Raw genomic sequence first — 51,899 nt, 5'->3', positions numbered from 1 at the left:
ATCCAGAGACTTCAGAGTCCTGTCGCGATAAAGCCCTGGATGCCCGCCTTCGCGGGCATGGCGGTGGGTAGGTGTCGCGGCAGTTGCGGTCTCGGTGTCGCTTGCGAGCCGCCATCGCCACGAAAGCGTTCGCAGCTGCGCCCGCACTCACTCGCGCAAGGCATCCAGCAACGCCGCCTCGAAACGCTGCGGCGCTTCGACTTGCGGCGAATGGCCCAAGTCGTCGAACTCCACCAGTTTCGCGCCGGGAATCGCGCGCGCGGCGGCGCGGCCGAGTTCGGGATACAGGCCGAGCCTGGCCTTGAGCGCGTCGTCGGCGAGGTCGCGGTTGATCGCGGTGCGGTCGCGCTGGCCGATGAACAAGGTGGTCGGCACGCGCAGGCGGGCGAACTCGTGTACGACCGGTTGGACGAACACCATCTCCGAGGTCAGCGCCTGGTTCCAGGCCACGCGCTCGCGGCCGGGGCCGGCGTAGAGCCCGGCGAGCATGTCGACCCAGCGCTGGTACTCGGGCTTCCACTGCCCGCCGTAGTAGACCTCTTGCTGATACTTGCGGATCGTCGCGGCGGTGGTCTTGAGTTCGCGCGCGTAGTTCTCGTCCACGCTGCGCCACGGCACGCCGAGCGCTTTCCAGTCCTCCAGGCCGATCGGGTTGACCAGCAGCAGGCGCTGCGCGGCGTCCGGGTACATCAGCGCGTAGCGCGCGGCGAGCATGCCGCCCATCGAGTGGCCGACGATGCTGGCGCGCTCGATGCCCAGCGAGGCGAGCAGGGCATGGGTGTTGGCGGCCAGTTCGTGCAGGCTGTACTGGTGATGGGCGGGCTTGCTGGATTTGCAAAAGCCCAGTTGGTCGGGCGCGATCACCCGATAGCCGGCCTCGCGCAGCGCGGCGATGGCCGATTCCCAGGTCGCCGCGCAGAAGTTCTTGCCGTGCAGCAGCACCACGGTGCGGCCGTTGGGGCGCTCGGGGCGCACGTCGAGGTAGGCCATCTGCACGGCTTCGCCCTGCGAGCGGAAGCGATAGCGCTGCACCGGATAGGGATAGTCGAAGCCTTCCAGCTCGGCGCCGTAGCGCGGCGTCGACGGCTGCGCGCCGGCGGCGAAGGCCGCGGCGGAGAGCAGGCAGGACAGGAGCGCGGCGGTCGGGCGCATGGCGTGGCCTCGGCGTGGGTGACGGCAGGCCATCGTAGGACAGCGTCGCCGCGGCCGCCGTAATGCATTGGGCTATAGTCCGCACGCGCCTGCGGTCGCGACGCGGCGCCGGACGCGCGCACGCGGGCGCGCAGCAGGGGGCTGGAATGCACGAACGCATCGCAATGCGCGGCCTGGCGGCCGTGTGGATCGGATGGGCGGCGCTGACCGCGTCGGCTACTGCGGCCGAGCGTCCGCCGGTGCTGACCGACACGCCGGCCTGCGAACACCGCAAGCTCGGCGTAGTGAGCATCGAAGCGGGCATTCGCGCCACCGAGGCCTCGCTGGACAAGAAACCCCCGGCGGTGCACTACGGCCGCGCGTTCGAGCGGCTGGCCGACGCGGCCGCCGCGCAGGGCGCCAACGCAGTGGTGCTGCGCGGCCACCGCGCGACGTTCTACACGCCGCCGGGAATGGAACGGCCGCAGGTGGTGCACCTGCGGCTCAACGGCGCGGCGATCCGGATCGAAGGCGACCCGGCCGCGTGCGCGTTGGCGCTGGCCGATCCGCGCCAGTACAAGCGCAACAGCGATGCGCCGGGCATCGTCCAGACCACTTCGGTGCAGGCCTACTCGGAAGAGTGAGCGCGATCGGTGCGTTCGATTGAGCGGGATCGATCAAGCGCACCCAACTGAGTGAGCTCGGTTGAAGAGGTTCGATTGAGCGAATCTGATTGGACGAACCCGCTGGAGCCAACCCGCACGCCGGCCCCGCCGGCGCGCGAGTTTCAGTGCTTCGCGCCCGCCGCCTCGCGCAAGCGGCGCACCTGCGCCGGATCGACCGCCGCGCTCTGCCCGCCGTAACGCCCGCGCAGCCACTGCGCCAGCGCGGCGACTTCGCGGTCGTCCAATTGATCGGCGAAACCGGGCATCTCCTGCATCCGCTCCAGCCCCGGCAGATCGTGTTCGGGCAGGCCGTCGAGGATCGCGACGATCAGGTTGTGCGCATCGGCATCGCGCACGCCGGTGTTGCCGGCCAGCGCCGGAGCGACGTGCGGCACGCCCTGGCCGTCGCGGCCGTGGCAGCCGGCGCACAGGGCGAAGTAGTGCGATTGCGCGGGCGCGTCGCCGCCGGTCGCGGCGGCGGCCGTCCATGCGGCGGCTGCGGGCGGCGCATCGCCGAGCAGATAGGTGGCGATGGCGTCGATGTCCTGCGCGCTGAGCCAGCGCGTCGACAGGTTCACCACCTTGAGCATTTCGTCGGAGGCCACCGCGTGCGCGGCGATGCCGCCGGCGAGATAGGCCTGCAGGCCGGCGCGGTCCCAGCCGCGTTCGGCCAGCGCTTGCGGGGTCAGCGCGGGCGCAGCGAAACGGCCGAGTGCAGCGTTGCCGGCCAGCGGCTGTGCGCGGTCGACCTGACCGAGCCAGCCGCGCGGGCTGTGGCATTCGCCGCAATGGCCGAGGGTTTCGACCAAGTACTCGCCGCGTTTCCACGCCGGCGATTGCCCCTGCGAGGCCGGCCGTGCCTGCGCGCCGGCGAACAGCAGGTTCCAGGCGTGGATGCCGGTGCGGATGTTGAACGGAAAGCCGACGCCGTTGGCGAGGTTGTCCTGCTTCACCGCCGGGCGCGTCATCAGATAGGCGTAGATCGCGTCGCTGTCGGCGCGCTGGATGGTCTTGTAAGACACATAGGGCATGGCCGGATACAGCTGGTGGCCGTCGCGCGCTTCGCCGCGGGTGATGGTGTGGAAGAAATCGTCGGCGCTGTAGCGGCCGATGCCGGTGTCGGCGTCGGGGGTGATGTTGGTGCCGTGGATGACGCCGAACGGAGAGGCCAGCGGCACCCCGCCGGCGAACGGCGCGCCGCCGTCGGCGGTGTGGCAGGCGGCGCAGTCGGCGGCGGCGACCAAATACTTGCCGCGTTCGATCTGGGCCGGCGTGGCCGTCACCTGCACCGCTGGCCCGCGGCGATACCACCCGCCGATCAACGCGTCCACGGCCAACCACACCAGCGCGATCAGCAGCGCCCACAGGATCAGGCGTTTCCAGCGGCGCTTGCTCATCGCGGCGTCTCCGCTTGCGCGCGCACCCGCACGTTGGGCAGCTTGAGCGCCAAGTCCTCGACCGCCTGGTAATAGCGCACATAGCCGGTGCAGCGGCACAGATGCGGATTGAGCGCTTCCAGGATCAGCGCGCGCAGCTCGTCGCGCGCGTACTCGCGCGTCGGCTGCTGGCCCAGGCGCTCGAGCAACACCGTCGCCGCATTGACGAACCCCGGCGTGCAATAGCCGCACTGGAAACTGAAGTGATCGAGAAACGCCTGCTGCACGGCCGACAGTTCCACCAGCGCGCCGTCGGCGTCGCGCTTTGCGTGGCCTTCGACGGTACGGATCGACTTGCCTTGGAAGTAATGCGCGCCGGTGATGCAGCTGCGCACTTCGCGCGGGCCGTGCTCATCGTCGACGATGACCGTGCAGGCGCGGCACACGCCCTGGCCGCAGCCGAAGCGGGTGCCGGTGAGGCCGAGGTATTCGTGCAGCACGTCGACCAGCATCATGTCGTCGGGCACGTCGATGGGGCCGTGGCTGCGGCCGTTGATGCGCAGGCTCAAGGGTTTCAGGCGCAGGCTGCTCTGGCTCATGCGTGGGCCTCGCGCGCGCGCTGCGCGGCTTCGGCGGCCACGAGCGCGGCCAGCACTTTGTCGGGGGTGATCGGCAATTCGCGCAGACGCAGCCCGGTGGCGTGCGTCACTGCGTTGGCGATGGCCGGAACGATCGCGATCATCACCACCTCGGCGATGCCCTTGGGCGCGTCGCTCGGCGACAGCGGCGGCAGCAGCTCGCCGCTCTGCGCCCACACCGCGACGTCGCGCGCGCGCGGCAGGGTGTAGCGGTTGAAGTTCCAGGTGCCGTCGCCGGGGCCGCCTTCGTACAGCGGCAGCAACTCGTGCAGGGCGTGGCCGATGCCCATCGCCAGCCCGCCTTGCAACTGGCTCGACACCAGCTCGGGAACGATCGGCGTGCCGCATTCGAGAATCGAATGATGATCGAGCAGTTCGACCTGACCGGTCGCGGTATCGACCGCGACTTCGGCGATCGTGCCGATGGCCGCGTAATAGGTCACGCCGGCATTGTTGCGTTGGGTCGGTGGGTAATGCGCGCGGCTGCGTTCGATCATGCGATAGCCGTCGGCGGTCGGCGTGCCCGCGCCGGCGCCGCGGCCGTCGCCCCAGCGCAGGGCGACGCCGTCCAGCGGCAGGCGCGCGTCGTCGCCGGACAGCGGATAGTCGGCCTCGGCCCATTGCCAGCGGTTGAAGCCGTGCACGGTCGCGCCGGTGGCCAGGCCGAGTTCGAAGGCCTTGGCCGCGAGTTGCTGCAGCGTCAGCGGCGCCAGGCCGGCCGCGCTGAGCCTGCCTTCGACCCAGCGCGCGTCCTCGCGCCGCACCGCCAGCGGCGCGAGCTGGCCGCCGCCGAAGCCCTGGCCCCACAGCGCCAGCGCCGCCGGCCACAAGCCCTGGGTGAACACCAGCCGCGCCGCTTCGCGGGTGGCGTGGCTGAAGAAGAACGCCGAGTTGCTGGCGCTGGACGGGCTGGTGTAGTTCGGCGTCCAGCGCGGATCGCCGACGTGCGCGTCCTGGGTCGCCTGCGACATGGTCCAGGTGTCGTCGGTGGCGTGCATCGGCAGCGCCGACCAGTCGGTTTCGCCGGTCAGCACCTCGTCGGCCGGGCGGCCCAGCCAGGTCGCGCATACCACCGCCTGGCTGGTCGCCATGCCGGTGCCCATCTCGATGCCGATGTGGCGCAGGCGGATGCGGCCCTGCGGGGTCAGCGCGACTTCGGCGAACGCGGCCTCGCCGCCGGTGCCGTAATCCTTCTGCACGCAGCCGTAGCCGACGCCGTAGCGCTTGCCGGGATGGGCGGCTTCGTACTCGCGCTTGCGCTGGTCGCGCCGCGTCCACAGCGGATGCTCGCGCGATTTGCGCAGCACCTCGTCGGCGCGCTGGGCGCCGGCCGGGATCGCGCCCTGGGTGTTCTTCATGCCGGTGGCGAACACGTTGCGCAGGCGCAGTTCGATCGGATCGAGCTTGAGCTCGGCGGCGATTTCGTCGATCAGCATCTCGGTCGCGCCCATGCTCTGCAAGGTGCCGTAGCCGCGCGCCGAGCCGGCGTCGAGCGCGCGCGAGGCGATCACGGTGCTGCTCAGATCGCTGCGCGGAAAGTAATAGATCGACTGCGCCGCGGTCGCCGCGACCAGGCACACCGAGGGCGAGAAGTTCATCCGTCCGCCGCCGTCGCCGGTCATGCGGCCGTGGAATATCTCGAACTTGCCGCTGGCGCGGTCGGCCTGCAGCCGGTAATGCATGCGGAAGCTGTGGCGCTTGAGGCTGGACTGGAACTGCTCGTAGCGATCGTTGGCCAGCCGCACCGGCCGGCCGCCGCCGTACAGCGCGGCCATCAACGCCACGAACGGGAACGGGTTGTGGTCCTTGGAGCCGTAACCGACGGTGTAGCAGGGATGCAGCACCAGCCGCTTCACCCCGAAGCGCGTCGCGGCCAGCATGCGCGCGCCGTCTTCGGCGATTTCGTTCGGCGATTGGGTCGCGCTGACCAGGTGCACGGTGCCTGTTTCGGCATCGAACCAGCCGTTGGCGTTGTCCAGCTCCATCGCCGCGGTGTCGATGGATTGCGAGAAGTACTCGCGCTCGATCACCAGCTTGCCGGCGGCCGGCGCGGCCAGTTCGGCGTCCATCGCATCGGCGTGGGCCACGCCTTGCGCGTCGAGCTTGCCGCCGGCGTCGCCCTTGACCCACTCGGGGTTTTGTTTGCGATAGCCGGAGGGGAACAGCACGGTGTCCTTGTAGCTGGAATACACGTCGTCGGCGTAGGCATCGCCGCCGCCGACGCGCACGTAGCGGAACGTGGCCCACGGCGCGCGTTCGAGCGGGCCGGTCTGCTTGCCCCAGCGGATCAGCTCGGGGCGGAACCTGAGCCGGTTCTTGGCCGCGCGGAAGCGGGCGAAGTCGTTCCAGATCAGCAGCGCCACGGCCTGGCCGAGATAGGCCGGGGTCTTGCCCGGCGGCAGCAGCGGGTCGTCGCCATAGAACGCGGGGAAAGCGACGCCGTCGCGGGCGAGATCCTCGGCGGTCACGATGCGGTCGGGCTGCAGGTCGGCCGGCAGCGAGGACAGGTCGAAGCCTTGGTAGACGCGGTCGGCCAGGGTCGCGCGCAGCAGCATCGCGTGCGCCTGTTCGCGCGGCCAGCCGGGCAGGTCGCGCGAACGCATGTCGAAGCTGAAGACCTTCTCGCCGCTGGCCTTGGCGGTGGCGTCGGTGCGGTAGCGGATGCGGCCGGTGGCCGGATCCCAGGGCATCGGCCGCAGGCGTTCGCGTTCGAACAAGGCGGCGAGCGCGGCGCTGCCGGGCGCGGCGACGTAGACGCCGATGCCGGCGATCACGCTGCATTTGAGGAAATCGCGGCGGCTGAGGCGGGCTGGCATACGCGGCTGGCTCCGGCGGGCTCCGGGCCATAGTACGCGCATGTTGCGGGGCAAAATCCGGTGAAATCCGTGCGGCTGCACGCGGTGTGCGCCGGGTGTGGCGCAGGGGATGAAACAGCGTGAGCGAGGGGTGTGGGGTGTGTTGCGTCGGAGCGGACAGCGTCGGGGCTGAAGCCCCTCCCACAAGTAGCATCGGTTGCCTCGCTGTGGTGGGAGGGGCTTCAGGCCCGATGCTTTCGGCTCAGGTCGCCATGAAGCATCCAAGCGCAGCGCATCGAGGCTGAAGCCCTCCCACAAGCCGCATCGGTTGCCTCGCTGTTGTGGGAGGGCCTTCAGGCCCGACGCTTTCGGCTCCGGTCGCCACAAAGCATCCAAGCGCAGCGCACCGAGGCTGGAGCCCTGTTACGAGCCGCATCGGTCGCCTCGCTGTTGTGGGAGGGCCTTCAAGCCCACCGCCTTTCGCTCAGCCCACGCCGCGCGCTTCAACAGCGATCGAGCCAGCGCGCGATCTGCGCCGCGGCTTCACCGGCGCGCGCCTGCAGCAGGAAATGCGGTGCATCCAGGGCGATGCATTCGGTGTGCGGCCGTGCGCGGCGGATCTCGTCCCAGCTGTCGTGCGACACCAGCCGGTCGGCAGTGGCGCGCAAGTACAGCGTGGGCGCGGCGACTTCGGCCAGCGCCGCGCGCGCGTCGACGCGTGCGATCTCGCCCAACCGTTTGCGCAGCACCGCCGGATGCAAAGCGTCCAGCGCGGCGCGCAGCCGTTGCCGACGCTGCGGTGTCGACCAGCGGCCCAAGGTCGCACGCGCGACCGCGGCCAGCGGCACCTGCCGCAACGGCAGGGCGTGCGTCCACGCGGGCAGCGCCGCCATTCCCAGCGGCGACCACGGCGGACGCGGCGCGCGCGCGAACGATGCGCACAGCACCAACGCCTGCAATTGCCGCGGCCGGCGCGCGGCGAGGCGGATCGCGACCGGCCCGGAGAAGGATTCGCCGATCAGCGCGAACGGTTCGTGCGCGGGCAATTGCGGCCACACCCATTCGACCAGTTCGTCGTAGCCCAGCGCCGGATCGTTGGGATAAACCAGCGTGCGCGCATCGAAGCGCGGGCGCATCGCGTCGAGGAAGTCCGCCAGCAAGGCGCCGCCGCCGTCGAGCCCGGGCAGGACCAGGCAGCGCATGCTCAGCCGCGCCGGCGGCGCGCGGCGCGGTTGAAGTTGCGCGCCTGCTCGGGTTGCGCGGCGAACGCCGGCGCTTCGTCGTCCTCACCCAGCCGCGCTTGCAACCGTTGCAGCGCCTTGAGCACCGCGGCGCGATGCCGCGCCAGCTTCATCCACGCCGGCAGGCGCGAGATCATCGATGCGTTGCCGGCGCTGCGCAGGCGTTCGCGCTGGGTCGCGGCGACATAGCGGTGCAGTTCGTCCAGATGCTCGGCGTTGTAGGCCCACAGCAGGCCGTGGCGGGTCGGTTCGAGCAGGCGCAGCGGCAGGCCCAGGTGCGGGTCGCGCGGCTCGGGGCCGCGATGCGGCTGCATGTCGACATCGACCTCGCTGTCGCGCGCGCACACCGGGCAGCGCACGGCGATGCGCTGCGGGGTCTGCGCGGGCTTGCCGTCGTAGATCCGGTTCACGCCGAGCCATTGGTGGCCGCAATGGCCGCAGGGCCGGCGGCCGTACAACCGCACCGGCCCGTACCAATCGTGTTGCGCGGCGTGCAGGCCGCAGCACGACACCGTCGCTGCGCTCAGCCCGCAGCCGGTGCAGGCGAAGCGCACCTCGCGGCTATCGCGCGGCGCGCGCACCTGGCCGGCGCGGGCGCAGCGCGGGCAGCGCACTTCGATGCGCTCGGCGTAGCGCCACAGCCCGCGGCCTTCGTCGATGTGCCGCAGCGGCGCGTCCATGCCCCGGTCGTCCTCAGCACTCGATGACGTTGACCGCCAGGCCGCCGCGCGAGGTTTCCTTGTACTTGTCCTGCATGTCGCGGCCGGTGTCGCGCATGGTCTTGATGACCTTGTCCAGGCTGACCTTGTGCTTGCCGTCGCCGCGCATGGCCATGCGGTAGGCGTTGATCGCCTTGACCGCGCCCATCGCATTGCGCTCGATGCACGGGATCTGCACCAGCCCGCCGATCGGGTCGCAGGTCAGGCCGAGGTTGTGTTCCATGCCGATCTCGGCCGCGTTTTCGATCTGGCTGGCGCTGCCGCCGAGCGCGCCGACCAGGCCGGCGGCGGCCATCGAGCAGGCCACGCCGACCTCGCCCTGGCAGCCGACTTCGGCGCCGCTGATCGAAGCGTTTTCCTTGTACAAGATGCCGACCGCGGCCGCGGTCAGCAGGAAGTCGCGCACGCCCTGCAGGTTGGCGCCGGGGCAGAAGCGGTCGTAGTAGTGCAGCACCGACGGGATGATGCCGGCCGCGCCGTTGGTCGGCGCGGTCACCACGCGGCCGCCGGCGGCGTTTTCTTCGTTGACCGCGAGCGCGTAGAGGTTGACCCAGTCGAGCACGGTCAGCGGATCGCGCATGCCGGCTTCGGGTTTCGCCGACAGTTCGGCGTGCAACGCCGGCGCGCGGCGCGAGACGTGCAGGCCGCCGGGCAGGGTGCCGGTCTCGCGGATGCCGCGGTTCACGCACGACTGCATCGCCGTCCAGATTTCGTCGAGGCCGGCGTTGATCTCCTCGTCGCTGCGCCACACGCGTTCGTTGGCCATCATCAACTGGGCGATCGACAGGCCGCTGCGCGCGCACTGCGCCAGCAACTCGTCGCCGGAATGGAACGGGTAGGGCAGGTCGGTGGTGTCGGCGACGATGCGGTCTTCGGCCGCTTCGTCCTGGTTGACCACGAAGCCGCCGCCGACGGAGTAGTAATCGCGCGTGGCGATGACGTTGCCGTCGGCATCGAAGGCGGTGAAGCGCATGCCGTTGGTGTGGAACGGCAGCTTCTGGCGCTTGTTCATGATCAGGTCGTGCTTCTCGTCGAAGCCGATCTCGTGACGCCCGAACAGGTTGATGCGCTTGGTCTTGCGGATGCGTTCCAGCGCCGCCGGGATGATGTCCGGGTCGATCTGGTTCGGCCAATGGCCTTCCAGGCCCATCAGCACCGCCTTGTCGGTGCCGTGGCCGCGGCCGGTCAGCGCCAGCGAGCCGAACACCTCGGCGCGCACGCGCGCGGTGCGGGCGAGGTCCGCGCCGCTCTCGCCGGTGCCGCAGCCTTCCACCAGCCAGCGCTCGATGAAGCGCGCGGCGGCGCGCATCGGGCCGACGGTGTGCGAGGAACTCGGGCCGATGCCGATCTTGAACAGGTCGAAACTGCTGACTGCCACGTTTGGCTGCTCCAACTGGGGTCGGACGTTGCTGGCGACCCGCGCGAGGCGGCGCGGCGCGCCGGCGCCGCGAGGGCGTGTATACGCTTATTCTACGCGCGGCCCGCGTCGCTCCGCGCCCGGATTTGCGCGGCGCCGCACGCGATCGCGCCATACCCGGGCGCATTGAACAGCTGCCGGCCGAGCGCCGGCGACGAGACCAGGAAGCGACTGTGCTGACTTTGTTCCAACGCGACGATTGCCACCTGTGCGACCTGGCCCTGGCGGTGCTGGCGCAGGCGCGCGCGCCGGAGTTCGAGAGCGTCTTCATCGACGAGGACGCGGCGCTGGAAGAACGCTACGGCACGCGGGTGCCGGTGCTGCGCGACGCGGCGCGCGGGGTGGAACTGGATTGGCCGTTCGATGCGCGAACGCTGGCCGCCTGGCTGGCGCAGGCCTGAGGCGGTGTTCGCCGGCCTGCACGATGCGCTGCTGGTGGGCTACGAGGTCGACGGCGAGCGCGGCCGGTTGATTCTGTCGTTGCGCCCGCACCACGGCAGCGCGCCGGGGCCGTTCCGGATCGAGTTCGAGGGCGTATTCGCGCACCGCTTCGACGCGCCGCTGTTGCCGGCCATCGTGCTGGACCTGGAGCAAGCGCCGGCGCAGGCGCTGATCGAGGAGGAATGGGATGACATCCAACTGCGCGCACGCCGCAACGGCTGGCCCGGCGGGCCTTGGAAAATCGGCGACCTCCAAGCGGCGCGGGCGTGGGTCGAGCGCGAAGGCCTGAAGGCCTACTGGCTGAGTTCCAGCTACGGCCTGGACGGCTGGATCCTGGCGCGTTCTGTCCACATGGCGGCAGAGCAGCCGTAAGCCCCTGTAGGAGCGGCGCGAGCCGCGACCGCGACAACGCCGCTACGACGCAAGTTTCGACGCAGGTGCGTTGTCGCGGTCGCGGCTCGCGCCGCTCCTACAGGGGGATCGCAAAGAAAAACGGGGCCGCGTGGGCCCCGTTTGTGCTTGCAGCGCGGGCTTACTTGGCCGGCGCGAAGGTGACCTTGGTGCTCACCGCCACTTCGTTGGGAATGATCGAGGTGTCCTTCCAGTCGCCGTCGCCGACCTTGAAGTCCAGGCGCTTGACCGTGGCCTTGCCGGCCAGCACCGGCTTGTCGCCCGGGGTCCAGGTGAAGGTCAGCACGACCGGCTGGCTGACGCCGCGCAGGGTCAGGCTGCCGTCGGCGGCGTACTTGTTGCCGCCCAGGCTGCGGAACTTGGTCGCGCTGTAGCGCGCCTGCGGGAACTTGGCGATGTCGAAGAAATCCGCGCCCTTGAGGGTGTCGTCGCGTTCGGCGTTCTTGGAGTTGGCGCCGGCCAGCGGGATCACCACGTCGAGCTTGGAGCCGTCGAGCTTGGCCGGGTCGAAGCTCAGCCGCGCGGTGAAGCCGGGGAAGCTGCCGGCGAAGACTTCGCCCTGGTACTTGGTGGCGAAGGTCAGGCTCGAGCCGGCCTGCTGCACGTAATCGGCGGCGAAGGCCGGCGCGGCGGCGAGGGTCAGGGCGGCGGCCAGGGCCAGGGACTTAAGGCGCATTGCGGTTCTCCGGGGAAGCGGGGGAAGAGGGGGCGGGTTGCGGCTCGGCGGCGGCGCTGGCGAGGCGGCGCCGGCCCGGCAGCATCCGGGTCAAGGTGTCGTCGTTCTGGAACAGATGGTGGTAGAACGCGGCCGCGGCGTGCGCCAGCACCAGCGCCAGCAGCAGCCAGAAGCCGTATTCGTGCAGGTTGCGGCTCAGCTGGGCGAGCTCTTCGTTGCGCGCGGCCAGTTTGGGCAGGTTGAACAGGCCGAAGTACTGCAGCGGGTAGCCGGCGGTGGAGTTGAACAGCCAGCCCGACAGCGGCAGCGCGAACATCAGCGCGTACAGCGCCCAATGGGTCAGCGAGGCGACGCGTTCCTGCCAGTGCGGCGTGCCCGCCACCGGCTTGGGCGCGCCGGCGTAGGCGCGCCAGGCCAGGCGCAGCGCCACCAGCACCAGCAGGGTCAGGCCCAGCGACTTGTGCAGGGCGTAGATCTTGATCTTCGACGGCCCGTTGCTCATGTCGGTCATGGTCAGGCCGATGATGGCCAGGGCCGTGATCAGCAGCACGATCAACCAGTGCAGCGATTGGCTGACGGGGCCCCATCGGTCGGCGGTGTTCTTCAAGGTCATCGGCTGGGCTCCGGTCGGGGCTGGGCGGGGGCGGGCGGTGCGGGGTCGGGTCGCACGGAATCTGAAGGGGCCGGCGGATCGGCCTGGGCGGCGTCGCTGTCGTCCCCGGCAGCGGCGGAGGCCGCGCTCTTGGGCGAGTCGCCGACGTATTTGTCGCGCACCGCTTCGGCTTCGATGCGCAGCTCCACCTCGTCGCCGATCACCGACTTCCAGGCGTCGATGCCGAACGCGGCGCGGCTGAGCGTGGCGGTGGCGGAAAACCCGGCGGTGCGGTGGAACGGCGGCAGCGGGTGGCGCTTGAGCGCGTTGAACTTGACGTCCAGGCACAGCGGGCCGTCGACGCCGTGCAGGCTCAGGGTGCCGCAGACCTTGAAGCGCTGCGGGTCGCCGGCGGCGGGTTCGACCTGCGCGGACACGAAGCGCGCGGTCGGCCAGCGCTTGCCGTCGAGCAGGTTGCGCGCCAGCGCGGCCTTGTTCCATTTGTCGTCGCCCAGTTCCAGCCGGGTCAGCGGCACCTGCACGTCGAGGCGGGCGCTGCGCCAGTCGGCCGGGTCGAAGCGCAGGCTGCCGGCCGCGCCGGAGACGGTGCCGATGGCCTGGGAGAAGCCGGCGTGGGACAAGGCGAACATCACCCGGGTGTGGACCGGGTCGAAGCCGTAGCTCGCCAGGCCCGCCGCCGCGTCCGCCGGTGCCGGCGCCTGTTCGGCGAGGGCGACGCCGGGCAGCGCGGCGAGCGCGGCCAGGACGATGGCGCAAGGGCGGTTGAGAGACATGGCAGCTCCGGCAAGGTTCGGCAGGGATTCTAGGCACAGCGGCGCAAGGCCGCGTTCAGACGCGCGCAACGATCCGTTTCGGCGCGCCGGCGAACCGGTCGGGCCGGCTCATCGCAGCGCGCGGCCGGCGGCGGATCGCCGATGAGCGGACCGCTCACAAAACGAGGCCCGCGGCGGGGCGGAAGTTCCGCGACTTGCCTCGCGGGCCGGTTATCGCCGAGCCTTATGCCCGGGGAAAGTGCCGGATGCGGTCACGGAAACCGTAATCCGGCGGCCATGATGCGGTCAGCCGTTCGTCAGCGAGGCGTCAGTTTCGCTGTCCTGCGCGCCGCCGATGCGCCGCCAGGACGGCTTGTTTCGAAGCGGGAGGGAACCGGATGCGGGCAATGCGGTTAGGCGCGCGATCGCGCGCGGCGCGAGCCTGGGCACGGGCGCTGTGGTTGTGCGCCGGCCTGGCCGCGGCGGCGCCGTGGGCGGCCGCGGGCGTGCCCGAGGCGCCGCGCGCGCGCATCATCGGCGTGGCCGACGGGCTGCCGTCGAGCAAGGTCAACGGCATGGCCTTCGACCACGCCGGCTACCTGTGGCTGGCCACCACCGACGGCCTGGCCCGCTACGACGGCGTCGGCATGAAGGTGTGGCGGCACGTGCCCGGCGATCCGGCCTCGCTGCCCGGCAACGACCTGACCCTGGTCAACGTCGACGACCGCGACCGCATCTGGGTCGCCGCCGAAGGCCGCGGCCTGAGCATGATGGACGTGCGCCGCGAGGGCTTCGTCCACTACCGCCGCGCCGAGCACCCGCAGATCGGCAGCGACGACACCTTCACCGTGGCCAGCCGCAACGGCGAGGTCTGGTTCGGCACTTACGGCGGCGGCCTGCACCGGATCGACCGCAACGGCCGGATCGAGCGCTTCATGCCCAAGGACGGCGACCCGCGCAGCCTGCCGTCGCCGACCGTGCTGACCCTGAGCTACGACGCCCGCGGCGATCTGTGGGCCGGCACCTTCAAGGGCCTGGCGCGCTGGACCGGGCACGACTTCGAACGCATCGGCCTGCCCGGCGAGGATCCCACGCCCTGGGTGTTCGCCATCGCCCCGGTCGGCGAGCAACTGTGGGTCGGCAGCAAGACCGGCCTGCACCGGCGCGAGCGCGACGGGCGCTGGACCGACCCGGACTACTCGGCGATGTTCGCCCAGCTCAACGCGGTGCTGAGCGTGGCGCCGGACCGCGACGGCAGCCTGTGGCTGGGCACCCAGCGCAGCATCTGGCGGGCCACGCCGCAGTCGGTGCCGGCGCCGATGGCGCTGGGCCCGGCGCGGCCGGCGCGGCCGGTGCAGCAGATCGTCGGCCAGGACGACGGCTCGTTCTGGTTCCCGCTGGCCGGTGTCGGCGTGGGCTATCTGCGCCCGGACTGGCGCCGCATCGCCCAGTACTCGCGCGAGCGCGGCAGCCTCAGCAGCGAGCTGTACACCGCGCTGGCGCCGTCGGCGCGGCGCGGGTTCTGGCTGATCGGCGCGCGCGGCGAGATCGAGCGGCTGGGCCAGGACGGCGTGGTCGAACCGATCAGCGACGGCCCGCACGACGCGCTCAGCAAGGGCGGCATTCCCAACACCGCGGTCGAGGACCGCCAGGGCCGGCTGTGGGTCGCCACCAGCCGCAACAACCTGGTGCGGATCGATCCGTCCGGCGCCTGGCGCGACTGGGGCGAAACCGGGCCCGACCCGGTCCTGCCCGGCGAGCCCGACCGCATGGCGGTCGCGCCCGACGGCACCCTGTGGATTTCCTACCTGACCCAGGGCCTGCAACAGCGCGACCCCGACAGCGGCCGCGTGCTCGCCACCATCGCCGTCGGCCCGGAGCAGGGCATCGGCAACGGCGACTTCGACAACATCGGCTTCGCCCCCGACGGCACGCTGTGGATCGCCTCGGGCGAGGGCCTGCTCAGCCGCGACGCCAAGCGCAACGTCATGGCCGCGGTGCCGGGCCTGCCGCGCGACCGGGTGTTCGGCTTCGCCTTCGAAAGCGCCGACAGCCTGTGGCTGCAGCGGCTCAATGGCCTGGAGCATTACCAGCGCGAAGGCGGACGCTGGGAACTGCGCGACCGCGCCGGCGTGGAGCGCGGCATTCCCGCGGTCGAAGGCACCGGCCTGTTCCGCGACCGCGCCGGACGGCTGTGGCTGCCGACCGCGCGCGGCCTGTTCCGCTGGGATCCCAAGCAACTGCGTCTGCGCCGCTTCGGCGTGCAGGACGGCATGAGCAGCCAGGAATTCCTGCGCCGCGCCAGCGTGCTGACCGGCGACGGCACCTTGGCCGCGTCGCTGTCGGACGGCAGCGTGGTGCTGATCGACACCGCCTGGCCGGACCCGGCGCCGCGCCAGCCGCGGCTGGTCTGGCATCAGCTCGACGTGCGCCGCCACGGCCGCTGGGTGCCGCTGGCCTTGAACAAGCCGGTGCGGCCGTCGGGCTCCGAGCGCGCCTCGCGCTACGAAGCGCTGCCGACCCTGGCGCCGGACGACCGCGAGATGCGCGTGCAGATGCGCCTGCTGTCGTTCGACGACCCGCAGGCCAACCGCTACTACACCCGCCTGGAAGGCTACGACAGCGATTGGGTCGCGGTCGGCGAGAGCGGCGAGCGGGTGTTCGCCGGCCTGCCGCCGGGCAGCTACGTGCTGCACGCGCGCGCGATCGACGCCAACGGCAACACCGCGCTGGAGCGCGTGCTGGAATTCAACGTGCGCCCGCCGTGGTGGCGCACGCCGCCGGCGCTGGCGGCGCTGCTGGGCCTGCTCGCGCTGGCGGCGTGGTGGGGCACGATGCTGTACCGGCGCCGGCTGGCGCGGCGGCTCAACTGGCAGCGCGCCGAGCACGAGCGCGAAGTGGCCAAGCAGGCTTCGCTGGCGAAGACGCGTTTTCTGGCGACGCTAGGGCATGAAGTGCGCACGCCGATGACCGGCGTGCTGGGCATGAGCGAGCTGTTGCTGGATACGCCGCTGGATCAGAAGCAGCGGGGCTACACCGAATCCATCAGACGCGCTGGCGAACACCTCTTGCGTTTGGTCAACGACGCGCTCGACTTGGCCCGGATCGAATCGGGCAAGCTCGAACTCGCGCACGAACCGTTCGATGTGCGTGCGCTGGTCGCGCAAGCGGCCGACCTGATGCGGCCGCTGGCGCAGCAGCGCGGCCTGCGCTTCGAAGTGGACGTGGCCGCCGACGCGCCGCGCGGCCTGCGCGGCGACACCAGCCGGGTCTGCCAGGTGCTGCTGAACCTGCTCGGCAACGCGATCAAGTTCACCGACGTCGGCGCGGTGAGCCTGCGCGTGGAGCGGTTGACGCCGCAGGGTGTGCGCTTCGAAGTCAGCGACACCGGCCCGGGCCTCAACGAAGAACAGAAGCAGCGCCTGTTCCGCCGCTTCGAACAGGCCGAAGGCGCGCGCACCGCCGCGCGTTACGGCGGCAGCGGCTTGGGACTGGCGATCAGCCAGGAACTGGCCGCGGCGATGGAAGGGCAGATCGCGGTGTACAGCGAACCGGGCCAGGGCGCGCGTTTCGTGTTCGACCTGCCGCTGGCCGAGGCGCCGCCGCCGGTGCAGGCCGCGGCGTCGGTCGAACCGTCGCTGGCGCGGCCGCGGGTCGGTTCGCGCGTGGTGCTGTTGGTCGAAGACGACCCGACCGTGGCCGAGGTGATCGCCGGCCTGTTGCGCGGACAGGGCCATCGCGTCGCCCACGTCGCCAACGGCCTGGCGGCGCTGGCGGAAACCGCGACGGCGCGGTTCGACCTGGCGCTGCTCGATCTCGACCTGCCCGGCATCAACGGCCTCGACCTCGCCCGGCAACTGCGAGCGCAAGGCTTCGTCCAGCCGCTGGTCGCGGTGACCGCGCGCGCCGACGCCGACGCCGAACCGCAGGCGCGCCGCGCCGGCTTCGACCGGTTCCTGCGCAAGCCGGTGACCGGCGCGATGCTGGCCGATGCGCTGGGGGAGATCTTCGAGCGCGAGGCGTGAGCGCGCCGCGCCGCGGCGGCGCGCGCGTCCGGCGCCCGCCGCCGCGCCTGCCGCACTTGTGACCGCCAGCGCATTGCGCGCGTTCGCCGTGCGCTTGCGCACAGTCGGGCCCGTTGCGACGATAGGCTTACCGGCCTTACCGGGACTCAATCGCTCGCGGTCCAGGAGGAGCCCCGTGCTGGTACGTTGTTGGTGTCTGCTCGCGTTGCTGCTGTGCGCCGCGTCGTGCATCGAACAGGCGCAGGCGCGGCTGCCGGAAACGCCGCGCTTCCGCCGCTTCGGCCAGGAACAGGGCGTGCCCAAGTCGGTGGTCGCGGCCGAGCTCGACCACCAGGGCTATCTGTGGATGGCCACCGAGGACGGGCTGGCGCGCTACGACGGCGTCGAATTCAGCCTGTGGCGCCACACCATGGGCCTGTCCGGTTCGCTGCCGGACAACATGCTCGAAGACCTCTACATCGACGCCGGCGACCGCATCTGGGTCGCCAGCCGCAACGGCCTGAGCGTGCTCGGCGCCGACCGCAAGGAATTCGAACGACTGTCCTTCGGCGGCGGCAACGCCAGCTGCAGCGACAACGTCACCTTCGTCACCGGCACGCCGGACGCGGCGATCTGGACCTCCACCTACGACGGCCACCTGTGCCGCATCGCCCCCGACGGCCGCGGCGTGGAGCGCTTCGAGCCCGGCGTCGGCGCCGCCGCGCGCCTGCCGCGCGGGCCGATCACCGCGATGATGACCGACCCGCGCGGGCGCCTGTTGGTCGGCACGGTCGGCGGGCTGGCGCGCTTCGACGGCAGCCGCTTCGAGCGCGTCGGCCGCGACGAAACCGCCGGCTTCAGCGTCGGCGAACTGTCGCAGGACACCGACGGCGCGATCTGGGTCGGCACCGACAACGGCCTGTTCCGCCTCGACGGCGACGACCGCATGACCCCGGCGCCGTGGAAGCTCGGCGAAGACGCCAACAACGGCATCGTCGTCAGCGACCTGTCCGGCGGGCGCTGGATCGGCACCACCGCCGGCCTGTACCGGGTCGATGCCGACGACAATGTGCGCCTGCTTCAGGACGACGCCGGCGACGGCCTGTGGGACCGTCGCAGCGGCGTGCTGCAGATGCTGCGCGATGAAGAGGGCGGCATCTGGCTGGTGACGTATTCGCAAGGCCTGGTGTACCTGCCGCCGGACTGGAACCGCTTCGCCTCGGTGACCTCGGTCGGCGGCCGCCAGATCGACCGGCTCGACGCGCGCGACATCGCCTCCGACGGCGACGGCGGCTTCTGGTTGCTCAGCGCCACCGACCTGTACCGGCTGCGCGCCGGCAGCGGCACGCTGGAGCCGGTGGCCGACTCGCGCGGGGCCGGCCTGAAGTGGATGCACACCGTGTTCGCGCGTCCCGACGGGCGGCTGTGGATCGGCCATTCCACCGGCCTGAGCCTGTTCGACCCGGCCAGCGGCGAGGCCCGCAGCTGGCCGCTGGATCCGCATCGCCCGCGCGTGCAGGGCACGGTGTGGTTCCTGCACGAACTGCCCGACGGCGGGCTGTGGCTGTGGTTCTCCGACGGCAGCGTGCACCGCTACACCCGCGACGGCGATCCGTTGCCGCCGGGCGAGATCGAAAAGACCCTGGGCACCGCCGCGTTCCTGACCAGCCCGGCGACGTTCCGCGCCGGCCCCGACGGCCAGCCCTGGTTCGCCGGCAGCACCGGCCTGCAGCGTTGGGACGGCGACGGCTTCGTCGCGGTGCCCGGCGGCGGCTTCAGCGACATTCAGGCGATGAGCTTCGCCGGCCCGCAGCGGCTGTGGCTGGCGCGCACCGGCGCGCTGGAGGCGTATCGCTGGAAGGACGGCCGGCTGATCCTCGAGCGCCGCATCGACAACACCAACGATTACCCCGACGCCAACGTCTCCGGCCTGCTGGTGAGCCGCAACGGCACGGTCTGGGCGACCACGACACGCGGCTTGCTGATGGTCTCGCCGGACGCGCGCCGGCTGCGCCTGTTCGGCCTCGGCGACGGCATCCCCAACGTCGAGCTGACCCGCACCAGCCCGCACCGCAACGCCGACGGCATCGCCGCGGCACTGTCGCTGGACGGCATGGTGCTGTTCGACCTGGACACGCCGTTCCCGAGCGCGCGCCCGCCGCGGCTGTCGCTGGAAAGCCTCAGCGTGCGCCGCGAGGAAGACGACTGGGCGCTGTCGCCGGCCGGCGGCCGGGTGCAGCTGGAATCGGACGACCGCGACTTCCGCGTGGTCGCGCGGCTGATGTCGTTCCTGGATCCGCGCTCGCACGTCTACCGCTTCAAGCTCGACGGTTACGACCCGGACTGGATCGAGCAGCGCGCCAACGGCGAGCGGGTGTTCTCGCGCCTGGACCCGGGCGAATACCGGCTGTGGGTGAAGGCGGCCGGCGCCGACGGCATCTGGTCCGAACCGGTCGGCTTCGAACTGCACGTCAAGCCGCCGTGGTGGCGCTCGACCTGGGCGCAACTGGTGTTCACCGTGCTCGGCATCGCCTTGCTCGGCATCGCCGCGATCGCGTATCGCCGCCGCCTGGGCCGGCGCAGCGCGTGGCAGCTGGCGGTGCACAAACGCGAAGTGGCCGAGCAAGCCTCGCTGGCCAAGACCCGGTTCCTGGCGACGCTGGGGCATGAGGTGCGCACGCCGATGACCGGCGTGCTGGGCATGAGCGAGTTGTTGCTGGATACCTCGCTGGACGAAAAGCAGCGGGGCTATACGGAGTCGATCAAGCGCGCGGGCGAACACCTCTTGCGGTTGGTCAACGACGCGCTCGACCTGGCCAGGATCGAGTCGGGCAAGCTGGAACTGCAGGACCGCCCGTTCGACCTGCGCGCGCTGGTCGAGGAGGCCGCCGGGCTGATGCAGCCGCTGGCGCGCCAGCGTGGGTTGAAGTTCGAGGTCAAGATCACCGCCGACGCGCCGACCGGGCTGCGCGGCGATCCGCACCGGGTCAGCCAGATCCTGATGAACCTGCTCGGCAACGCGATCAAGTTCACCGAGGAAGGCCGGGTCGGGCTGCGGGTCAGCGCGCTGGAGCCGCAAGGCGTGCGCTTCGAAGTCAGCGACACCGGCCCGGGCCTCAACGACGAACAAAAGGCGCGGCTGTTCCGCCGCTTCGAACAGGCCGAAGGCGCGCGCACCGCGGCGCGCTACGGCGGCAGCGGCTTGGGGCTGGCGATCTGCCAGGAACTGGCCGCGGCGATGGACGGGCAGGTCAGCGTGGTCAGCCAGGCCGGGCAGGGCGCGCGCTTCGTGCTCGACCTGCCGCTGCCGTCGGCGCCGCCGCCGCCGCCGTCGGCGCCGCGCGACCGTTACTCGCCGCGGGTGCCGGTGGCGCCGGAGCGCAGCGTGCCGCGCGCGATCCTGCTGGTCGAAGACGACGCCACCGTGGCCGAGGTCATCGCCGGCCTGTTGCGCGCGCAGGGCCACCGCGTCGCCCACGTCGCCAACGGCCTGGCGGCGCTGGCGGAAACCGCGACGGCGCGATTCGACCTCGCGCTGCTCGATCTCGACCTGCCCGGCATCAACGGCCTGGACCTGGCCCGGCAACTGCGCATGCAAGGCTTCTCGCGGCCCTTGGTGGCGGTGACCGCGCGCGCCGACGCCGACGCCGAACCGCAGGCGCGCCGCGCCGGGTTCGACCTGTTCCTGCGCAAGCCGGTCACCGGCGCGATGCTGGCCGAAGCCATCGAGACGGTGCTGGCGCAGGCGGAGGAGCCGTGACCGAGCCGGCCGCCGCCGGCCGTCGCGGCGTGTGGCGCGCGCTCGCCGCCGCCGCCGCGCTGCTGCTCGCGCTGTGCGCGCTGCCGGCCGCCGCGGGCCTGCCGGAAACGCCGCGGCCGCGCCAGCTCACCGTCGCCGACGGGCTGCCGTCGAACACCGTCAACCGCATCGCCGAAGACCGCCACGGTTATCTGTGGATCGCCACCAGCGAAGGCCTGGCGCGCTACGACGGCACCGGCTACCGGGTCTGGCAGCGCGAGCAGGGCCTGCGCGACAACTTCCTGTGGGCGGTGCACGTGGACGCGCGCAACCGGGTCTGGGTCGGCACCGCCCAGGCCGGGCTGGCGATGCTCGACCCGCAGCGCAAGCGCTGGACCTATTTCGACCGCGCCAACACCCCGGCGCTGGTCGACGACTGCGTGTGGTCGATCGCCTCCACCCCCGACGGCGCGCTGTGGTTCGGCACCGAGCGCGGCGGCCTCTACCGCATGGACGCCGACGGCGAGCTGCAACGCTTCATGCCGCGCGCCGGCGACCCGCGCAGCCTGCCCAGCGAAGGCGTGGTCAACCTCGCCGTCGCCCCCGACGGCGCGCTGTGGATCGCCACCCTGGCCGGCGCCGCGCGCTGGACCGGCCACGATTTCGAACGCGTGCCGGCCGGCGCGCTGAAGTCCGACATCGTCAATTCCATCGCCTTCGAACGCGACGGCACCGCCTGGTTCGGCACGCCCGCCGGCGCCGGCATGCGCCAGCCCGACGGGCGCTACCAGGCCGAGCCCTGGGCCGGCTTCGCGCCCAAGCTCAAGGTGATCGACGTGCTGCGCCGCGACCGCACCGGCCAGTACTGGTTCGACCTGCCGCAGGGCCTGGGCGTGGGCGGGCCGGACGGGATCGAGGTGGTGCCCTTGTTCAGCGCCACCAGCCAGGGCCTGGTGCGGCCGAGTTGGTCGGGCGCCTACGAGGACCGCGAAGGCGGCCTGTGGTTCGCCAGCAACGGCCACGGCCTGTGGTACCTGCCGCCGAACTGGCGCCAGTTCTCGGTGCTGACCCGGCGCGTCGACGATCCGCGCTCGATCGCCAACGGCCACGTGCGCGGGATCGCGGCCGCCGCCGACGGCGACATGTGGCTGGTCGGCAGCGGCGGCGTGCTCGACAAGCTCGATCCGGAGACCGGCCAGGTCGTGCATTTCGCCAAGGATTTCAGCGGCGGCATCGCCCTGGACCGGGTCCTGGCCGACCGCCGCGGCGTGGTTTGGGTGAGTTTCTACGGCGGCCTGGCGCGGATCGACGCGACCACGCGCGCGGTGCGCAGCTGGCACCGCGGCGACGGGCGCGACGCCAGCATCACCGGCACGGTCGAGCTGGTCGAAGGCGACGGCTGGGTCTGGCTGATCGGCAGCGACGGCGACGTGCAGGCGCGCGACGACGAAGGCGCGGTGCGCGAAGCGCTGCGCTTCGGCGAACGCGGCCTGCCGCGCGACCTGTCCGCGCCGGTGACCGGAACCGGCCCCGACGGCGCGCTGTGGCTGGCCGGCGACGGCCTGTGGCGTTGGGACCGCGCGCAGCGGCGTTTCGTCGACGTGCCCGGGATCGGCCACGGCCAGACCGTGCAGAGCTTCGCGTTCGAACCGCGCCCCGCCGTGGGCGCTGCGGGCGCGCGCCGCGCGCGCCTGTGGATCGGCGGCTTCGGCACGCTGGAGGCCTACGACTGGGACGGCCGGCGGCTGCAGCGCGCGTTCGGCCTGGGCGCGCCGGACGGATTGCCGGCGACCGAGATGCGCGGCATCAGCGTCGATGCCGCCGGGCTGGTGTGGATCACCAGCAAGCGCGGCCTGGTGCGGGTCGATCCGATCGCGCGCTCGGCGCGGGTGTACGGAGTCAAGGACGGCCTGCCGAGCCAGGAATTCAACCACGCGCCGGTGCCGCGCCCCGGCGACGGGCGATTGCTGATCGGCAGCCCCGAAGGCCTGGTGCTGTTCGATCCGGCGGTGGTGCGGCCCAGCCGCGAGGCGCCGACGCTGATCGTGGAAAGCATCGAGGTGCGCCGCGGCAGCCGGAAGGTCGCGTTCCCGACCGACGAAGCCGACCCGGGCCGGACGCTGCCGGGCAAGGTGCCGGCGGTGACCATGGCCGACGGCGACCGCGACCTGCGCGTGGTCGCGCGGCTGCTGTCGTTCAACAACTCGCAGAGCAACCGCTACCGCTTCCGCTTGAGCCGCTTCGATCCGGGCTGGGTCGACGTCGGCGCCAGCGGCGAGCGCGTGTTCTCGCAGCTCTCGCCGGGCGACTACCGCCTGCAGGTGATGGCCAAGACCGCCGACAACGTGTGGACGCCGCCGCTGACGATCATGCTGCACGTGGATTCGCCGTGGTGGTGGAGCTGGTGGGCGGTGCTGGGCGCGCTGGCGGTGCTGGCGCTGGTGCTGGCGTGGATCCTGATGGCGCACCGCAACCGCCTGCAACGGCGGCTGGCGTGGCAGCGCGCGGAGCACGAGCGCGAAGTGGCCAAGCAGGCCTCGTTGGCGAAGACCCGGTTCCTGGCGACGCTGGGACACGAGGTGCGCACGCCGATGACCGGCGTGCTGGGCATGAGCGAGTTGTTGCTGGATACGCCGCTGGATCAAAAGCAGCGGGGTTACACCGAATCGATCCGGCGCGCCGGCGAACATCTACTGCGGCTCGTCAACGATGCGCTGGATCTGGCGCGGATCGAATCAGGCAAGCTCGAACTCGCGCACGAGCCCTTCGATGTGCGCGCGCTGGTCGCGCAAGCCGCCGACCTGATGCGGCCGCTGGCGCAGCAGCGCGGGTTGGTGTTCGAAGTGCACGTAGCCGCGAGCGTGCCGCGCGGTTTGCGCGGCGACGCCAGCCGGGTCTGCCAGATCCTGCTCAATCTGCTCGGCAACGCGATCAAGTTCACCGAGGTCGGTTCGGTCAAGCTCAGCGTGGAGCGGCTGACCCCGCAAGGCGTGCGCTTCGAAGTCAGCGACACCGGCCCGGGCCTCAACGAAGAACAGAAGCAGCGCCTGTTCCGCCGTTTCGAACAAGCCGAGGGCGCGCGCACTGCCGCGCGCTACGGCGGCAGCGGGCTGGGGCTGGCGATCAGCCAGGAACTGGCCGCGGCGATGGACGGACAGATCGCGGTCTACAGCGAACCCGGGCAGGGCGCGCGTTTCGTGTTCGACCTGCCGCTGGCCAACGCCGAACCGCCGGCCGGCGCCGGCGGCGCGGCCACCCACCTGCCGCGGCCGCACGCGGGGCCGTTGGCGATCCTGCTGGTCGAAGACGACGCCACCGTGGCCGAAGTGATCGCCGGCCTGCTGCGCGCGCAGGGCCACCGCGTCACCCACGTCGGCAATGGCCTAGCGGCGCTGGCGGAAACCGCCACCGCGCGCTACGACATCGCCTTGCTCGACCTCGACCTGCCCGGCATCAACGGCCTCGACCTCGCCCGGCAACTGCGCGCGCAAGACTTCGCCCAACCGCTGGTCGCGGTGACCGCGCGCGCCGACGCCGACGCCGAACCGCAGGCTGCCGCCGCCGGTTTCGACCGCTTCCTGCGCAAGCCGGTGACCGGTGCGATGCTGGCCGAGGCGCTGGACGCATTGACCGCGCCGCGTAGCTAGTGCGGAGCTCGTACGTCCGCACCCGCAAGGTTTCGCAGCAGCCGAATTTTCGCGGTCGCGGCTCGCGCCGCTCCTACAGGTAGCGCAGGCAACATCACAGTCCCCCTGTAGGAGCGGCGCAAGCCGCGACCGCGCCACTGCGCCAACGACGCAATCCGCCTATCGCCATCGCGCCCTACCGGCTCGCATTCGCGTGACTGTCGTTCGCACCCGCACGCCCGCAGTGTAGTTGAATATCCGCGCTCGCGGCACGCGCCGCTGCTACAGGGAGTCACCGCACATCATGCAGATCGGAAACCTGTTCGCCGATGCGCAAGCGCCGGGCGAGGGCGAGCGCTTCGAAGCGCTGCTGACCCACCGCAACCTCGTGGTCGAGCGCATCGTCAGCTCCGCGCGCATCCAGCCGACGCTCTACACCCAGCCGCAGGACGAGTGGGTGGCGTTGCTGCAAGGCGAGGCCGAACTCGATGTCGCCGGCGAAACCGTGGTCCTGCGCGCCGGCGACTATCTGTTCCTGCCCGCCGGCACGCCGCATACGGTGCGGCGGGTCGCTGAAGGGAGCGTGTGGCTGGCGGTGCACCTGCACTGAGCGCACCGTCGCCGGGGCTCAGGGCAGGGCGACGGCGGTGATGTCGTCGTGATAGGCCACGCGGATGCGCGCGTCGCCGTTGGCGCTGCGCGAATCGGCCCGATACAGGCCCCACTTGAGATAACCGAATTCGCCGGCGAAACGCGGGTCGAAGGTGGCCAGACCGCGCAGGTCCGCCTTGCGTGTGTAGTCGGTTTCGCCGTCCAGGCGCACGTCGGCGGTGAAATAGCCGTCGTTCGCGCGCGACCACAGCACGTCCATGCGCAGGTCGATCCAGCGGTTGTCGTAGGGGCGGATGTCGTCGACCAGGACGATCTGGCCGCTGGCGCCGTAGCGCAGGACCAGCGCGTTGCGCTTCACGCCGATGGAGACATCCGGCCCGCCGCCGACGTGCTTGAACTGCCAGACGATGTCCAGCGGCGCGCTGACTCGGTTCCAGTCCTCCCAATCCTTGAGCAGCACGCTCACGGTGTAGCGGCGATGGTCGCCGGGCCGGTAGGTGCCGTTGGCGGCGCGGTTGCTCGCCGTTTCGCTGCGCGGCGCGTCGTTGGAGACGTAGGCGGGGGCGTCGAGCGCGACCTTGTGGCCGATGGCGAAGCGGCCCGAGCGCGGCAGATCGGTGGCGACGAATTCGGCATCGGCAGCGCTCGCGCCGCTGAGAGTCAATGCGGGCACGCCCGAGTCGCGCGTGCCGGTTTCGTAGTCCACGCGCAACGACGGCGCCTGTGCCTGCGCGCCGCAGGCACACAGGAGCAAGGCGAGCGCCGTGGATGGACGCTGCAGGGAAGGGAACATCGGTCGCATGGGCAGGATCCTGGAGTGGGAAAGCCGCGCGCAGATCGCGGCGGGGCCTACTCTAGGCAAGGCGCGGACGCGAAAAAACGACGCAGTGGCCGGGATCGACATGACGTTTCGTCATGTGTTTTCTCCTGCGGCCGCGACTGCGTGTACTCGTTGTGCATTAGAAATGCGTTTCGAATGCAGAAGGCGCACGTCGTTGCTGTCCGCGTGTGCGACGCTCAAAAAAAAACCGGCGCCAGGCGCCGGTTTATTCGTCGCAACTGCGAGCGCCTCAGCGCGCGCTCAACTCGTGCACCGCCGCGACCAGCGCGCCGACGTGCTCGGGCGACATATCCGGCGACAAGCCGTGGCCGAGGTTGAACACGTGGCCTTCGCGCGAGCCGCCGTTGCCGGCGCGGTAATCCTCGAGCGCGCGGCCGACTTCGCGGCGGATCGCCTCGGGCGAGGCGTACAGCGTCACCGGGTCGAGATTGCCCTGCAGCGCGGTGCGCCTGGCGATGCGGCGCGCCGCGTCGCCCAGGCCGATGGTCCAGTCCACGCCGACCGCTTCGGCGCCGCTGGCGGCCAGTTCGTCCAGGTACGGATCGTTGCCCTTGCCGAACAGGATCAGCGGCGCGCGCGTCTCGCCGTCGCCGCGCGGCAGTTCGGCGGCGATGCGCTGCAGATAGCGCAGCGAGAACTCGCGGTACATCGACGGCGACAGCACCCCGCCCCAGGTGTCGAACACCTGCAGCGCCTGCGCGCCGGCGGCGTACTGGGCCTTCAGGTACGCGATCACCGCGTCGGTGACCACGCCCAGCAGCTTGTGCATCGCCGCCGGGTCGTTGAGCGCGAGCGACTTGACCTTGGAATAGTTGTCGCTGCCGCCGCCTTCGACCATGTAGCAGGCGATGGTCCACGGGCTGCCGGAGAAACCGATCAGCGGCACCGAGCCGTTCAACTCGCGGCGGATGGTGCGCACCGCGTCCATCACGTAGCGCAGGTCGGTTTCCATGTCCGGCACGCCGAGCTTGTCGATGTCGGCGGCCGAGCGGATCGGGCGCTCGAACTTCGGGCCCTCGCCGTCGGCGAAGTACAGGCCCAGGCCCATCGCGTCGGGCACGGTGAGGATGTCGGAGAACAGGATCGCCGCGTCGAGCGGGAAGCGGCGCAGCGGCTGCAGGGTGACTTCGCAGGCCAGTTCCGGGTTCTTGGCCAGGTTGAGGAAGCTGCCGGCCTGAGCGCGGGTGGCGCGGTACTCGGGCAGGTAGCGGCCGGCCTGGCGCATCAGCCACACCGGGGTGCGGTCGACGGGTTGACGGCGCAGGGCGCGCAGGAAGCGATCGTTGGCGAGGGGCTGGCTGGACATGGGGTCGGGCGAGGGCCGTGGTTTCAGTTCGGGAAGTCGGGGCGGGAACCGCGTTGGAGCGGGGCGGGGCGTCGGTGCGCGGCGCGTCGCCGCGGCGGGCAGTGTGGATGTTGCCGCGAAGGGGCAGCAGTGGCGGTTTGTCCCACCCGTGCCGGCGGCGCCGCGGATTGCCTCATCGCGGCGCTTCGGCGCCCTGGCTGAACATCAGCTGGAAACCGCGCTTGAGCTGTTGGTCGCGGGCCTGCTCCAGCGCGGCGAAGGCGCTGTCGCGGTCGAGGAACTGCTCGCGCCGGACCGTGCTGCGGCCGCCGATCTGGCCGCTTTCGCGCACCAGGGTCCAGCCGCCGAGCAAGTCGGGCTGCAGCATCAGTTGCACGAAGCGCGGGGCTTCGTGGCCGTCGGGCCGTTGTTGGAGGAGTAGGCGCACCGGGCGATTGTAGCGGCAGCCGGGGCGGGGCCGGGCGGGCGCGCGTCGCGGGCCGCGCACCGCAGCGTTGCGCGGCCGCCGCCTCAGGCGCCCGGATGGACGCCGCGGAAGCCGCGCCGGTAGGCCGAGGGCGAGATCCCCAGGCGCGCGGCGAAGTGCTGGCGCAGCGAGGCGGCGCTGCCGAAACCGGTGTCGGCGGCGATCGCGTCGAGGCCGCGGTCGCTGGTTTCCAGCAGCCGTTGCGCCCGCGCCAGCCGCTGCCCGGCCAGCCATTCGCCCACCGTGGTGCCGGTGGCGTCGCGAAAGCGCCGGGTGAAGGTGCGCCGGCTCATCAGCGCACGCTGGGCCAGCGCATCCAGGCTGTGCGGGCGGTCCAGATGGGCGAGCGCCCAGGCCAGCACCTCGCCGAGGCGGTCGTCGCGCGCGGTCGCCGCCAGCGGCTGCTCGATGTACTGGGCCTGCCCGCCCTGACGGTGCGGCGCCACTACCAGCCGGCGCGCGAGCCGGTTGGCGGTGTCCGCGCCGTAAGCGCCGCGCACCAGATGCAGGCAGCAGTCCAGCGCCGCGGCGGTGCCGGCCGAGGTGGTGATGCGGCCGTCGTCGACGTAGAGCACGTCGCGTTGCAGCTGCACGCGCGGATAGCGCGCGGCGAAGTGCTCGCTCCACATCCAGTGGGTGGTGGCGCGGCGGCCGTCGAGCAACCCGGCCTCGGCCAGCGCGTAGGCGCCCAGGCACAGGCCGACCACGCGCGCGCCGCGTTCGTGCGCGCGCACCAGCGCGCGCAGCAGCGGCTCGGGCGGGCGCTCGTTGCCGTCGCGCCAGGACGGCACGATCACCGTGTCGGCCCAGGCCAGCGACTTGAGCCCGTGATCGGCGCTGAGGCCGAAGCCGGCGCGCGCGCGCAGCGGGCCGGGCTCGGCCGCGCACACCCGCAGCTCGAACGGCGGCAGCGCGGGATCCCCGCGCCGCTCGAACACCAGGCAGGGCACGGACAGATGGAAGGCGCTGATGCGGTCGAAGGCGACCACGGCCACGCGCGACAGCGGCGATTCGGCGTTCATGGCCCGATTGTACATGGCCCGATCCTGGCGACGATTGTCGTTCGGGCCAGTGTCGCCGGCGCCGCCGCGGGCGAACAATGCCTGCCGTCCCCACTCGCGGAGTTCCGCCATGCAAGCCTCGGGCCCCAAGCGCGCCCTGGTCGTCATCGACGTGCAGAACGATTACTTCGGCGGCGGCCTGCCGATCGAATGCCCGCCGCCGCAGCGCACGTTGGCGAATATCGGTCGCGCCATGGACGCCGCCCGCGCCGCCGGCGTGCCGGTGGTCGTGGTGCAAAACACCGCCCGCGCCGGCGCGCCGGTGTTCGACAAAGGCCAGCCGGGCTGGGAGCTCAACCCCACCGTCGCTTCGCGGCCGCGCGATCACTACATCGAAAAGACCCTGCCCAGCGTCTTCGCCGGCACCGACTTCGACCCGTGGCTGCGCGCCAACGGCATCGACACGATCGCCGTGGCCGGCTACATGACCCACAACTGCGACGCCTCGACCGTGTTCGAAGCCGCGCACCGCGGCTACCGGGTCGAGTTCCTCAACGACGCGGCCGGCTCGCTGTCCTACGAGAACAGCGCCGGCGCCGCCAGCGGCGAGGAGATCCACCGCGTGTTCTGCGTGGTGTTCCAAAGCCGCTTCGCCGCGGTGGTGGGCACCGATGCCTGGATCGCGGCGTTGAGCGCAGGCGAAGGTTTCGAGATCGATACGCCGTATGCGTCGAACCAGCGGGCGCGGGCCGAGGCGGCGTGAGCGCTCAGCCGCGCGGCGGCGGTGCGAAGTCGGGCACCTCGAACTTCGGCAGCGGCGCATCGACCTGCGCCGGCAAGCCTTCGTCGCGGCCGCTGCGCAGGAACTCGTAGACCGCTTTCTTCGCCTGCGGCGCGTCGCGCAACAGATAGAACGCGCCGTCGTGGCCGCCGCGGTGGACCACGATGGCGCGGCCGTTGCGGAAGTAGGGCAGCAGTTCGCGGGTGTTCTCCACCGGCGTGGAGGTGTCCCAGTCGCCGTGCACGAACAGCACCGGAATCTCCTGGCGGCGGGGCAGGCGGAAGCTATCTTTCATGCCCGGCGTCGGCCAATCCCGCGCGGAAGCGATGTAGGACTCGAAGTTCCATGCGCCCAGATAGTCCAGCGCCGGATCGCTGCGCAGCCGGTATTCGCGCGCGGCGCTGACGCCGAGGCCGGTGTCAATCAGCGGGCCGATCAGCTTGATCTCGCCGGCCGCGCGCTGGGCCGCGACTTCGCGCGCCCAGGCTTGGTAATGCTGGTGGTACAGCGAAAGAATGAAGGCCGGCCATCGCCCGGCCTCGTCGGTGTGCGCGAGCAAGGCCAGTTGCAGATCCTGCGCGCCGAGCGTCACTTCCTGCTCGCGTCCTTGCGCGTCGCGTACGCGCACCCGCACGGGACCGGCGGCGAAGCGCTGGTGCAGCGCGCGCACCGCGCCCATCATCCCGCCCGGCGGCAGGTAGGGCGCCAACGCGGGGTCGCGGTCGGCCTCGAAGCCGATGCGCTGCAACGCGGCGAACACGTGCGAGGGCATGTCGTAGCCATTGTCGAGCGGCTCCACGCCCGACAGCACCGCGCGTACGACCCGGTGCGGGAACAACTGCAGCGCCGCCAGGCTCCATTGCGAGCCGAAGCTGCCGCCGAACAGGCTGATGCGTTCGTAGCCCAGCGCGCGGCGCAGCTCGTCCACGTCGTCGGCGAGTTCGACGATGCTGTAGCCGGACAGGTCCTTGTCGGGATTCGCCGCGACCGCCGCGCGCGCCAGTTCGCGCATCGATCGCGCGTCGTCGTCGATCGAGGCCGGGCGGTCCAGCGGCGAGGCGGGATAGGCCGCGGTCAGGCGCTCGCCGCGCAGCGTGTAGCCGCGTTGTTCGACCACGACCAGATCGCCGACTTCGCCGAAGGCGAGCCACGAGCGCAGACGGCTTTGCGCGGATTCGCTTTTGTCGGTGAAGCTGCCGAGCACGCTGAGACCCGGCCCGCCGGGCAGCCAGAACACCGGCGGCGCGCCGGTGGCGCGCGGCGCCTTGATCCGGGCGAAGCCCACGCCGATCACGCGGCTGTCGGCGCGGGCGCGGTTTTCGCGCACATAAAGGGTACCGATTTCGTAATCGACCGGGCCGGACGGCCCGTCGACGCGGCCGCGTTCGACCTCGATCTCGCCGGGCCGATGCGCGGCGGCCGGGGCGGCGAAGGCGACGCCGCAGCACAGCAACAGCCAAAGGGACTGCTTCCAGGCGGACGTGCGCATCGGCGGATACCGGCGGCGGGAGTGGCGCCATGCTCTCGGCGATTTATCTTCATGTCAAGATACTTGCCGTGAATATAATCCGTCGCATGAGCCGGACGCCCGACCGCAAGACCCGCAAGACCGCCACCGATCCCGTGCCGGGGCGTCGCCAGTCCCGGCAAGCGCCCGCCGCGCCGCGCGCGGCCCGCGCCGCCGCCGCTTCCGCTTCCGCCGAAACCGCCGCCGAAACCGCCGAGCGCAGCGGCGACGTCGTCGACCAGCTGCTGCACGACTGGAGCCGCGAACGCCCCGACCTGGACGCCTCGGCGATGGCCGTGGTCGGCCGCGTGCTGCACCTGGGCCGGCTGTTCGAAGCCGACCTCAACCGCAGCCTGCGCGCGCTCGGCATCCCGTATTCGGACCTGGACGTGCTCGCCACCCTGCGCCGCTGCGGCGCGCCGTACCGGCTGACGCCGACGCAGTTGCGGCGCTCGGTGCTGCTGACCTCCGGCGCGATGACCGCCTGCCTCAACCGGTTGGAGGCGCGCGGCCTGATCGCGCGCAGCTTCGACGCCAACGACCGCCGCTCGCTCGCCGCCGAACTCAGCGCCGAAGGCGTGCGCCTGATCGACCGCGCCATCGGCGAGCGCTTCGCCCACGCCGAACGCAGCCTCGACGGGCTCGACGCGGCCGAACGCGCGCAACTGGCGCGGCTGCTGCGCAAGCTGCGGCTGCGGCGAGCGTCCTGAGCGGCGCCGGCCTCAGTACGAAGGCGGATTCTTCACTTCCACCCGCTTTTTCCAGGTGCCTATGCCGGTGTCGAGGTGGACGATCTCGCCCAGCTGCAGCGCATCGCCCATCTCGGCGTTGAGCAGCACCGTGCCGTTGGCGTATTCGTCGATCTCGTACTGCGGCCGGCCGCCGGACATGGTGCGGGTGGCGTTGACGAAGCGCAGGCCGGTGACCACGATCTGCCACTGCAGGCCGTCCGCGGTCAGGGTGGCGTAGGCCGGCGCGTCGTAGACGCCGCCGTTGCCGTAGTTGCTCACCGCCTGCGCGATCTGCGCGGTCAGCCGCTCCCAGGGCACGCCGAAGATCACCGTGCTGGTGCGCGCGTTGGGGTAATAGCCGAAACGCTCCACCGCGGCCTGCGCCGCGACTTCGGCGATCCCGGTGGGGTCGAAGTGCTTGTCGAGGAACTCGAACTCGTTGGCCACGTGGCGCTCCCGCTTGGACTGGACGGAGGGTTCGCCCGCCGCGGCGCCGGCCAGAGCGCGACCCGCCAGCAGCAGTTCCAGCAGCGAGGTGGCGTCCATCCGGCGCGATCCGCGGGGCGATGCCGGAAAGAACGCGGCCGCGTGCGCGACGTGAATCGCCCGTGGTCGAGGTGGTGCGGAGGCGGGGACGAAAACGACGACGGCGGCGCGTCGCCGCGCCGCCGTCGTTGCTGTCGGAACTGCGGCGGCGCGCCTGCGCCGCGGGGTCAACCGGCGGCCAGCACCGCCAGGACTTGTTCGTCCGCCACGCCCGCGACGATCCGCGCCGCGCCGGCGCGGTCCCACAGGACGAAGCGCAGGCCGGAGGCGTCGGCCTTCTTGTCCAGGCGCATGCGTGCCAGCAGGGCCTGCGGGTCGAGTCCGGCGGGGATGCGCACCGGCAGGCCGAGGCGTTCGAGCAGGCGCTGCAGGCGCTCGGCATCGGCGAGGCTGGAGCGGCCCAGCGCCGCCGACAGGCGCGCGGCCAGGACCATGCCCACCGCGACCGCTTCGCCGTGGTTGAGGCCGTCGCCGCTGGTGCCGGCGTAGCCTTGCTCGGTCTCGATCGCGTGGCCGAAGGTGTGGCCGAAGTTGAGCATGGCGCGGTCGCCGCGTTCGAACGGATCGCGCGCGACCACGTCGGCCTTGAACGCGCAGCTGCGCGCGATCGCTTCGCTGAGCGCGGCGTCGTCGCGGGCGAGCAGGGCCTCGGCGTGGCTTTCCAGCCAGTCGAGGAAGCCGGCGTCGAAGATCGCGCCGTACTTCACCACCTCGGCCAGGCCGGCGCGCAGTTCGCGATCGGGCAGGCTGCGCAGCGCCGAGGTGTCGGCGATCACCGCGCGCGGCGGATGGAAGGCGCCGACCAGGTTCTTGCCGCTGGGCAGGTCGACCGCGGTCTTGCCGCCGACCGAGGAGTCCACCATCGCCAGCAGCGTGGTCGGCAACTGCACGCAGTCGATGCCGCGCATCCAGCAGGCCGCGGCGAAGCCGGCGAGATCGCCGACCACGCCGCCGCCGAGCGCGATCACGGTCGCGTCGCGGGTCGCGCCGAGTTCGGACAGCGCGTGCAGGCACTGGCTGAAGCGCTCCAGGGTTTTCTCGTGCTCGCCGGGCGGGATCACGAAGCGGGCCACGCTCAGGCCGGGCCTGGCTTCGGCCAGCGCGGTGGCGACCTGGTCCAGGTACAGCGCGGCGACGTTGCCGTCGCTGACGATCAGCGCGTGGCGGCCGCGCAGCGGCTTGCCCAGGCGCGCGCCGTCGGCGAGCAGGCCGGGGCCGATTTCGATGCTGTAGCCGGACTCGCCGGACACTTCGACTTTGCGCGGCGCGCTCATGCGGTGACTCCAAAGGGGGAAGGGGCCGGCGAGGGCGGCCGCCGCCACAGCGCGTCGAGCCGCTGGGCCAGGCCCAGCGCGGCCTCGGCCGCGCCGGCGGCGCCGGTGTCGAAGGCCAGGTCGGCGGTTTCGGCGTACAGCGGCGCGCGCGCCAGGGCCAGTTCGCGCAGCACCTGTTCGCGGTCGCCGCGCGCCAGCAGCGGGCGGCTGCGGTCCAGGGCCAGGCGCTCGAGCTGCTGCTCGACGCTGACCTGCAGGTGCACGACGAAGCCGCGTTCGCGCAGCAGCCGGCGGTTGTCGGCCGCCAGCACCGCGCCGCCGCCGGTGGACAGCAGCAGGCCGTCGCCGCTCAGCAGTTCGGCCAGCACCGCGCTTTCGCGCACGCGAAAGCCGGCTTCGCCCTCGTGTTCGAAGATCTGCGCGATGCGCGCGCCGGCGCGCAGCTCGAGCTCGCGGTCGGCGTCGACCGCGCGCAGGCCGAAGCGCTCGGCCAGGCGCTTGCCGATGCAGGTTTTGCCCGAGCCCATCGGCCCGATCAGGATCAGATTGCTGGCCGGATTCATGCCGCGATTGTAGGGCACGGCGCCGCGGCGCGAGGAGGGCTGCGCGCGGCGGCGACGCTTGCGCCGGCTTAACGGACGCGGGCCTAGGCTCGGGGCTCCCGCCGTCGCCGGTTCCGCGCGCGCCGCGGCGCGGTCGTGTCCGCGCGCTACAGGAGAAACGCTCATGGCGGTCGCCAAGGTCATCGAACTCAGCACTTCTTCCAATATCGGCATCGAGGATGCGGTCAAGACGGGTTTGGCCAAGTGCGCTGAGTCGGTCAAGGACATTCAGGGGGCTTGGGTCAATGAGATCAAGGTCACTACCGATGCGGCGGGGAATGTGCAGGAGTGGCGGGTCAATTTGAAGGTGAGTTTCGTGGTGAAGTGAGGGGGCGGAACGACGGGTCCGGTGGTTCGTATCCGACTGTAGGAGCGACGCAAGTCGCGACTGCGAATACGCAACTACGGCGAAACTTGCGCAATGGCTGGGTTTTCGGGGTCGCGACTTGCGTCGCTCCTACAGGGGGCGTTCCGCGGGTGGTTCCGTCGTTATCGCTGTAGCGCGTGAGGGCAAGCGGACATCAAGAGCTTCCGTCCGCAAGCGGCCGGGTCACTTTCTTTGTCCAAAGCAACAAAGAAAGTAACCAAAGAAAGTGCTTTTCCTGTTTCGAATCAAGAGCCACTAGGGTTCGCAGCGGGCGCGGGGATGCGCCACACAGGCCATCCATGGCCTGGGTGGCGCACGGCGCACATCCTGTGCGCCGCCCTATCGGGTCTCTATTTGCCTGTGGCGAGTTCGGGGCGGCGGGGGGAGCGAAGAGCGAAGAGCGACGGCAACAGCAACGGCAACATGGATTCCGGCTTTCGCCGGAATGACGGGTTGGGAGGTTGCGGGGCTTTGGATGCTGCGGCGGAACTGCGTCGATTCGGTTGGATTCCGGGTTTCGAGAAGTTGCGGCAGAGCTGCGTCGCTGCCGCCCGATTCGCTATCGGCGAGCGGCCGGCATCGATACAGGCCGCCGCTGCGCATCCAGCACGACCGTCCGGTCGGCGATGTCCGGCAGGCTTGCCAGCGCTTGCCGGCTGACGCGCTCGAACAGGCTCACGAAACGCCGCACCTGGGCTTGGGTCATCGCCTGTCGGCGCGGATGGCGGGCCTGTAGCGCTTGCTCTTGCTGCCAGCGCCAGCCGGCGACCACTTCGAAGCCCGGCGGTTGCAGGAACAGCAGTCGGTCCAGGCGCGACCATAGCGAGGGATAGTCGGTGGCCAAGGCTTGATTGCAGTAGCCGCGCCATACGCCGGCGGGGTCTTCGTCGCGCTCCAGTGCGTTGACCGGTTCGGTCAGTTCGTCCTCGCGCTGCGCCGGGGCGCCCAGGAACCAGCCTTCGAACACGATCAGGTCGGCGCCGCGCGCTTGCGGCCAGCGCGATGGCGGCAGGCGGGTGTCGGCGAGTTTGTCGAAACGCGGCAGGCGGACGCTGGCGCCTTCGCGCAAGTCGTCGAGCACGGTGCAGGCCAGGGCGATGTCGTGGGTGCCGGGCGGGCCGCGCGTGGCCAGCAGCGGATGCACGCGGCGGCCCAGGCGCAGGCGTTCGCGCCGGCCGAGGTAGAAGTCGTCGATCGAGAGCACCGCCGCGCGCACTCCGCGCGCTTGAGCGGCGGCGGCCAGTTGCGCGGCCAGCGTCGATTTGCCGCTGCCTTGCAGGCCGCTGATCGCGTAGAGGCGCGCGCGTCCGGGCGCTGCGGCGATGGCGAGCGCGTCGTCGAGCGCGGCGGCCACGAACGCTGCGGCGAAACCGTGCGCGGCGTCGCGGCCGGCGGCGGGTTTGCCGGTTGTGGCGGACGCGCCCGGTTCGGCCCGGTTAGGGCCGGATGCGCGCGGGGCGGGCAGATGCGGACGCGGCGACATGCGCTCACAATAGCGCAATGACCCAGACCGCCGATTTGCTCAACGAAGCCCTCGCCACCTTCGACGTGCTGTTCGCCGAAGCGCGCGCCGCGGGCGAGCCCGATCCGACCGCGATGAGCGTGGCCACCGCCTCGCTCGACGGCCGCCCGTCCGTGCGCACGGTGCTGCTCAAGGCGCACGATGCGCGCGGCTTCGTGTTCTACACCCATCTCGACGGCCGCAAGGGCCGCGAGCTGCAGGCCAATCCGCACGCCGCGCTGCTGTTCCACTGGCCGCGCGTGCGCCACGGCGTGCAGGTGCGGATCGAAGGCGCGGTGGAGATCGTGTCCGATGCCGAAGCCGACGCTTACTTCGCCAGCCGCCCGCGCGGCAGCCAGCTCGGCGCGTGGGCGTCGAAGCAGTCGGAAACGCTGGAAGGCCGCGACGCCTTCGAACAGCGCCTGGCCGAGGCCGAGCGCTCGTTCCCGGGCGACGTGCCGCGGCCGCCGCGCTGGACCGGGCTGCGCGTGCGCGCGGACAAGATCGAGTTCTGGTACGGCGCCGATTTCCGCCTGCACGAGCGCTGGCTGTACGAGAGCGACCTCGCCGGTGCGTACAGCAAGCGGATGCTGTACCCGTGAACCCGCCGTGGCGCGTGCGCGCGGCCGTCGCCGCCGACCGCGCCGGCTGGGCGCGGTTGCGCGCGCAACTGTGGCCGCAGCAACGGCTGGAGGATCTGGCCGAGGAACTGGACGACTGGTTCGAGGACGCGCGCCTGGCCGCGTTCGTGGCGCAGGACGACGATGGGCTGTGCGGTTTCGCCGAAGCCAGCTTGCGTAGCGATTACGTCAACGGCACCGAGTCTTCGCCGGTGGCGTTTCTGGAAGGCTGGTACGTGGCGCCGCGGCGGCGCGGGCAAGGTGTCGGCCGCGCCTTGATCGCGGCAGTGGAAAGCTGGGGCCGCGAGCGCGGCTGTCGCGAATTGGCCTCCGATGCGCTGCTCGATCACCTGGATTCGCAGCGTGCGCATGAGGCTTGCGGGTTCGAGGAGACCGAGCGGGTGGTGTATTTCCGACGCAAGCTCGACGCACGGTAGTGGCGGCGCCGCGATTTTGTGGGAGGGCCTTCAGGCCCGACGCTTTTGTGCCGGATCGCGGCGAACCGAGCGAAAGGCGTCGGGCCTGAAGGCCCTCCCACAAGAGCCTTTGGCCTGAAGGCCCTCCACGAGTTCGTGGCCTGAAGGCCTGTCGCCGCAGCGGGCTTATCCCGCCCGCCGCTGCGCCCAGCCTTCGATGATCCGGCTCAGCTCCTCGATCCCCGCGCTCAGCGCCGCCGGCCCCGGCTGCAGGATGATCGGCGACTTGACCTCGTGCAGCTCGCCGTCGCGCACCGCCGGCACCTCGCTCCAGCCTTCGCGCGCGACGACGTGGTCCGGGCGGAATTTCTTGCCGCACCAACTGCCCAGGATCAGGTCCGGCGCGCGCCGCGCGGCTTCGCGCGGGTCGGCCAGGATGCGGTCGCGCGCCAGCGGCATCGCCGCGTGCTCGGGAAACACGTCGTCGCCGCCGGCGATGGCGACCAGTTCGGACACCCAGCGGATGCCGGTGATCTGCGGGCTGTCCCATTCCTCGAAATACACCTTGGGCCGGCGCGGCAGGCGCGCGGCGCGCTCGCGCGCGGCGTCGAGGTTGCGTTCCAGCTGCGCGGCCAGCGCGGCGGCGCGTTCGCCGGCGCCGACCAGCGCGCCTAGCCGACGCACGTAGTCGACGATGCCCTCGACGCTGCGGTGATTGCTGATCCACACCTCGATGCCGTGCTTGATCAACTCGGCGGCAATCTCGGCCTGGATGTCGGAAAAGCCGATCACGAAATCGGGCTGGAGCTTGAGGATCTCGCCGATCTTGGCGCTGGTGAAGGCGCTGACCTTGGGTTTTTCCTTGCGCGCCTGCGGCGGCCGCACGGTGAAGCCGCTGATGCCGACGATGCGGTGTTGCTCGCCGAGCAGGTACAGGGTTTCGGTGGGTTCCTCGGTGAGGCAGACGATGCGTTGCGGGCCCATGGGTCCAGGTGTCGACAGCGGGGGCTGCCATTGTCGGCGATTCGGGGGATGGGGCGGTGGCGTCGTGGTTGGATTTTCGCGGTCGCGGCTCGCGCCGCTCCTACATGGGCTCCCTGTAGGAGCGGCGCGAGCCGCGACCGCGAAAATACAGTTACCGCGCAAACTACGATGCGGCGCAGCATTTCCCGCCACCCCGCACCATCGTTTCCCCCGTCCAGTTCACAGTTCCCCACGGTATGGTGCAGCGCGGCGTGTTCCCGCCATACCCATTCGTACAGTCGTGGCGTCGGCGCGCTGCCGTCGTGTCCTGCGGAGGGACCATGTCGCGACTCAACCTGCGCCGCCTGTTCGGCGCGCCCGTGCTGTTCGCCCTGCTGTGCTGCGCCGCGGCCTTCCCCGCCAGCGCCGACGACTACACCAAGACCCGCTACCCGGTGGTGCTGGTGCACGGGCTGTTCGGCTTCGACGCGATCGGCGGCGTCTACGACTACTGGTTCGGGATTCCGCAGGCGCTACGCGACGGCGGGGCGACGGTTTACGTGGCCCAGGTGTCGGCGGCCAATTCCAACGAAATGCGCGGCGAGCAACTGATCGGCCAACTGGAAACCCTGAAGGCGCTGCACGGCTACACCAAGTTCAACCTGGTCGGCCACAGCCAGGGCGGCCCGACCGCGCGTTATGTCGCGGCGGTGCGGCCGGACCTGGTCGCCTCGATGACCTCGATCGGTTCGCCGCACGCCGGCAGCAAGGTCGCCGACACGGTCGGCGCGGTGTTGCCCGACGGTTCGCCGCTGCGGCCGCTGGTGGCCTCGTTCGTCAACGCCTTCGCGTCGTTGATCGGCACGCTGTCCGGCGGGCAGTCGCCGCAGGATTCGCTGGCCGCGCTGAAGGCGCTCGACAGCGCCGGCTCGGCGCGCTTCAACGCGCGCTATCCGCAAGGCAAGCCGACCAACGCCTGCGGCAGCGGCGCGGCGACGGCCGGCGGGGTGCGTTATTACTCGTTCGGCGGCGTGTCCAACTCAACCAACTGGCTGGATCTGTCGGACCCGGCGATGATCGCCGGCGGCCTGCTGTTCGGCGGCGAAGCCAACGACGGCCTGGTCGGTCGCTGCTCCAGCCACTGGGGTCAGGTGATCCGCGACGACTACGAGTGGAACCACCTCGACGAGGTCAACCAGATCGCCGGCCTGCGCGGCGTGTTCAGCGCCAACCCGACCAGCGTCTACCGCGCGCATCTCAACCGGCTCAAGAACGCGGGGCTGTAAGCCATGCGCGATACCGCGCTGGGCCTGGCGATGGCGGCGGTGGCGGTGCTGTCGATCGCCGCGGTGTTCGCCGTCGGCGGCGTGCTGGAACGCCCGCTGCTGCTGTCGTCGGCGCCGGTGATCAGCAGCGGCGCCGGCGGCAAGCTGGCCGATCCGGACGGCGCCGCACCCGCCGAGGCCGCGGCGCTCGCGCCGGCGCCGCGCGATTCGCTGCGCGACACCCAGATCGACGGCGCGGCCGCGCTGGACGCGCTCGGCCGGCCGCGCGCCGATCGCGAACTGCGCCGCTTGTTCGACTACTTCCTCGCCCGCAGCGGCGAACAGTCGCCCGAGGCGATCCGTTCGGCGCTGGCGCTGCACCTGCACCCGCAGTTGCCGCCGCCGGCGCTGGCCACGGTGCTGGCGTGGTACGACGCGTACGTCGCGCTGGAGCGCGACTCGGTGGCGACGGCGCAAGCCGCCGGCGGCGCCGACGCGGCGTTCGAGCGCGTGCGCGTGCTGCGCCGCGAGCGCCTCGGCGCTGCCTTGGCCGACGCCTTCTACGCACAGGACGAAGCCGACTACCGGCTGGCGCAACAGCGCGCACAAGCGCGCGGCGCGCTGTCGGCCGAATCCGATCCGGCGCAACGCGCGCGGCGCGCGGCCGAATTGAACGACGAGGCTGCGGCCGCGCCGGCGCTACAGGCGAGCGCGCAGTGGCGCGATGCGTTGGATCAGGAGCAGCGGTTCGAGCGCGACGGCGCCGACCCGGCCGCGCGTTACGCCGCGCGCGAAGCGCAGTTCGGCGCGGCCGCGGCGCAGCGCCTGGGCGAGCTCGACCAGCAGCGCGCGCAGTGGCAACTGCGCTTGCGCAGTTACGCCGCGCAGCGTCAGCGCGTGCTGGCCGACGGCGGCCTCAGCCAGGACCAGCGGCGCCGGCGGCTGGATGCGTTGCTGGCCGGGTTCGATCCGAACGAGCGGCGGCGGGTGGATGCGTTGACGCGCAACGGTGGGTTGCCGGGGCAGTGAGGCGCTGATGCTGCGTATCGTCGCGCGCGTTGCGGACGGTCTTGTTGCGTCAGCCGCGGCGTCGCCCAGCCGGCGCCGCAGCGCCGGCTGCAGAGGCAAGCCTCAGAAATAATCCCGGTTGAACTTGGCCCGATGGATGCCGTGGCCGTTGTCGGCCACCACCTCGAACCGCAGCGTGTCCGGCGGCGACACCTGGGCGGTACCGATGTAGTCGATCAGTTCGCCGTCGCGCATCTCGTGCATGCTCACGGTCTGCTTGCGGCCGAGCAGGTCGGTCGCGGTGGCCTGGATGCGCTGCGCGCTCAGCGCGCGCGCGTCGGCGTCTTCGCCTTGCCGCAGCGACATCACCAGCAGCACCGTGCGCGCATCGCGCGGCACGCCGTAGCGGCGCACCACCTGCTCGGGCAGCTTGTCGGTCTGCACCGCAGTGAGGTGCATGACCACCTCGCCGACCTTGACGCTCTCGCTGCCGGCGGCATTGCCCTGCGTCGGCGGCACCGAGGACTCGCGTCCGCACGCGGCCATCAGCGCCAGCGTCAATGCGGCGGCTATGCGGCCGGAGCGATAACGCAGCGGGCCGCTCATTCGTTCGCCGCCGACAACTGCCGGCCGCGCTCGGTCGCGGCGGCGATCGCGCGGTCGACCAGTTCGCGCAGGCCGCCGGCTTCGAAGGTTTCCACCGCGGCCTGGGTGGTGCCGCCCGGCGAGGTCACCCGCGCGCGCAGCGTCGCCGCCGGTTCGTCGCTGGCCTGCAGCATGGTCGCCGCGCCGAGCAGGGTCTGCACGACCAGCGCGCGCGCGGCGTCGGCGTCCAGGCCTTGCGCTTGGCCGGCTTGCTGCATCGCTTCGGCCAGCAGGAACAGATAGGCCGGGCCGCTGCCGGAGACCGCGGTGACCGCGTCCATCTGCGCCTCGTCGTCGATGCGCACGGTCGGGCCGACCGCCGACAGCAGTTCGGCGGCCTGGTCGAAGCGCGGCCGCGCCGCGGCGTTGGCGTACAGGCCGGTGATGCCGGCGCCGAGCAGGGCCGGGGTGTTGGGCATCGCCCGCACCACCGCCGCGCCGCCGCCGAGCCAGCGATCGAGCTGGCCGGCGGTGATGCCGGCGGCGATCGAGATCGCCAGCGGCGCCTGCGCGCGCGCCTGCGCGGCCAGCGAGGCGCAGACCTCGCGCATCACCTGCGGCTTCACCGCCAGCAACCACACCTGCGCGCCTTGCACCGCCTGTTCGCCGCTGTCGAACACCGGCACGCCGAAGTCGCGCGCCAGCGCCTCGCGCAGCGCCGGCACCGGCTCGGCCACGCGCAGGCGGGCCGGGTCGGCGCCGCGCGCGATCAGGCCGCCGATCAGGCTGCGCGCCATGTTGCCGCCGCCGATGAAGGCCAGGACGGGCGAGTGGGACGGGGAAGCGGGAGCGTTGGGCATGGAGTCGGGACCGGATCGTGGAGTCAGGGTAAGCGCGGCGTCGGCATCGGTACATCCTCGATGCGCGCCTGGAAGCGGTAGTCGGGCCGGTAGCGCCCGACGTAGGTCAGCGCGATCCGGCCGCTCCACAGGATATCGAAGCGCTCGCTGTCGCCGCGGCGGAGGAAGCGGATGCGGTGTTCGACCGCGCTGTCGTGGCCGAGCAGGTACAGGCCGAAGGCGAGCTCGTCGGCGTCGTCGATCTCTTCGCCGACCGGATCGACCACGAACTCGGCGCCGTCCAGCGCCGCGGCGGACAGCTGCGCCAGCGGGCCGGCACGAAAGCCGCCGTGCTCGCCCCAGAAGGTCGACGACAGGGTGCAGCGGTGATAGTTGCCCCACACCGACGGCGACTTCCAGCTGTCGTCCTCGGGTTCGTCCTCGTCCTCTTCGATCTCGCGCTCGGCGTAGTAGGCGGCGCTGACCAGGTGCAGGTCGAACCAGACCTCGCCGTCCTCGACCCGCGCGCTCCATTCGAACGCCTCGACCGCATGGCCTTCCGGCCACGGGTTGCCTTCGAACACGATCCGGCCGCGGCTCATGGCGCAGCCTTGGGCGGGCGCGCGCCGAACAGGGCGGTGCCGATCCGCACCAGGGTCGAGCCCTCGGCGACGGCGATGGCGAAGTCGTCGCTCATGCCCATCGACAAGGTGTCCACCCCGGCGAACTGCGCGGCGAGCGCGTCGAACAAGGCCTTGGCGCGGCGGAACGAGGGCCGGCGCTGCTCCGGGTCGTCATGCGGGGTCGGGATCACCATCAGCCCGCGCAGGCGCAGCGCCGGCTCGGCGGCGATCGCCGCGGCCAGCGCCGGCACGTCGCCGGGGCGGCAGCCGTGCTTGCTGGCCTCGTCGTCGATGTTGACCTGGATCAGCACGTCGAGCGGCGTGCCGGCGCGGCGGTGCCGGGCCAGCGCCGTCGCCAGCTTGGGCCGGTCCACGGTGTGCACCCAGTCGAACAGCGCCGCCGCCTCGGCGGCCTTGTTGGACTGCAGATGGCCGATCAGATGCCATTCCAGCGCCCGCCCGGCCGCGGCCGTGGCCGCCATCGCCGTGCGCTTGGCCGCAGCCTCCTGAACGTAGTTCTCGCCGAACGCGTCCTGGCCCTGCAAGGCCAGTTCCGCGACCGCGGTCTCATCCTGGGTCTTACTGACCGCAAGCAATCGAGGTACCGGCCGGCCGGCGTCGTGCGCCGCGCGGCGCAACTGTTGCAAGATGTCGTGAAGTACGTGCGCGTGCACGTGGGGAAATCCTGTGAGGAAGGGTGGAACGGGGCGGCCCCGGCGGGGCTATACTGCCTCTTGGGGGTGGTTTGGTTCCAGCTTTACGGTTGCGATCGGGCCACTCGACGGCAACGGGCCGCTCGCAGTTCGGTTGCCTTAAGTGGCTGGTTTTTTACGGGCCCGCGAACGGGCCCAAGCGCAGTGCGGGGAGCACGCATGGATATCGCCGAACTTCTGGCGTTTTCGGTAAAGAACAAAGCATCCGACTTGCATCTTTCGGCCGGCCTGCCGCCGATGATCCGGGTCGACGGCGACGTGCGCCGGATCAACATCCCGGCCCTGGACCACAAGCAGGTGCACGCGCTGGTCTACGACATCATGTCGGACAAGCAGCGGCGCGACTTCGAAGAGTTCCTGGAAGTCGACTTCTCCTTCGAGATCCCCGGCCTGGCGCGCTTCCGCGTCAACGCCTTCAACCAGAACCGCGGCGCCGGCGCGGTGTTCCGTACCATTCCCTCCGAGGTGCTGACCCTCGAAGACCTGGGCTGTCCGCCGATCTTCCGCCAGCTGATCGAGCAGCCGCAGGGCCTGATCCTGGTGACCGGGCCGACCGGCTCGGGCAAGTCGACCACGCTGGCGGCGATGATCGACCACATCAACAAGAGCGAGTACGCGCACATCCTCTCGGTCGAAGACCCGATCGAGTTCGTGCACACCTCGCAGAAGTGCCTGATCAACCAGCGCGAAGTCCACCGCGACACCCACGGCTTCAACGAGGCCCTGCGCTCGGCGCTGCGCGAAGACCCCGACTACATCCTCGTGGGCGAGTTGCGCGACCTGGAAACCATCCGCCTGGCGCTGACCGCCGCGGAAACCGGCCACCTGGTGTTCGGCACCCTGCACACCTCCTCGGCGGCCAAGACCGTGGACCGCATCATCGACGTGTTCCCCGCCGGCGAAAAGCCGATGGTGCGCTCGATGCTGTCGGAATCGTTGCGCGCGGTGATCTCGCAGGCGCTGCTGAAGAAGGTCGGCGGCGGCCGTACCGCGGCCTGGGAAATCATGGTCGGCATCCCCGCCATCCGCAACCTGATCCGCGAGGACAAGGTCGCGCAGATGTATTCGGCGATCCAGACCGGCCAGAACTTCGGCATGATGACCCTGGACCAGCACCTGCAAGACCTGGTCAAGCGCGGCCTGATCCTGCGCCCGCAGGCCCGCGAGTACGCCAAGGACAAGCGTCTGTTCGAATGACGCCCCGCCCCGGCGGCGCGCCTGCCGCGCCGCCCGACGACGTCGCGCCAGCCGCGAGCACCACATCCCCCGACGGCCCTCGCCGCCGTAAACGACCTCCCGAGGAGGTAGCCGCATGAACACGCCCGCTCCGACCAATCCGACCACCGCCTCCGGCGCGATCGATTTCACCTCCTTCCTCAAGCTGATGGCGCACCAGCGCGCCTCCGACTTGTTCATCACCGCCGGCATGCCGCCGTCGATGAAGGTGCACGGCAAGATCGCGCCGATCACCCAGAACCCGCTGACGCCGCAGCAAAGCCGCGACCTCGTGCTGAACGTGATGAGCCCGCAGCAGCGCGAAGAGTTCGAAAAGACCCACGAGTGCAACTTCGCCATCGGCGTCACCGGCGTCGGCCGCTTTCGCGTGAGCTGCTTCTACCAGCGCAACCAGGTCGGCATGGTGCTGCGCCGGATCGAGACCAAGATCCCGACCGTCGAAGAGCTGAACCTGCCGCCGATCATCAAGACGCTGGCGATGACCAAGCGCGGCATCATCATCTTCGTCGGCGCCACCGGCACCGGCAAGTCGACCTCGCTGGCGGCGATGATCGGCTACCGCAACCAGAACTCGACCGGCCACATCATCACCATCGAAGACCCGATCGAGTTCGTGCACCGCCACGAGGGCTGCATCATCACCCAGCGCGAAGTCGGCATCGACACCGACAGCTGGGACGCCGCGCTGAAGAACACCCTGCGCCAGGCGCCGGACGTGATCATGATCGGCGAGGTGCGCACCCGCGAAGGCATGGACCACGCCATCGCCTTCGCCGAAACCGGCCACCTGGTGCTGTGCACGCTGCACGCCAACAACGCCAACCAGGCGATGGACCGCATCATCAACTTCTTCCCCGAAGACCGCCGCCTGCAGCTGCTGATGGACTTGTCGCTGAACCTCAAGGGCGTGGTCGCGCAGCAGCTGATCCCGACTCCCGACGGCAAGGGCCGCCGGGTGGCGATGGAGATCCTGCTCGGCACCCCGCTGGCGCAGGACTACATCCGCGACGGCGAGATCCACAAGCTGAAAGAGCTGATGAAGGACTCCGTGCAGCTCGGCATGAAGACCTTCGACCAGGCCCTGTTCGAGCTGTACCAGGCCGGCGAGATCAGCTACGAAGACGCGCTGCGCTACGCCGACTCGCAGAACGAGGTGCGCCTGCGCATCAAGCTGGCGCAGGGCGGCGACGCGCGGACCTTGTCGCAGGGGCTGGATGGGGTTGAGGTGGCTGAGGTGCGGTGAGCGCCCGGTCGCATCGAGACGCTTGTTCGAAGAGGCCAGCGAAAGCTGGCTTCTTTTTTTATGGCGTCAGAACTGTCCCTTGGCGTGGACGCCGAAGTAGCCGCTGGTATCGCCCGTGCGCAGATCGACGCTGCCGCGGCCGACGAAGCCGACATTCAGGCCGTTCTGGTTCATGTCCAGCGCGCCTTCGCCGTTGAGCCGGTTAACGCCTTGGCGGTCGGCGCTGACGCCCAACTGCACCGAGCCGCTCCAGCCTTCGGCGATGCTGCGGGTGAGCTTGCCGCTGGCCGCGGCGTTGTCGAAGCCCTGGTTGTTGAAGGTCGCGCTGGCGCTGAAATCGAAATCGGCGAGGTTGCCCAGCGTGGTCTTGCCGGCGAGGGTGGCGCTGTAGTTCGGCGTGGAGTTCGGCCCGAACGGGCCCAGCGTCGTGCTCAGGCTGAGGCTGTCGAAGCTGTTGTTGAAGCTGACGCTGGCGAAGCCGGTCACGCTGGCCGGCGCGATGTCCATGCGCGCTTCGATGCTGGCGTTGAAGTCGCCGACATGGTTCAGGCCGAGATTGATCGAGACATCGCTGAGCGACGCGGCGGCCACCGCGGCCGGCTCGTTCGGAGTGATGCTGAAGCTCGGCGACCAGACGTTGGTTTCGATGCTCGCCGGCACCGCCGGTTTCTGGGCGATGTCGGCGTAGGTGGCCGCGGTCGGCACGCCGCCGAGGGTGGGGAACGAGGCCAGGTTGGGCACCGTGTCCACGGGGATGGCGCTGAGTTGCGAGATCGTCGCTGGCGAAATGCTCAGGTCGACCGGCGCGGCCTGGACCGGATCGACCGCGGCGGCCGCGACGGCGTCGGCGGCGGCCTTGTCGGCGGCGGCCTGCTGCGCGGCGGCGGTTTCGGCCGAGCGTTGCGCGGCGTCGGATGCGTTGCGCGAGGAATCCGAACCGGAAACTCCGTTGCCTGCGTCTGCCATGAGAACACCCTCCTGGGGGCGCGCCCGGCCGGGGCCGGGTCGCGGCGAAAGCGCTTTTCAGGCCGACCCTAGCAAGCTCGCGCGGCCTGAAGGTACCTGGGGCGCGCCCCAGCCCTGAGGCGCGGCGGGCGGCCGATTAATTTGGTAACTAATTGAAAAATCGTGGTTTTAAGGCGAAAGGCGCGAGCGGCCCGATGCGCCCGACGACGAACGGCAGGCGCGGCGGCCAGCGATGCAGACCGTTTCGCTCGCCTGCGACGCCGCATCGCGGCCGCGTTGCCGCGCCCCCGGGCTTGCTAACCCGCGCCCATGCTTCGATCCTTGCCGGTCCGCACGATCGACCGCCGCGCGTCAGCGCCGCGATCGCTCAGCTTCCGCCACGCACCGCCGCCGCATGCCCACTGTTCTCGTCCTCGGCGCCCGCGCGCCGGCCGCACTGGAAATCGCCCGCCGCTTCCGCGCGGGCGGGCGCGCCCGGGCCATCGTCGCCGACAGCGTGTCGTGCCGGCTGTCGGGCTGGTCGAACGCGGTCGGCGCGAGCCTGCCGATCGCCGGCCCGCGCTTCGACGCGGCGCAGTTCGCCGCCGATCTCGCTCGCATCGTCGCCGAGCACCGCATCGACCTGATCGTGCCGACCTGCGAGGAAGCGTTCTGGCTGTCGCGTTACCGCAGCGCGCTGCCGGCGTCCGTGCGCGTGTTGGTCGACGGGTTCGACACACTGCGCGAGCTGCACAGCAAGCTGCGCTTCCTCGAACTGGCGCGCGGCTGCGGTGCGAACGTGCCCGACAGCGCCGCGGTGCGCACGCTCGAGCAAGCGCGCGAGTGGGCCGCGGGCCGGCCGCTGGTGCTCAAGCCCGAGTACTCGCGTTTCGGCGTGCATGTGCGCTTGTATCCGCAAGGCATGCCCGCCGACGCGGCGCCGCTGCCGCTGGCGCAGACCTGGGTCGCGCAGCGCTTCCACGCCGGCACCGAGCTGTGTTCCTACAGCGTTGCCGATCGCGGCCGCCTGCTCGCGCACTCGGTGTATCGGCCGGCGTACCGGCTCAACCGCAGTTCCAGCTTCTATTTCGAGCCGGCGCCGAATGCGGCGATCCGCGGCTTCGTCGAGCGTTTCGTCGGCAAGATCGGCTACACCGGCCAGATTTCGTTCGACTGGATCGTCGGCGAGGACGGCGGCGTCACGGTGCTGGAATGCAATCCGCGCGCGACCAGCGGCGTGCATTTGTTCGGCGCCGAAGACGATCTGCCGGCGGCGCTGCTCGGCGCGGACATCGCCTGCGTCGATGCGCGCCCGGCGCGGCCGCGCATGCTCGCACCGGTGATGCTCGGCGCCGGACTCGCGCAAGCGCTGGCGCACGGGCGCGCGCGCCAGTGGCTGCGCGACTGGCGCCGCGCCGACGATGTGCTGGCGGTGCCCGGCGACCGTTCGCCGCCGCTCGGCGCGCTGGCCGATCTGGGCGCCTATGCCGCCACCGCGCTGCGCCGCGGCGGCGGGTTGCGCGAGGCGGCGACGCGCGACATCGAATGGGACGGCGAGGAGTTGCCGGAGCTGTGACCGCGCCGGCCCGCAGCGACGACGAATTCGCCCGCCGCGTGCAGGCGTTCGAACGCATCCACGCCGGCGTCGACTCGCGCGAACTGGTCGCCAACCTGGCCACCCGCGCGGAGTTCCTCGACGACGGCGCGCGCCGCTATCCGGTCAGCGTCGACGACGGCGACATCGACGGTAACGCCTGGGTCTGCTCGCCGCGCACCACTTACGGCGATTACGCCACCGAAGAGGCCGTGCGCTACGCGCCGTCCGCCGCGGCGCCGCTGCTGCGCGCCGGCGGACGCGGGCTCGACGGCTGGCTGCGCCGCGCCGGCATCGACCGTGCGGTGGCGATCAACAACTGGTGGCTGTCGACCAATCTGTATCCGCAGTGGCGCCCGGGCAGCGCCGCGCGGCTGTTGCGTGGCGCGCTGCAGCGCTGGCCCGATCGCGCGGTGTGGCTGCGTTCGCTCAACCGCGACCAGCACGCCGATTGGTTGGCCGAGTGCGAGGCGCTTGGTTTCGCGCTGATTCCGAGCCGGCAGGTGTATCTGTTCCGCGATGTCGCCGCATCGGCGCAGCGCCGGCACAACCTGCGCATCGACCTGAAGCTGGCCGCGCGGCAGCCGCGGCGCGCGCGCGACCAGGACATCGGCGAGGACGACTACGCGCGCATCGCCTGGCTCTACCAGAGCCTGTACATGGACAAGTATTCGGGGTTCAACCCGCGCTACAGCGAGCGTTTTCTGCGCGAGTGGCACCGCGCCGGGCTGCTGCGCTTCGACGGTTTCCGCGACGAGGCCGGGCAGCTGATCTGCATCGCCGGCGTGTTCGGCTTCGGCGGCACCTTGACCACGCCCATCGTCGGTTACGACACCGCTCTGCCGCAGCGCATGGGGCTCTACCGTTTGCTCACCGCGACCACGTTCGAGCGAGCCATCGCCGAGGGCGACACGGTCAACTTCAGCGCCGGCGCGGCTGGGTTCAAACGCCTGCGCGGCGGCGAGGCCAGCATCGAATACAGCGCGGTCTACGCCCGTCACCGGCCGGCGCGCACGCGCCGCGCGCTGGCGGCGTTGTCGCTGCTGACCCGGCGGGTCGGCGTGCCGATCATGCGAAGATTCGGGCTATGAAGCGCAAGCACCGAGCCGCCGTCGCCATCGCCGCAGCGCGCCGCGCATGAGCGGCTGGCATCCCTCGCATCAGTCGCGCTGGTTCGCCGCGCTGTGCGGCGAGCGCCTGCGCGCCAAGCCGGTGGCGGTGAGCCTGCTCGACCGGCCTTACGTGCTGGCGCGCGACGGCGCCGGCCGCGCGTTCGCGCTGGAAGACCGCTGCCCGCACCGGCACGCGCCGCTGTCGCAGGGAACCTGCCGCGATGGCGGGCTGGCGTGCCCGTACCACGGCTGGCGCTTCGATGCCGAAGGCCGGCTGCGCGACATTCCGGGTCTGCCCGCGGGAGGCGCGCTGCCGCAGGTGCGCGTGCGCCGCGCCGCGGTGCGCGAGCACGACGGCCTGATCTGGCTGCGCGCCGACGGCCGCGACGAGGGCGAGCTGCCGGCGATGGTGCGGCGCAATCCGCCCGGTTCGCGCCGCTTCCTGTGGCAGACCCAGTGGCGCGCGCACGTGGTCGATGCGATCGAGAATTTCCTCGACCCGCTGCACACCCACTGGATCCATCCGGGGCTGGTGCGCCGCGGCGCCGCGCGGCAACCGACGACGGCGCGGTTCGCGCCGTCGGCCGAAGGTTTCGCGGTCGATTACCTCGGCCAGGCCCAGCAATCGGGCCTGTTGTACCGATTGTTCGAATCGCCGCGCGAAAGCGAGCGCGCGCTGTTCGATGCGCCGGGCAGCGCGCAGATCGAATACCGCTACCGCAACGGTGGGGCGGTGCGCATCAGCCTGCATTTCGCGCCGCACGATGCTGCCACCACTTCGGTGTTCGCGACCCTGCATGTGGAAAACCGCTGGGCGCCGGCGTGGCTGGTGCGCGCGCTGGTGTGGCCGCTGCTCAAGCGGGTCAACGACCAGGACGCGCGCATGCTGGCGCTGCAGTCCGACAATCTGCGCCGCTTCGGCGCGGTGCGCGGCGCTTCGACCCAACTCGACCTGGTGCGGCCGTGGGTCGAAGCGTTCTGGCGCGACGGCGCGCCGCCGGCGGACGCGGCGGCCAAAGACGTGGCGCTGATGCTGTAGCGCCGCGCTCGCGGATCAGCGCGCGCAGTCCTCGTCGCGGTCGCCGTCCTGGCAATGCCGGCCCGGACCCGGTTCCAGGCGCATGCGCTCGTTGCCGGCGCCGATGCGGATGTCGCCCCAACGCCGCGGAATCACCTCGACCCGGTTCGCGCGCACTTGCGCCTCGACCTCGCTGCCGCGCTGCGACAGATAGGTCTGGCCGATGCTGCGCCAGCCGCGCGGCAGGCGCGCGTAGGCGTTGCAGTTGGTGCCCCAGTCGTTGATCCGGCACAACAGGTATTCGGGCTGGCCGTCGCCGTCGAGGTCGGGCGTGGCCAGCACGCAGCGGGCGTCTTCGTCCTCGCAATTGGGCAGGGTCAGCTGGTCGGCGAGGGCCGCGGCGATCCAGGCCGGATCGATCGCGGCGACGCCGTCGGCGCGCAGCAGCGCGCGCAAGGCCTGCTCGCGGGTGCGGCCCTTGGCCGGCGTTTCGAGCTCGGCGCGGTATTCCCACGAACTCGTCGCTTTCATCGCGCGCTGCAGATTGGCGTTCGCGGCCGGCGCCGAGGCGGCGAAGCGCGGATCGGCCGCCAGGCTTTGCAGCGCTTGGTAGCCGCGGCGGCCGGCGTCGAAGCGCAGGTAGCTCAGGTCGAAGCGTTCCGGCGCGATCTTGCCGCTGCGCAACTGCGCGAGCTGCGAGCCGGTGCCGAGGCGGTGCGGGTCGAGCAGCCACGAGTTGGCCGCCACCGCCAACGCCAGCACCACCAGCGAGACCGCGACGTTGACCCGGCGCAGCCCGCCGAGCCAACCGTCGTTGCGGCGCAGCGCGGCGACGGCGTAGCCCAGCGCGTACAGGCTCAGCGCGCTGGCCGCCAGCGCCGCCCAGAAGCGCTCGCCTGTCCAGCCGTATTGGCCGATGCGCAGGCTCAGCGCGTACAGGCCCAGCGCGGCGTACAGCGGCAAGGTCAGCAAGGCCGCGTTGACCACCGCGCGCAGCCAGCGCGGATACGGCGGCGGCGCTTCGCCGTCCTGGTAGACCGCGTTGACGAACAGCACCACCGTCGCGATCAGACACATCAGGATCAGCGTCGCCGAGCGCGTCTTCCACAGCGCGTCCAGGCCGGTGAACGGCAGGCTGGCGACGAAGATCAGCGCAATCAGCGCCACCAGCGGCAGCAGGCCCTTGAAGATCGCGAACAGGATCTGTCGGGCGATCTGCACCGGCCGCTGCTGGGTGCGGCCGATCATCACGCCCAGGCCGATCATGATGCCGGTGGCCAGATGGGCGAAGCCGCGGGTGGTGAACAAGTCGGCGAAGAACTGGATGCCGATCAGCGCGAACAGCGCCGCGCACAGGCCCAGCACCGCCCAGCAGATGCCGACGAAGGCGGCGGTGAGGATCAGGGTCAGCGCGTTCTGCCAGCCGTGCTCGAACAGCTCGTGGTAAGGCGCGCACCAGCGGCCGTGGGCGAGGCGGCATTGCAGATAGGGCAGGGCGACGAACACAGCGATGGCGAGGCTGCAGGCGAACGGCGCCAGCACCGCGGCTTCTTTCAGGTCGGGCGCGCCGGTGGCGCTCCAGCCGGCCCAGATCGACAGCGGCAGGCAGATCGCGGCGACCAGGGCGATGTTGGTCCAGTAGCGCGCGTCGTCCAGGCGCTGCACGGTCAGCAGCATCGCGGTGGGGATCGACAGGGTCAGCGCGTACCAGGCGATCTGCAGTTCGAAGCCGAAGCCGGTGCCGGCGCCGACCCGTACGAGGTAGAGCAGCAGGCCTTGCAGCAGCGCGATCAGGACGATGAAGGCGCGGGTCTTGGCCGACAGTTCGACGGGGGCGGGAGCGGTGTGGGGCGTCATGCGGTTCCTTTGCATCGGCTCGGGCCGGCGCCGCAGGGCGGCGGGCCGGACAGGTTACTGCGGGCGAGGGTGGCGCGGCTGGG

At 71.2% G+C, this 51,899-nt stretch carries 47 protein-coding genes; 19 read left to right on the top strand and 28 right to left on the bottom strand.

Features of this window, described 5'->3' with window-relative positions; all coding sequences use genetic code 11:
- Nucleotides 1-147 precede the first annotated feature (147 nt).
- Nucleotides 148-1,152 (bottom strand): alpha/beta fold hydrolase, encoded by a 1,005-nt coding sequence (locus tag BLU84_RS06605; protein ID WP_074864237.1) that lies wholly within the window; start codon nucleotides 1,150-1,152, stop codon nucleotides 148-150.
- A gap of 146 nt (nucleotides 1,153-1,298) precedes the next feature.
- On the opposite strand from BLU84_RS06605, the gene BLU84_RS06600 reads away from it, so the two are divergent.
- Complete coding sequence (locus BLU84_RS06600) at nucleotides 1,299-1,775, top strand: hypothetical protein (RefSeq protein WP_139174724.1); 477 nt, start codon at nucleotides 1,299-1,301, stop codon at nucleotides 1,773-1,775.
- A gap of 143 nt (nucleotides 1,776-1,918) precedes the next feature.
- Here the strand turns inward: BLU84_RS06600 and BLU84_RS06595 are convergent, their stop codons facing one another.
- From BLU84_RS06595 to BLU84_RS06570, 7 genes are all read right to left on the bottom strand, one after another.
- The gene (locus BLU84_RS06595; protein WP_074864234.1) at nucleotides 1,919-3,193 is read right to left on the bottom strand and encodes a cytochrome c; all 1,275 of its coding nucleotides are present in this window, start codon (nucleotides 3,191-3,193) and stop codon (nucleotides 1,919-1,921) included.
- Entirely contained in the window at nucleotides 3,190-3,771 is a 582-nt protein-coding gene (locus BLU84_RS06590) for a (2Fe-2S)-binding protein (RefSeq protein ID WP_074864232.1), read from the bottom strand. Before BLU84_RS06590 ends, BLU84_RS06595 begins: the two co-directional genes overlap by 4 nt.
- Nucleotides 3,768-6,626 (bottom strand): xanthine dehydrogenase family protein molybdopterin-binding subunit, encoded by a 2,859-nt coding sequence (locus tag BLU84_RS06585; protein ID WP_074864230.1) that lies wholly within the window; start codon nucleotides 6,624-6,626, stop codon nucleotides 3,768-3,770. The genes BLU84_RS06590 and BLU84_RS06585 overlap by 4 nt, the downstream gene beginning before the upstream one ends.
- A gap of 241 nt (nucleotides 6,627-6,867) precedes the next feature.
- Nucleotides 6,868-7,041 (bottom strand): DUF6053 domain-containing protein, encoded by a 174-nt coding sequence (locus BLU84_RS28315; RefSeq protein WP_425479331.1) that lies wholly within the window; start codon nucleotides 7,039-7,041, stop codon nucleotides 6,868-6,870.
- A 67-nt stretch (nucleotides 7,042-7,108) separates the two neighbouring features.
- Nucleotides 7,109-7,807 (bottom strand): alpha/beta fold hydrolase, encoded by a 699-nt coding sequence (locus BLU84_RS06580; RefSeq protein WP_074864228.1) that lies wholly within the window; start codon nucleotides 7,805-7,807, stop codon nucleotides 7,109-7,111.
- 2 nt (nucleotides 7,808-7,809) lie between these two features.
- Entirely contained in the window at nucleotides 7,810-8,526 is a 717-nt protein-coding gene (locus tag BLU84_RS06575; RefSeq protein ID WP_074864226.1) for a hypothetical protein, read from the bottom strand.
- Between the two features lie 13 nt (nucleotides 8,527-8,539).
- On the bottom strand, nucleotides 8,540-9,943 hold the full coding sequence (locus tag BLU84_RS06570) for an L-serine ammonia-lyase (RefSeq protein WP_074864224.1): 1,404 nt from the start codon (nucleotides 9,941-9,943) through the stop codon (nucleotides 8,540-8,542).
- 212 nt (nucleotides 9,944-10,155) lie between these two features.
- On the opposite strand from BLU84_RS06570, the gene BLU84_RS06565 reads away from it, so the two are divergent.
- Nucleotides 10,156-10,383: a glutaredoxin family protein gene (locus BLU84_RS06565; RefSeq protein ID WP_074864221.1), complete on the top strand. Its 228-nt coding sequence runs from the start codon at nucleotides 10,156-10,158 to the stop codon at nucleotides 10,381-10,383.
- A complete protein-coding gene (locus tag BLU84_RS06560) occupies nucleotides 10,346-10,795 on the top strand; it encodes a hypothetical protein (protein WP_074864220.1) in 450 nt (149 codons plus the stop codon). The genes BLU84_RS06565 and BLU84_RS06560 overlap by 38 nt, the downstream gene beginning before the upstream one ends.
- 160 nt (nucleotides 10,796-10,955) lie before the next feature.
- On the opposite strand, the gene BLU84_RS06555 is transcribed toward BLU84_RS06560, so the two are convergent.
- From BLU84_RS06555 to BLU84_RS06545, 3 genes are read right to left on the bottom strand one after another with little or no spacing between them, the layout of a single operon-like run.
- On the bottom strand, nucleotides 10,956-11,510 hold the full coding sequence (locus BLU84_RS06555) for a YceI family protein (RefSeq protein WP_074864216.1): 555 nt from the start codon (nucleotides 11,508-11,510) through the stop codon (nucleotides 10,956-10,958).
- Nucleotides 11,500-12,123, bottom strand: a complete 624-nt coding sequence (locus BLU84_RS06550) for a cytochrome b (RefSeq protein WP_074864214.1) — start codon at nucleotides 12,121-12,123, stop codon at nucleotides 11,500-11,502. Before BLU84_RS06550 ends, BLU84_RS06555 begins: the two co-directional genes overlap by 11 nt.
- The gene (locus tag BLU84_RS06545; protein WP_074864212.1) at nucleotides 12,120-12,896 is read right to left on the bottom strand and encodes a YceI family protein; all 777 of its coding nucleotides are present in this window, start codon (nucleotides 12,894-12,896) and stop codon (nucleotides 12,120-12,122) included. The genes BLU84_RS06550 and BLU84_RS06545 overlap by 4 nt, the downstream gene beginning before the upstream one ends.
- A gap of 440 nt (nucleotides 12,897-13,336) precedes the next feature.
- Here BLU84_RS06545 and BLU84_RS06540 point away from each other — a divergent pair, with 440 nt between their 5' ends.
- From BLU84_RS06540 to BLU84_RS06525, 4 genes are all read left to right on the top strand, one after another.
- A complete protein-coding gene (locus tag BLU84_RS06540; protein ID WP_233431085.1) occupies nucleotides 13,337-16,900 on the top strand; it encodes a hybrid sensor histidine kinase/response regulator in 3,564 nt (1,187 codons plus the stop codon).
- A 175-nt stretch (nucleotides 16,901-17,075) separates the two neighbouring features.
- Nucleotides 17,076-20,639, top strand: a complete 3,564-nt coding sequence (locus tag BLU84_RS06535) for a hybrid sensor histidine kinase/response regulator (protein WP_074864209.1) — start codon at nucleotides 17,076-17,078, stop codon at nucleotides 20,637-20,639.
- Nucleotides 20,636-24,265 (top strand): hybrid sensor histidine kinase/response regulator, encoded by a 3,630-nt coding sequence (locus BLU84_RS06530; protein ID WP_233431084.1) that lies wholly within the window; start codon nucleotides 20,636-20,638, stop codon nucleotides 24,263-24,265. Before BLU84_RS06535 ends, BLU84_RS06530 begins: the two co-directional genes overlap by 4 nt.
- A gap of 283 nt (nucleotides 24,266-24,548) precedes the next feature.
- Nucleotides 24,549-24,854: a cupin domain-containing protein gene (locus BLU84_RS06525; protein ID WP_170849102.1), complete on the top strand. Its 306-nt coding sequence runs from the start codon at nucleotides 24,549-24,551 to the stop codon at nucleotides 24,852-24,854.
- 18 nt (nucleotides 24,855-24,872) lie between these two features.
- On the opposite strand, the gene BLU84_RS06520 is transcribed toward BLU84_RS06525, so the two are convergent.
- From BLU84_RS06520 to BLU84_RS27920, 4 genes are all read right to left on the bottom strand, one after another.
- The gene (locus BLU84_RS06520) at nucleotides 24,873-25,610 is read right to left on the bottom strand and encodes a heparin lyase I family protein (RefSeq protein WP_074864206.1); all 738 of its coding nucleotides are present in this window, start codon (nucleotides 25,608-25,610) and stop codon (nucleotides 24,873-24,875) included.
- Nucleotides 25,611-25,926: 316 nt separating this feature from the next.
- Entirely contained in the window at nucleotides 25,927-27,003 is a 1,077-nt protein-coding gene (gene hemE, locus BLU84_RS06515) for a uroporphyrinogen decarboxylase (RefSeq protein ID WP_074864203.1), read from the bottom strand.
- A gap of 172 nt (nucleotides 27,004-27,175) precedes the next feature.
- Nucleotides 27,176-27,430, bottom strand: coding sequence for a WGR domain-containing protein (locus BLU84_RS06510; RefSeq protein WP_074864201.1), 255 nt, complete (start codon nucleotides 27,428-27,430; stop codon nucleotides 27,176-27,178).
- Between the two features lie 83 nt (nucleotides 27,431-27,513).
- Nucleotides 27,514-28,506, bottom strand: coding sequence for a helix-turn-helix domain-containing protein (locus BLU84_RS27920; RefSeq protein WP_267889172.1), 993 nt, complete (start codon nucleotides 28,504-28,506; stop codon nucleotides 27,514-27,516).
- A 94-nt stretch (nucleotides 28,507-28,600) separates the two neighbouring features.
- Here BLU84_RS27920 and BLU84_RS06500 point away from each other — a divergent pair, with 94 nt between their 5' ends.
- Complete coding sequence (locus BLU84_RS06500) at nucleotides 28,601-29,233, top strand: cysteine hydrolase family protein (protein ID WP_074864197.1); 633 nt, start codon at nucleotides 28,601-28,603, stop codon at nucleotides 29,231-29,233.
- 4 nt (nucleotides 29,234-29,237) lie between these two features.
- Here BLU84_RS06500 and BLU84_RS06495 read toward each other — a convergent pair whose 3' ends face one another.
- On the bottom strand, nucleotides 29,238-30,740 hold the full coding sequence (locus BLU84_RS06495; RefSeq protein ID WP_074864195.1) for an alpha/beta hydrolase: 1,503 nt from the start codon (nucleotides 30,738-30,740) through the stop codon (nucleotides 29,238-29,240).
- A 68-nt stretch (nucleotides 30,741-30,808) separates the two neighbouring features.
- Between BLU84_RS06495 and BLU84_RS06490 the strand changes: the two genes are divergently transcribed.
- Nucleotides 30,809-31,468, top strand: coding sequence for a MarR family winged helix-turn-helix transcriptional regulator (locus BLU84_RS06490; RefSeq protein WP_211664508.1), 660 nt, complete (start codon nucleotides 30,809-30,811; stop codon nucleotides 31,466-31,468).
- 12 nt (nucleotides 31,469-31,480) lie between these two features.
- On the opposite strand, the gene BLU84_RS06485 is transcribed toward BLU84_RS06490, so the two are convergent.
- From BLU84_RS06485 to BLU84_RS06475, 3 genes are all read right to left on the bottom strand, one after another.
- A complete protein-coding gene (locus BLU84_RS06485; RefSeq protein ID WP_083382367.1) occupies nucleotides 31,481-32,035 on the bottom strand; it encodes a hypothetical protein in 555 nt (184 codons plus the stop codon).
- 167 nt (nucleotides 32,036-32,202) lie between these two features.
- A complete protein-coding gene (gene aroB, locus BLU84_RS06480; protein ID WP_074864192.1) occupies nucleotides 32,203-33,309 on the bottom strand; it encodes a 3-dehydroquinate synthase in 1,107 nt (368 codons plus the stop codon).
- On the bottom strand, nucleotides 33,306-33,872 hold the full coding sequence (locus BLU84_RS06475; RefSeq protein ID WP_074864189.1) for a shikimate kinase: 567 nt from the start codon (nucleotides 33,870-33,872) through the stop codon (nucleotides 33,306-33,308). Before BLU84_RS06475 ends, aroB begins: the two co-directional genes overlap by 4 nt.
- Nucleotides 33,873-34,035: 163 nt before the next feature.
- On the opposite strand from BLU84_RS06475, the gene BLU84_RS06470 reads away from it, so the two are divergent.
- Nucleotides 34,036-34,239, top strand: a complete 204-nt coding sequence (locus tag BLU84_RS06470; RefSeq protein WP_074864185.1) for a dodecin family protein — start codon at nucleotides 34,036-34,038, stop codon at nucleotides 34,237-34,239.
- A 598-nt stretch (nucleotides 34,240-34,837) separates the two neighbouring features.
- Here the strand turns inward: BLU84_RS06470 and BLU84_RS06465 are convergent.
- Nucleotides 34,838-35,632, bottom strand: coding sequence for a kinase (locus tag BLU84_RS06465; RefSeq protein WP_074864720.1), 795 nt, complete (start codon nucleotides 35,630-35,632; stop codon nucleotides 34,838-34,840).
- Nucleotides 35,633-35,778: 146 nt separating this feature from the next.
- On the opposite strand from BLU84_RS06465, the gene pdxH reads away from it, so the two are divergent.
- Both pdxH and aac(6') read left to right on the top strand, forming a co-directional pair.
- Nucleotides 35,779-36,381 (top strand): pyridoxamine 5'-phosphate oxidase, encoded by a 603-nt coding sequence (pdxH, locus tag BLU84_RS06460; RefSeq protein ID WP_074864183.1) that lies wholly within the window; start codon nucleotides 35,779-35,781, stop codon nucleotides 36,379-36,381.
- Between the two features lie 14 nt (nucleotides 36,382-36,395).
- On the top strand, nucleotides 36,396-36,836 hold the full coding sequence (gene aac(6') / locus BLU84_RS06455) for an aminoglycoside 6'-N-acetyltransferase (protein ID WP_425479337.1): 441 nt from the start codon (nucleotides 36,396-36,398) through the stop codon (nucleotides 36,834-36,836).
- Here the strand turns inward: aac(6') and BLU84_RS28310 are convergent.
- On the bottom strand, nucleotides 36,746-36,937 hold the full coding sequence (locus BLU84_RS28310; protein WP_425479330.1) for a DUF6053 domain-containing protein: 192 nt from the start codon (nucleotides 36,935-36,937) through the stop codon (nucleotides 36,746-36,748). The two genes, aac(6') and BLU84_RS28310, sit on opposite strands and share 91 nt — an antisense overlap.
- Before the next feature lie 64 nt (nucleotides 36,938-37,001).
- Entirely contained in the window at nucleotides 37,002-37,799 is a 798-nt protein-coding gene (locus tag BLU84_RS06450) for an ABC transporter substrate-binding protein (protein WP_074864179.1), read from the bottom strand.
- Nucleotides 37,800-38,119: 320 nt separating this feature from the next.
- Between BLU84_RS06450 and BLU84_RS06445 the strand changes: the two genes are divergently transcribed.
- Together BLU84_RS06445 and BLU84_RS06440 are read left to right on the top strand one after the other, a co-directional pair.
- Nucleotides 38,120-39,064 (top strand): triacylglycerol lipase, encoded by a 945-nt coding sequence (locus tag BLU84_RS06445; RefSeq protein ID WP_074864177.1) that lies wholly within the window; start codon nucleotides 38,120-38,122, stop codon nucleotides 39,062-39,064.
- A gap of 3 nt (nucleotides 39,065-39,067) precedes the next feature.
- Nucleotides 39,068-40,072 (top strand): lipase secretion chaperone, encoded by a 1,005-nt coding sequence (locus tag BLU84_RS06440; protein ID WP_074864175.1) that lies wholly within the window; start codon nucleotides 39,068-39,070, stop codon nucleotides 40,070-40,072.
- 102 nt (nucleotides 40,073-40,174) lie between these two features.
- Here the strand turns inward: BLU84_RS06440 and BLU84_RS06435 are convergent, their stop codons facing one another.
- From BLU84_RS06435 to BLU84_RS06420, 4 genes are read right to left on the bottom strand one after another with little or no spacing between them, the layout of a single operon-like run.
- Nucleotides 40,175-40,657 carry a DUF4426 domain-containing protein gene (locus tag BLU84_RS06435; RefSeq protein WP_074864173.1) on the bottom strand — a complete coding sequence of 161 codons (483 nt, stop codon included), beginning with the start codon at nucleotides 40,655-40,657 and terminating at the stop codon, nucleotides 40,175-40,177.
- Entirely contained in the window at nucleotides 40,654-41,496 is an 843-nt protein-coding gene (proC, locus tag BLU84_RS06430) for a pyrroline-5-carboxylate reductase (protein WP_074864171.1), read from the bottom strand. Before proC ends, BLU84_RS06435 begins: the two co-directional genes overlap by 4 nt.
- 23 nt (nucleotides 41,497-41,519) lie before the next feature.
- Nucleotides 41,520-42,077 carry a hypothetical protein gene (locus BLU84_RS06425; protein WP_074864169.1) on the bottom strand — a complete coding sequence of 186 codons (558 nt, stop codon included), beginning with the start codon at nucleotides 42,075-42,077 and terminating at the stop codon, nucleotides 41,520-41,522.
- A complete protein-coding gene (locus BLU84_RS06420; RefSeq protein ID WP_083382366.1) occupies nucleotides 42,074-42,772 on the bottom strand; it encodes a YggS family pyridoxal phosphate-dependent enzyme in 699 nt (232 codons plus the stop codon). Before BLU84_RS06420 ends, BLU84_RS06425 begins: the two co-directional genes overlap by 4 nt.
- 198 nt (nucleotides 42,773-42,970) lie before the next feature.
- Between BLU84_RS06420 and BLU84_RS06415 the strand changes: the two genes are divergently transcribed.
- Both BLU84_RS06415 and BLU84_RS06410 read left to right on the top strand, forming a co-directional pair.
- Nucleotides 42,971-44,008 (top strand): type IV pilus twitching motility protein PilT, encoded by a 1,038-nt coding sequence (locus tag BLU84_RS06415; protein ID WP_074864167.1) that lies wholly within the window; start codon nucleotides 42,971-42,973, stop codon nucleotides 44,006-44,008.
- A 115-nt stretch (nucleotides 44,009-44,123) separates the two neighbouring features.
- Nucleotides 44,124-45,290 (top strand): PilT/PilU family type 4a pilus ATPase, encoded by a 1,167-nt coding sequence (locus BLU84_RS06410; protein ID WP_074864164.1) that lies wholly within the window; start codon nucleotides 44,124-44,126, stop codon nucleotides 45,288-45,290.
- A 66-nt stretch (nucleotides 45,291-45,356) separates the two neighbouring features.
- Here BLU84_RS06410 and BLU84_RS06405 read toward each other — a convergent pair whose 3' ends face one another.
- Nucleotides 45,357-46,256, bottom strand: a complete 900-nt coding sequence (locus BLU84_RS06405; protein WP_074864162.1) for a hypothetical protein — start codon at nucleotides 46,254-46,256, stop codon at nucleotides 45,357-45,359.
- Between the two features lie 394 nt (nucleotides 46,257-46,650).
- Here BLU84_RS06405 and BLU84_RS06400 point away from each other — a divergent pair, with 394 nt between their 5' ends.
- The 3 genes from BLU84_RS06400 to BLU84_RS06390 are packed head-to-tail and all read left to right on the top strand — an operon-like array spanning nucleotide 46,651 to nucleotide 49,980.
- Nucleotides 46,651-47,811 (top strand): ATP-grasp domain-containing protein, encoded by a 1,161-nt coding sequence (locus BLU84_RS06400; RefSeq protein ID WP_074864160.1) that lies wholly within the window; start codon nucleotides 46,651-46,653, stop codon nucleotides 47,809-47,811.
- Nucleotides 47,808-48,920 (top strand): GNAT family N-acetyltransferase, encoded by a 1,113-nt coding sequence (locus BLU84_RS06395; protein ID WP_139174720.1) that lies wholly within the window; start codon nucleotides 47,808-47,810, stop codon nucleotides 48,918-48,920. The genes BLU84_RS06400 and BLU84_RS06395 overlap by 4 nt, the downstream gene beginning before the upstream one ends.
- A gap of 46 nt (nucleotides 48,921-48,966) precedes the next feature.
- Entirely contained in the window at nucleotides 48,967-49,980 is a 1,014-nt protein-coding gene (locus BLU84_RS06390; protein ID WP_074864156.1) for a Rieske 2Fe-2S domain-containing protein, read from the top strand.
- Nucleotides 49,981-49,995: 15 nt separating this feature from the next.
- On the opposite strand, the gene BLU84_RS06385 is transcribed toward BLU84_RS06390, so the two are convergent.
- A complete protein-coding gene (locus BLU84_RS06385; RefSeq protein WP_074864153.1) occupies nucleotides 49,996-51,816 on the bottom strand; it encodes a DUF4153 domain-containing protein in 1,821 nt (606 codons plus the stop codon).
- Between the last annotated feature and the right edge of the window lie 83 nt (nucleotides 51,817-51,899).

Source organism: Lysobacter enzymogenes (assembly GCF_900106525.1).
Lineage (GTDB): Bacteria > Pseudomonadota > Gammaproteobacteria > Xanthomonadales > Xanthomonadaceae > Lysobacter > Lysobacter enzymogenes.
Note: the sequence above shows the minus strand (reverse complement) of the source record. Positions and strands in the feature narration are given on the sequence as shown.

What these genes read in the sequence shown, in the direction of transcription:
- BLU84_RS06605 (WP_074864237.1), bottom strand. Translation starts at nt 1,152, where the DNA reads ATGCGCCCGACCGCCGCGCTCCTGTCCTGCCTGCTCTCCGCCGCGGCC.
- BLU84_RS06600 (WP_139174724.1), top strand. Translation starts at nt 1,299, where the DNA reads ATGCACGAACGCATCGCAATGCGCGGCCTGGCGGCCGTGTGGATCGGA.
- BLU84_RS06595 (WP_074864234.1), bottom strand. Translation starts at nt 3,193, where the DNA reads ATGAGCAAGCGCCGCTGGAAACGCCTGATCCTGTGGGCGCTGCTGATC.
- BLU84_RS06590 (WP_074864232.1), bottom strand. Translation starts at nt 3,771, where the DNA reads ATGAGCCAGAGCAGCCTGCGCCTGAAACCCTTGAGCCTGCGCATCAAC.
- BLU84_RS06585 (WP_074864230.1), bottom strand. Translation starts at nt 6,626, where the DNA reads ATGCCAGCCCGCCTCAGCCGCCGCGATTTCCTCAAATGCAGCGTGATC.
- BLU84_RS28315 (WP_425479331.1), bottom strand. Translation starts at nt 7,041, where the DNA reads ATGCGGCTCGTAACAGGGCTCCAGCCTCGGTGCGCTGCGCTTGGATGC.
- BLU84_RS06580 (WP_074864228.1), bottom strand. Translation starts at nt 7,807, where the DNA reads ATGCGCTGCCTGGTCCTGCCCGGGCTCGACGGCGGCGGCGCCTTGCTG.
- BLU84_RS06575 (WP_074864226.1), bottom strand. Translation starts at nt 8,526, where the DNA reads ATGGACGCGCCGCTGCGGCACATCGACGAAGGCCGCGGGCTGTGGCGC.
- BLU84_RS06560 (WP_074864220.1), top strand. Translation starts at nt 10,346, where the DNA reads ATGCGCGAACGCTGGCCGCCTGGCTGGCGCAGGCCTGAGGCGGTGTTC.
- BLU84_RS06555 (WP_074864216.1), bottom strand. Translation starts at nt 11,510, where the DNA reads ATGCGCCTTAAGTCCCTGGCCCTGGCCGCCGCCCTGACCCTCGCCGCC.
- BLU84_RS06550 (WP_074864214.1), bottom strand. Translation starts at nt 12,123, where the DNA reads ATGACCTTGAAGAACACCGCCGACCGATGGGGCCCCGTCAGCCAATCG.
- BLU84_RS06545 (WP_074864212.1), bottom strand. Translation starts at nt 12,896, where the DNA reads ATGTCTCTCAACCGCCCTTGCGCCATCGTCCTGGCCGCGCTCGCCGCG.
- BLU84_RS06525 (WP_170849102.1), top strand. Translation starts at nt 24,549, where the DNA reads ATGCAGATCGGAAACCTGTTCGCCGATGCGCAAGCGCCGGGCGAGGGC.
- hemE (WP_074864203.1), bottom strand. Translation starts at nt 27,003, where the DNA reads ATGTCCAGCCAGCCCCTCGCCAACGATCGCTTCCTGCGCGCCCTGCGC.
- BLU84_RS27920 (WP_267889172.1), bottom strand. Translation starts at nt 28,506, where the DNA reads ATGTACAATCGGGCCATGAACGCCGAATCGCCGCTGTCGCGCGTGGCC.
- BLU84_RS06500 (WP_074864197.1), top strand. Translation starts at nt 28,601, where the DNA reads ATGCAAGCCTCGGGCCCCAAGCGCGCCCTGGTCGTCATCGACGTGCAG.
- BLU84_RS06495 (WP_074864195.1), bottom strand. Translation starts at nt 30,740, where the DNA reads ATGCGCACGTCCGCCTGGAAGCAGTCCCTTTGGCTGTTGCTGTGCTGC.
- BLU84_RS06485 (WP_083382367.1), bottom strand. Translation starts at nt 32,035, where the DNA reads ATGGACGCCACCTCGCTGCTGGAACTGCTGCTGGCGGGTCGCGCTCTG.
- aroB (WP_074864192.1), bottom strand. Translation starts at nt 33,309, where the DNA reads ATGAGCGCGCCGCGCAAAGTCGAAGTGTCCGGCGAGTCCGGCTACAGC.
- BLU84_RS06475 (WP_074864189.1), bottom strand. Translation starts at nt 33,872, where the DNA reads ATGAATCCGGCCAGCAATCTGATCCTGATCGGGCCGATGGGCTCGGGC.
- BLU84_RS06470 (WP_074864185.1), top strand. Translation starts at nt 34,036, where the DNA reads ATGGCGGTCGCCAAGGTCATCGAACTCAGCACTTCTTCCAATATCGGC.
- pdxH (WP_074864183.1), top strand. Translation starts at nt 35,779, where the DNA reads ATGACCCAGACCGCCGATTTGCTCAACGAAGCCCTCGCCACCTTCGAC.
- BLU84_RS06450 (WP_074864179.1), bottom strand. Translation starts at nt 37,799, where the DNA reads ATGGGCCCGCAACGCATCGTCTGCCTCACCGAGGAACCCACCGAAACC.
- BLU84_RS06445 (WP_074864177.1), top strand. Translation starts at nt 38,120, where the DNA reads ATGTCGCGACTCAACCTGCGCCGCCTGTTCGGCGCGCCCGTGCTGTTC.
- BLU84_RS06440 (WP_074864175.1), top strand. Translation starts at nt 39,068, where the DNA reads ATGCGCGATACCGCGCTGGGCCTGGCGATGGCGGCGGTGGCGGTGCTG.
- BLU84_RS06435 (WP_074864173.1), bottom strand. Translation starts at nt 40,657, where the DNA reads ATGAGCGGCCCGCTGCGTTATCGCTCCGGCCGCATAGCCGCCGCATTG.
- proC (WP_074864171.1), bottom strand. Translation starts at nt 41,496, where the DNA reads ATGCCCAACGCTCCCGCTTCCCCGTCCCACTCGCCCGTCCTGGCCTTC.
- BLU84_RS06425 (WP_074864169.1), bottom strand. Translation starts at nt 42,077, where the DNA reads ATGAGCCGCGGCCGGATCGTGTTCGAAGGCAACCCGTGGCCGGAAGGC.
- BLU84_RS06415 (WP_074864167.1), top strand. Translation starts at nt 42,971, where the DNA reads ATGGATATCGCCGAACTTCTGGCGTTTTCGGTAAAGAACAAAGCATCC.
- BLU84_RS06410 (WP_074864164.1), top strand. Translation starts at nt 44,124, where the DNA reads ATGAACACGCCCGCTCCGACCAATCCGACCACCGCCTCCGGCGCGATC.
- BLU84_RS06405 (WP_074864162.1), bottom strand. Translation starts at nt 46,256, where the DNA reads ATGGCAGACGCAGGCAACGGAGTTTCCGGTTCGGATTCCTCGCGCAAC.
- BLU84_RS06400 (WP_074864160.1), top strand. Translation starts at nt 46,651, where the DNA reads ATGCCCACTGTTCTCGTCCTCGGCGCCCGCGCGCCGGCCGCACTGGAA.
- BLU84_RS06390 (WP_074864156.1), top strand. Translation starts at nt 48,967, where the DNA reads ATGAGCGGCTGGCATCCCTCGCATCAGTCGCGCTGGTTCGCCGCGCTG.
- BLU84_RS06385 (WP_074864153.1), bottom strand. Translation starts at nt 51,816, where the DNA reads ATGACGCCCCACACCGCTCCCGCCCCCGTCGAACTGTCGGCCAAGACC.